At 50.9% G+C, this 45,135-nt stretch carries 35 protein-coding genes and 2 pseudogenes (1 of these 37 cut by a window edge); 13 read left to right on the top strand and 24 right to left on the bottom strand.

The genetic code is table 11. The annotated features are described in order from the left end of the window. Positions 1-290 precede the first annotated feature (290 nt). A complete protein-coding gene (locus tag BQ7483_RS00595; protein WP_072544458.1) occupies positions 291-638 on the bottom strand; it encodes a hypothetical protein in 348 nt (115 codons plus the stop codon). Between the two features lie 3 nt (positions 639-641). Further along, complete coding sequence (locus tag BQ7483_RS00590) at positions 642-950, bottom strand: FtsB family cell division protein (protein ID WP_022021194.1); 309 nt, start codon at positions 948-950, stop codon at positions 642-644. 235 nt (positions 951-1,185) lie between these two features. On the opposite strand from BQ7483_RS00590, the pseudogene BQ7483_RS00585 reads away from it, so the two are divergent. The 3 genes and pseudogenes from BQ7483_RS00585 to BQ7483_RS00575 all read left to right on the top strand — a co-directional run. After that, positions 1,186-2,970: pseudogene (locus tag BQ7483_RS00585) on the top strand (DNA polymerase III subunit gamma/tau); the annotation flags it as partial. Between the two features lie 5 nt (positions 2,971-2,975). Further along, positions 2,976-3,674 (top strand): annotated as a pseudogene (locus BQ7483_RS00580) (DNA polymerase III subunit gamma/tau); the annotation flags it as partial. A gap of 143 nt (positions 3,675-3,817) precedes the next feature. Then, positions 3,818-3,988 carry a DUF362 domain-containing protein gene (locus BQ7483_RS00575; RefSeq protein WP_021846942.1) on the top strand — a complete coding sequence of 57 codons (171 nt, stop codon included), beginning with the start codon at positions 3,818-3,820 and terminating at the stop codon, positions 3,986-3,988. Positions 3,989-4,060: 72 nt separating this feature from the next. Here the strand turns inward: BQ7483_RS00575 and BQ7483_RS00570 are convergent, their stop codons facing one another. The 4 genes from BQ7483_RS00570 to BQ7483_RS00555 form a co-directional block, all read right to left on the bottom strand. Beyond that, entirely contained in the window at positions 4,061-4,897 is an 837-nt protein-coding gene (locus BQ7483_RS00570; protein WP_235847277.1) for an MBL fold metallo-hydrolase, read from the bottom strand. Positions 4,898-5,039: 142 nt separating this feature from the next. Continuing rightward, the gene (locus tag BQ7483_RS00565; protein ID WP_204245994.1) at positions 5,040-6,944 is read right to left on the bottom strand and encodes a fimbrillin family protein; all 1,905 of its coding nucleotides are present in this window, start codon (positions 6,942-6,944) and stop codon (positions 5,040-5,042) included. Positions 6,945-7,001: 57 nt separating this feature from the next. Then, on the bottom strand, positions 7,002-8,165 hold the full coding sequence (locus BQ7483_RS00560; protein WP_072544462.1) for an IS4 family transposase: 1,164 nt from the start codon (positions 8,163-8,165) through the stop codon (positions 7,002-7,004). A gap of 132 nt (positions 8,166-8,297) precedes the next feature. After that, positions 8,298-10,193 carry a fimbrillin family protein gene (locus tag BQ7483_RS00555; RefSeq protein WP_072544456.1) on the bottom strand — a complete coding sequence of 632 codons (1,896 nt, stop codon included), beginning with the start codon at positions 10,191-10,193 and terminating at the stop codon, positions 8,298-8,300. A 284-nt stretch (positions 10,194-10,477) separates the two neighbouring features. Here BQ7483_RS00555 and BQ7483_RS00550 point away from each other — a divergent pair, with 284 nt between their 5' ends. The 4 genes from BQ7483_RS00550 (at position 10,478) to BQ7483_RS00535 (ending at position 15,609) form a co-directional block, all read left to right on the top strand. Further along, entirely contained in the window at positions 10,478-11,695 is a 1,218-nt protein-coding gene (locus tag BQ7483_RS00550) for a transposase (protein WP_072544455.1), read from the top strand. 167 nt (positions 11,696-11,862) lie between these two features. Further along, positions 11,863-12,780 carry a homoserine O-acetyltransferase MetA gene (gene metA / locus BQ7483_RS00545; RefSeq protein WP_072544454.1) on the top strand — a complete coding sequence of 306 codons (918 nt, stop codon included), beginning with the start codon at positions 11,863-11,865 and terminating at the stop codon, positions 12,778-12,780. Beyond that, positions 12,777-14,621 (top strand): peptidase U32 family protein, encoded by a 1,845-nt coding sequence (locus BQ7483_RS00540; RefSeq protein ID WP_072544453.1) that lies wholly within the window; start codon positions 12,777-12,779, stop codon positions 14,619-14,621. The genes metA and BQ7483_RS00540 overlap by 4 nt, the downstream gene beginning before the upstream one ends. After that, the gene (locus tag BQ7483_RS00535; RefSeq protein ID WP_072544452.1) at positions 14,605-15,609 is read left to right on the top strand and encodes a hypothetical protein; all 1,005 of its coding nucleotides are present in this window, start codon (positions 14,605-14,607) and stop codon (positions 15,607-15,609) included. The genes BQ7483_RS00540 and BQ7483_RS00535 overlap by 17 nt, the downstream gene beginning before the upstream one ends. Before the next feature lie 5 nt (positions 15,610-15,614). Here the strand turns inward: BQ7483_RS00535 and BQ7483_RS00530 are convergent, their stop codons facing one another. From BQ7483_RS00530 to radA, 4 genes are all read right to left on the bottom strand, one after another. Next, on the bottom strand, positions 15,615-18,062 hold the full coding sequence (locus BQ7483_RS00530) for a TonB-dependent receptor (RefSeq protein ID WP_072544451.1): 2,448 nt from the start codon (positions 18,060-18,062) through the stop codon (positions 15,615-15,617). 86 nt (positions 18,063-18,148) lie between these two features. Then, entirely contained in the window at positions 18,149-18,757 is a 609-nt protein-coding gene (locus BQ7483_RS00525) for a response regulator transcription factor (protein ID WP_022020294.1), read from the bottom strand. Between the two features lie 26 nt (positions 18,758-18,783). Then, complete coding sequence (locus BQ7483_RS00520; protein WP_072544450.1) at positions 18,784-20,397, bottom strand: NAD(P)/FAD-dependent oxidoreductase; 1,614 nt, start codon at positions 20,395-20,397, stop codon at positions 18,784-18,786. A 6-nt stretch (positions 20,398-20,403) separates the two neighbouring features. Next, positions 20,404-21,771 (bottom strand): DNA repair protein RadA, encoded by a 1,368-nt coding sequence (gene radA / locus BQ7483_RS00515; protein ID WP_072544449.1) that lies wholly within the window; start codon positions 21,769-21,771, stop codon positions 20,404-20,406. 114 nt (positions 21,772-21,885) lie between these two features. Between radA and BQ7483_RS00510 the strand changes: the two genes are divergently transcribed. Further along, positions 21,886-22,428, top strand: coding sequence for a beta-class carbonic anhydrase (locus BQ7483_RS00510; RefSeq protein WP_022020297.1), 543 nt, complete (start codon positions 21,886-21,888; stop codon positions 22,426-22,428). A gap of 3 nt (positions 22,429-22,431) precedes the next feature. Here BQ7483_RS00510 and BQ7483_RS00505 read toward each other — a convergent pair whose 3' ends face one another. Beyond that, positions 22,432-23,469 (bottom strand): asparaginase, encoded by a 1,038-nt coding sequence (locus tag BQ7483_RS00505; protein WP_072544448.1) that lies wholly within the window; start codon positions 23,467-23,469, stop codon positions 22,432-22,434. 470 nt (positions 23,470-23,939) lie between these two features. On the opposite strand from BQ7483_RS00505, the gene thrA reads away from it, so the two are divergent. Genes thrA through thrC form a run of 3 tightly spaced genes read left to right on the top strand, consistent with a single transcriptional unit; the run spans position 23,940 to position 28,958 of the window. After that, positions 23,940-26,372, top strand: a complete 2,433-nt coding sequence (gene thrA / locus BQ7483_RS00500) for a bifunctional aspartate kinase/homoserine dehydrogenase I (protein WP_072544447.1) — start codon at positions 23,940-23,942, stop codon at positions 26,370-26,372. An 18-nt stretch (positions 26,373-26,390) separates the two neighbouring features. Beyond that, a complete protein-coding gene (locus BQ7483_RS00495) occupies positions 26,391-27,638 on the top strand; it encodes a cofactor-independent phosphoglycerate mutase (RefSeq protein ID WP_022020300.1) in 1,248 nt (415 codons plus the stop codon). An 18-nt stretch (positions 27,639-27,656) separates the two neighbouring features. Beyond that, complete coding sequence (thrC, locus tag BQ7483_RS00490) at positions 27,657-28,958, top strand: threonine synthase (protein ID WP_022020301.1); 1,302 nt, start codon at positions 27,657-27,659, stop codon at positions 28,956-28,958. A gap of 97 nt (positions 28,959-29,055) precedes the next feature. On the opposite strand, the gene BQ7483_RS00485 is transcribed toward thrC, so the two are convergent. The 10 genes from BQ7483_RS00485 to BQ7483_RS00440 form a co-directional block, all read right to left on the bottom strand. After that, on the bottom strand, positions 29,056-31,488 hold the full coding sequence (locus BQ7483_RS00485; RefSeq protein WP_139247485.1) for an E3 ubiquitin protein ligase: 2,433 nt from the start codon (positions 31,486-31,488) through the stop codon (positions 29,056-29,058). A gap of 32 nt (positions 31,489-31,520) precedes the next feature. Continuing rightward, a complete protein-coding gene (locus BQ7483_RS00480; protein ID WP_139247484.1) occupies positions 31,521-32,366 on the bottom strand; it encodes a hypothetical protein in 846 nt (281 codons plus the stop codon). Positions 32,367-32,371: 5 nt separating this feature from the next. Continuing rightward, complete coding sequence (locus BQ7483_RS00475; protein WP_139247483.1) at positions 32,372-33,376, bottom strand: hypothetical protein; 1,005 nt, start codon at positions 33,374-33,376, stop codon at positions 32,372-32,374. A 208-nt stretch (positions 33,377-33,584) separates the two neighbouring features. Next, the gene (locus BQ7483_RS00470) at positions 33,585-34,076 is read right to left on the bottom strand and encodes a ubiquitin-conjugating enzyme family protein (RefSeq protein ID WP_139247482.1); all 492 of its coding nucleotides are present in this window, start codon (positions 34,074-34,076) and stop codon (positions 33,585-33,587) included. 145 nt (positions 34,077-34,221) lie between these two features. Further along, on the bottom strand, positions 34,222-34,539 hold the full coding sequence (locus BQ7483_RS00465; protein ID WP_139247481.1) for a hypothetical protein: 318 nt from the start codon (positions 34,537-34,539) through the stop codon (positions 34,222-34,224). Positions 34,540-34,623: 84 nt separating this feature from the next. Beyond that, positions 34,624-36,321 (bottom strand): hypothetical protein, encoded by a 1,698-nt coding sequence (locus BQ7483_RS00460; RefSeq protein ID WP_072544441.1) that lies wholly within the window; start codon positions 36,319-36,321, stop codon positions 34,624-34,626. A gap of 44 nt (positions 36,322-36,365) precedes the next feature. Then, the gene (locus BQ7483_RS00455; protein ID WP_139247480.1) at positions 36,366-36,812 is read right to left on the bottom strand and encodes a GPW/gp25 family protein; all 447 of its coding nucleotides are present in this window, start codon (positions 36,810-36,812) and stop codon (positions 36,366-36,368) included. A 9-nt stretch (positions 36,813-36,821) separates the two neighbouring features. Further along, on the bottom strand, positions 36,822-37,961 hold the full coding sequence (locus BQ7483_RS00450) for a hypothetical protein (protein WP_139247479.1): 1,140 nt from the start codon (positions 37,959-37,961) through the stop codon (positions 36,822-36,824). Continuing rightward, positions 37,958-38,773, bottom strand: a complete 816-nt coding sequence (locus tag BQ7483_RS00445) for a hypothetical protein (protein WP_072544438.1) — start codon at positions 38,771-38,773, stop codon at positions 37,958-37,960. Before BQ7483_RS00445 ends, BQ7483_RS00450 begins: the two co-directional genes overlap by 4 nt. Beyond that, entirely contained in the window at positions 38,770-40,008 is a 1,239-nt protein-coding gene (locus BQ7483_RS00440; RefSeq protein WP_072544437.1) for a HesA/MoeB/ThiF family protein, read from the bottom strand. The genes BQ7483_RS00445 and BQ7483_RS00440 overlap by 4 nt, the downstream gene beginning before the upstream one ends. Before the next feature lie 724 nt (positions 40,009-40,732). Between BQ7483_RS00440 and BQ7483_RS00435 the strand changes: the two genes are divergently transcribed. Then, positions 40,733-42,061, top strand: a complete 1,329-nt coding sequence (locus BQ7483_RS00435) for a peptidase associated/transthyretin-like domain-containing protein (protein WP_072544436.1) — start codon at positions 40,733-40,735, stop codon at positions 42,059-42,061. Between the two features lie 28 nt (positions 42,062-42,089). Further along, the gene (locus BQ7483_RS00430; RefSeq protein ID WP_072544435.1) at positions 42,090-42,815 is read left to right on the top strand and encodes a ribosome recycling factor; all 726 of its coding nucleotides are present in this window, start codon (positions 42,090-42,092) and stop codon (positions 42,813-42,815) included. 32 nt (positions 42,816-42,847) lie between these two features. Here BQ7483_RS00430 and BQ7483_RS00425 read toward each other — a convergent pair whose 3' ends face one another. The 3 genes in view from BQ7483_RS00425 to BQ7483_RS00415 are tightly spaced (at most 18 nt apart) and all read right to left on the bottom strand, a layout consistent with a single transcriptional unit that may run on beyond the window. After that, the gene (locus BQ7483_RS00425) at positions 42,848-43,237 is read right to left on the bottom strand and encodes a DUF4280 domain-containing protein (RefSeq protein WP_072544434.1); all 390 of its coding nucleotides are present in this window, start codon (positions 43,235-43,237) and stop codon (positions 42,848-42,850) included. A gap of 13 nt (positions 43,238-43,250) precedes the next feature. After that, entirely contained in the window at positions 43,251-45,041 is a 1,791-nt protein-coding gene (locus tag BQ7483_RS00420; RefSeq protein WP_072544433.1) for a hypothetical protein, read from the bottom strand. An 18-nt stretch (positions 45,042-45,059) separates the two neighbouring features. Next, positions 45,060-45,135: the 3' end of a phage baseplate assembly protein V gene (locus tag BQ7483_RS00415; protein ID WP_072544432.1), read on the bottom strand. 3,755 nt of this gene lie beyond the right edge of the window; the window shows 76 of its 3,831 coding nt (coding positions 3,756-3,831); its start codon lies off the right edge, out of view; its stop codon occupies positions 45,060-45,062.

The following is a 45,135-nucleotide window of genomic DNA, read 5'->3' as shown; positions in this document are numbered from 1 at the left end:
TAATTTTCCCATGCTTGTGGAGGCAGGAAAAAGAAGGCACACATTATAATATTTCACGCGGGCGCATCGCGCGCGCATGACAATTACAATTACAGTTTCGGATAAGAAAACGGCGACTTCCCGTCCGGAAAGCAATGATTTGAAGAGGGGAAAAAGATGCATTACCGAACACAAACGAAGGGAAAAGAATGTGCGAAAACAAAAGGGAAGATGTGCACAAGACGGAAAGAGGATGTGCACGAGGCGGAAAAAGAATGTGCACACCTCAAAAAGGGAAAATAATGGGCGAATCAATGTTCGTCCAGCTCCTTTGCTTCTTCTTGTGGAATACGGATGGAAGTATAAAGCTCGAGAATCGCCGCAATGGTCAGACTGACAATCCACTCATTGCCATGCGTAAAGAGCATAAAGGCCCCTGTGAGCACCAGAATGATTGCCCCAAAAATCTGCTGGCGTCGCAACCGCCGGATAGCCATGCTCTGCGCCCGCGCAGGCGTATTGATCTGCGCCACGGCAAACAAGGCCGCCCCAATCGTATAGACATAGGGCGCCAGCGTCCAACCTGTTATGTAAACGGCCGCACCCGTAAGCACCATCACAGCGCCCACTACCATAAAGGCTTGCATCAATTGCTTCATCACTCAATCTCCCACTTTATCGTCAAACACATAAATATCTTCGTTCGGTTTCTTCATCAGATACCTTTCGCGCGCCACCTGCTCGATAGCCCCCGAATCGACCGCCAATTCGCCCAGCCGCTCCGTACTGCGTTCATACTCCTGCCGGTATCTTTCTATCTCGCTGCGCAGCACCTGCTCCTCGTGCGCATACTTCATGCGACGAATGATGCTGTTTTCGTCCAGAAAAACGATGATGAAGCCAAACACTCCGACCGTAATCAGATACTTGTGCCGCCGGATGAAAAGCCAAAGTGAAACCAATCTGCCCATCTCTGTGTTTATTCGTTTATGATTGAACCAAAAAAACTTTGTGGCACAAAGATAAGACGAATAACTGAAAAGAAAAACATGAAAACAAAGTTTTCATGTTTATACTTCACTCGGCTTGCACTATCTTTTCATAAAAGCAGGCGGCACCTCGGAAGTTAAAGCCGAAAACAGAGTTTTCGCTTTGAACTTCACTCGGTTTGCACTATCTTTGCACATCATGTAACGCAGACAAGAAATGGAGAACTATATTGTATCGGCCCGAAAATACCGCCCGACGACGTTTGAATCGGTCGTCGGCCAACGCGCCCTGACCACTACTCTGAAAAACGCCATCGCCACCGGCAAACTGGCCCACGCCTATCTGTTTTGCGGCCCGCGAGGAGTCGGGAAAACGACCTGTGCCCGCATCTTTGCCAAGACCATCAACTGCATGCACCCCACTGCCGACGGTGAGGCCTGCAACGAATGTGAGTCGTGCAAGGCCTTCAACGAACAGCGTTCGTACAACATACACGAGCTGGACGCCGCGTCGAACAACTCGGTGGACGACATCCGCCAGCTGGTCGAGCAGGTCCGCATCCCGCCCCAGATAGGAAAATACAAAGTCTACATCATCGACGAGGTACACATGCTCTCCACCTCGGCCTTCAACGCCTTCCTCAAGACGCTTGAAGAGCCGCCACGCCATGCCATCTTCATCCTGGCCACTACGGAGAAGCACAAAATTCTCCCCACCATCCTGTCGCGTTGCCAGATTTACGATTTCAACCGAATCAGTGTAGAAGACACGGTGGCCCATCTGGCCTACGTAGCTTCCAAGGAAGGCGTGACGGCCGAACCTGAAGCCTTGAACATCATCGCCATGAAAGCCGACGGCGGCATGCGCGACGCCCTCTCCATCTTCGACCAGGTGGTCAGCTTCACAGGTGGGAACATCACCTATCAGAACGCCATCGAGAATCTGAACGTACTCGACTATGAATATTATTTCCGCCTGACCGACTACTTTCTGGAAAACAAAGTGCCCGACTCCCTGCTGCTATTCAACGAAGTGCTGAACAAAGGCTTCGACGGCAATCACTTCATCACCGGCCTGTCGTCCCACTTCCGCGACCTGCTCGTCAGCAAGGATGCTTCTACCCTCCCCCTGCTTCAGGTGGGCGCCAGCATCCGCGACCGCTACCAGGCACAGGCACAAAAGTGCCCCCTGCCCTTCCTCTACCGTGCCATGAAGCTATGCAACGATTGCGACCTGAACTACCGCACAAGCAAAAACAAACGCCTCCTGATAGAACTGACGCTGATACAGCTGGCACAAATCACGTCGGGCGAGGAAGAAGCCATCAGTGGAGGGCGTAGCCCTAAACAAGTTATCAAACCCATATTCAACCAGCAGACAGCTCCTACCCAGCAGCCTCAACAGGCTCCGACACCCGCACCGCAGGCACAGCCCACCCCAACTGCCCAGCCGACAACGACCGTCCAGCAGCCTCCCCGCCAGCAGACGCCGCCGTCCGTCGCCGCCAGCCTGTTGGCCAAGGAAAAGGAAGAAAAAAAGATTCCCGTCATGAAAATGGGCAGATTGGGAGTGTCCATCAAACAACATCCGCAAACATCAGCCTCCTCCACCGAAAAGGTAGCTGTTACTGCGACCACGCCAACTCCCGCTCCCCAGCAACCTGAGGAAGACTACATCTTCAACGAGCGTGATGTCAATTACTACTGGCAGGAATATGCCGGACAACTGCCCAACGAACAGGTAGCCATTGCCAAACGCATGCGCCACATGCATCCTACCCTGCTGAACGACACCACTTTTGAAGTGACCGTAGACAACGATCTTATCGCCAAAGACTTCAACGCTCTGGTTCCGTCCATACAGAACTATCTGCGCACGCGTCTAAAAAACAGGAAGGTGACCATGACCGTACGCATCAGCGCTCCCGACGAAAAGCCCCATGCCTACGGACGGGTGGAGAAGTTCCAAATGATGGCACAAAAGAACGAAGCCTTACTGAAGCTNGGCGTAGCCCTAAACAAGTTATCAACCCCATATTCACCCAGCAGACAGCCCCTCCCCAGCAGCCTCAACAGGCTCCGACCCCCGCCCCGCAGGCACAGCCCCCCCCAACTGCCCAGCCGACAACGACCGTCCAGCAGCCTCCCCGCCAGCAGACGCCGCCGTCCGTCGCCGCCAGCCTGTTGGCCAAGGAAAAGGAAGAAAAAAAGATTCCCGTCATGAAAATGGGCAGATTGGGAGTGTCCATCAAACAACATCCGCAAACATCAGCCTCCTCCACCGAAAAGGTAGCTGTTACTGCGACCACGCCAACTCCCGCTCCCCAGCAACCTGAGGAAGACTACATCTTCAACGAGCGTGATGTCAATTACTACTGGCAGGAATATGCCGGACAACTGCCCAACGAACAGGTAGCCATTGCCAAACGCATGCGCCACATGCATCCTACCCTGCTGAACGACACCACTTTTGAAGTGACCGTAGACAACGATCTTATCGCCAAAGACTTCAACGCTCTGGTTCCGTCCATACAGAACTATCTGCGCACGCGTCTAAAAAACAGGAAGGTGACCATGACCGTACGCATCAGCGCTCCCGACGAAAAGCCCCATGCCTACGGACGGGTGGAGAAGTTCCAAATGATGGCACAAAAGAACGAAGCCTTACTGAAGCTGAAAGATGTCTTGGGGCTTGAATTGTATTAATATTCAACCCCTTGAAAGCCTCTCTTATTTAGAAAGCAAACAAATTAGAACAAAAAAACTATTCAAAGGCAACAACCAATGTGGAAAAGCATTATTTTTGCCACCTGTAATTAGTACTAATAATAATTTAAAATCTAACGAAAATGGCTTACGTAATTAGTGACGATTGTATTGCTTGCGGCACTTGCATCGATGAGTGTCCGGTAGGCGCTATCTCTGAAGGTGACAAGTATTCTATCGACCCCGAAGCTTGCACAGAGTGCGGTACTTGCGCAGATGTTTGTCCTTCTGAAGCAATTCACCCGGGAGCATAATACAATCCTATTCAGAAAAAATAAAGGGATGTACTTCGGTACATCCCTTTTTATTTTATCATAAGCCTCCACTTACTTCAATCCTTTGGCAGGCTGGTGCATGCCCGCCAGTAGCAGGTGATGTTCACGCACATACTCCAAATAATATTTGCGGGAACGAACCGCCTTCTGCGGATCCATATCGTAAGAAGCACAGATATCGGGACGCACCAGCTGAAGGGCGGCCCCATGCATCAAGTCGCCTGCAATGAGAAATCCTCCAGCCTGATAGGCCGTATGGCCAGGCGTATGCCCCTCAGCATTCAAAGCTACGACCCGTGCGGGCAACGTATCGCCATATTCAAACAAGTGCAGGCGGTCTTTATAGGCTTCCATTGTACGAACCACCTGCGCCTTCTGTTCATCGGGCATCTGCATCCAACCCTCGTACTCCTGACGCGCAGCATATACCTCGGCTTGGGGAAACACCACACTGTCTCCTTTCATCATCCCCCCGATGTGGTCTCCATGAAAGTGAGTCAGATACAGATAATCAATGTCAGATGGTGAAACACCCACTGATGCCAACCCATCCATCAGACGACTGTCGGAGGCTCCATTGCCGGTATCAAACAAAATATATTTTCCATCGGCCTCCATCAAGAAGCAGCTGATCGACGACGGAATGCCGCCGGCTATACCCAGACTATCAATCAACGCTTTGGGCACATCGCCAAAAAGGCTCAAGGGCATCAGACGTTCCTTGGCATTGTCCTTAATCCACGTCAGTTTGACTCCACCACGTTCCATCGTGGTGCTATCCATGCAGGCAAAAACAACCTGTCCTTCTTCTCCGCCCGATGCCTTCTTCTGCACAGGACCACAAGCTCCCAGCAGAGAAACAGCCAGTACGCCGGCTAACAAATACATACCTTTTTTCATAAGAATCCGCATTTAAGACTTATCGCCGCAAAGCGACAAATCCAGTTATCAAGAGCAAAGATAACGGAATTTTCTCAATGCGCCAGTCATCTACCTCGCAGAATTCCCTACAAACGCGTAATGCATACTTTCATTCCTTAATACAGCGAATGGACAATCCCGCATAACATTCTTCACCCTTAGGATGATTGCCGCCCACATTGACTTCATTACTATTTCCCATCAACATAATAGATTCGTCGGTTAACGTACATGGGGCATTTCCTCCTACCCAATACGCAGCTGTAGTCTGCCAATTATAGTGAGTCGTTTTGCCTTCTCCATTGAAAATATATAATCCGTTGGGCAAAATCGCCAAGCCCGTTTCATCAGTAGCCGGATAGACCGTATCCGAAGTATCAAAGCCTTTCCATGTTCCTCCCTTCAGACGTGACATATCCTGACCCACATAATCCATGAGCTGGTCCCAATCCTGTCGGGTCGGTATCCGCCAGCCGTAAGGTGCAATTTCACCCGCCAATAATGCTTCGCCCGTGTAAAAATAACAACTTCTGGATATCAGATAACCCGGCTCACCCAACCGGGAGACCTGTTCCAATGCCTTGTCTGCCTGCGTATATTGCCTGGCGCGCAAATCTTCTCCCAACCAATATTGTGAACCCACCTTTACTATCGGATATGTTTGTAATTCTCCTCCACGTATATCTCTTAAAGTATAACTACTAATGTTGATGTTTACAGCATTTTTCGGCTTCTCCAAACAGAGATTGCCACTGCTGTCAATATAGAATTCCGTCACTGGTTTCTTCTCCCCAGGAGTGTAAATAAACGTATTTCCGCCTTCGTCCCATCGGATACTTCCTCCATGCAATGTCTGGTCAGTATTCAGCAATTGCAATACAATGCCTTTTGTCAAGTCTGCCTGTTCGTTGTCCACGGGATAAGCAACCAAGGCCTGCGTATCCAGTCCATATTCCTCCGATAGCAAGTATTCCTTACAGACTTCAGCTACAGCCGTACTATTCAAATACACTCTGTAAACTTTGGAAGGCTTGAACGAAAGTGCCGCTGTCTTTACGGACGAAAGCGCTACCTGCGTGTCACTCTCTCCCTTTTCAACAGCGCCCCATTCTTTAATGCTGCTCACCGCCCCGCTCAATGTATGGCTGGTCGACTGAAAGGCATTGATACTAATTTTACAAACCACATCACTCTGCATGTCAACATCAGGCATCGGGCAGACATACACTTTCCCATTCCATTCCATCGTAAATAGCTGACTGCCATCCGGCTGACCTTGGGGCACCACGATAAATTCCTTCCCCGTCAGGTAACCATCTTCTTTCTTCCATTCGCCATAAGGTATTATGTCGGCCGGATCAGACAACTGCTCGAAAGTACCCTTCAAGAAATCGTATGTAGCTGTCGTATAGAATCCGCTGGCGATAATTCTGGGATCTGCCTCCAGCAAGTCGTCTATATCCTCATCTTCCGATGGTACCAGCATCAACTCTATCTTACAGAATTTATGCTGAAATGTCAATTCTACCGGATCCGGACTGCTTTTCACTTGAGGTGCCTCTGCTACCAGAAAATCTGAAAGAGAAAACTTATTTCCACTACTCTGATCAGCCTTTACCGAGACAACCATCTGACTTTTACCTGTTTCCACACCTGAAGATTGATAAGGATAGTAACTGAACATATCCAATGAGCTTTCCCCTTCCGGGTAGAAGATTTCCCGTTCGGGTATCAACGCATCGGTCCCATCGCACACCAATCTCAGATTATCAATATAACGCTGCCCTGTTATATCAACCGAACTAAGCATGGCAAAAAGGCCAGTTTCATCACCACTGTCAAAAGCCGTGCCTGTTACCTTGGTACCAGCTTTCTGCACCTGTACAGAAAAGTTGATAGGAACTGTGCCTACCTCCACTTCCTCGACAATCTGATTGACACAAGAAGTCAATATTGACATAGCCGTCCACCATCCTATCAGTAGACGACTTCCATAATTCAAAAAAAACTTCATAAACTTTTTCTTATAAAAACTCATTAGTGTCCCGTTAAAATGGGACGAGTTAAACAATTAATCAAAAAGCCCCGGAATCAGGGGATCATTTAGATCTTTGACATCATTGAAATTAGTCTTGTCGAACAGGTCACGCAAGTGGGTTTTGTCAGTCAATGATATACTGAGAATTTGCAAAACTTCATAGGTTGAACGTTTCAACTTCATATCATGTTGGACAATAGCCACAAGACAGTACGTGATAATAGCCACACTGATTTGTATGCGAACAGCGTTCTCTGTTGTGCCCCAGAATTTCTTTATCTTGAGATGCTGCTTGAGCCATTTGAAGAACAGCTCGATTAACCATCTTTTCTTATAAAGATTGGCGACATCCAGTGCAGAAAGTTGTTTTGCATTCGTCAAGAAAGTGAACTCACGGTCATCCTCTTCGTCGTAATATCGGACGAGTCTGAATGACTCAGGATATTTTTTCTCGGAGAGATATCCGGTCAGTTTCACTTCCGCATCTGTCATTATGTTCTTTGGCATTCTTCGCTTCCATTTGACTGTCTTATACTTTAAGTTCGTCTTGGCTCTGACAACAAAGAAAGAGTCTGTAAGATGTATCCTATAGAGTTCTTTAAAGGAGTCATAAGCCCTGTCAAATATATAATAAGCATTTGATTCATAATGGATTGAAGACATTGCTGTGGAATCGTGCTTTGATGCAGTGGTTACAGTATAGAAGGCAGGAAATTGTGCTTCAATGTCGTATAAGACATGAGCTTTCACCCCTCCTTTCTTGCTTCGGAACTTTGCCCATGGGAATGTTGCAAGACACAACGGAATCGTTGTTGAATCAAACGCATATTTCTTTCCGGAAATGTCAAGGATGTTGGTCGTCCGCTTCTCGCAGGCTTCCTTCATCATATAGAATGCAAAATCTTCGAAGATTCTGTAATCACGGTTCTGGTTCGCTGTCGCAAGAGTTGTCTTGGCTATCGGTTCACGACCTAAACCAAGATGATATTGCTTGGCCCTATGCGCCTCGAAAGCAACGATTAAGTCTCGCAGGCTCTCACGGTTACTCAGTTGTCCAAACATCATCGCGAGCATCTGATTCCAGCAAGTGAAATGTTTCACATATCTGTTGCCATCATACTTGCGAACATAGTTGTTGAACTGAGTCCTGTTCAGAAAAGCGGTTAATTGAGAGAATACGTATTTGTCTTGGAACATAGCAGCCATTTGTATTAGACTGCAAAGTTGCAAAATCAAGTCCGTTTCATTTCAAAAGACCGTGTAATTGACTATATTTCAATAATTTCAAAGAACTATTTATCCACTTTTACGGGACAGTAGTGATAAAAACTATTTCTTAATACAACGAATGGACAGCGCCTTATAATAGTCCTTCCCCTTCATCTTAGCATCAGACATATAAAAGCCACTGCTCCCACCCGTAAAGAATATGATTTTCTCCGCAATGCCATCTCCGCCGTTCTCCATACTCCAATAGCCGTTCAGGTTTCCATCGTTGTTATGCTTTCCATCCAACCAGGTCCCGTTGGCATACACACTGAAACCTGTCAAATTGTTACCCGACTGCACTTCTCCCATTTCACCTACGGCAAGCCCCCATTCTCCTGCTTTCAATAATGCGGCATCATCACCAACATAACCCTTTAACGTTTCCCAATCCTGTACTGTAGGCAACGTCCAGCCTTCAGGACTCAGTTCTCCAGCCAATACTGCCTCACCATTATAAAAGAAACAATCGTAATCGGCCGGTTTAAAATATCCTGCTCCAACACCCAAATCTTCTAATAAAGCAAGAGGGGTGCCATCGCGGTAAGTGGTAGCCCGAAGATCTTCCTTCATCCAATATTGGGTACCAACTTTAACGACAGGATACGTCTGCATGACTTTCTCCCGCACATCGCGTATTGTCAGAGCGGCAATATTACAAACCACAGCCTCTTCTGCCGAGACCAAATCCAAAGTTCCGTCACCTTTTACATAGAACTGTTCTACCACAGATTTGTCGCCCGGCTCATACGTAAAGCTATTTGCTTCCACATCCCATCGAAGGATACCTCCACAAAGCACATTTTCCGTATCCAACAATTGAAGTACTATTCCACTTGTCAAATCGGGCAATTCGGTTTCATCTACCAATGGATAGGCCACAATTGCCCGAGATGTCAAGGCTTCCGACTTTAAATACTCCCGACAAATATCCACCACAGGACGTCCTTCACAATATACACGATACACGTCTGATATTCCAAAAGACAAGGCTGCCGTATGGATAGCAACATTGTCTGCCATATTATCTGTCGCTCCTCCTTCCGTTTCAGTCCAGTCTGTTATCGTCCCTGCAATTCCTGTCAACGTTTCATTTCCACTTTGTGTTGCCGTCACAACGATTTCGCATTGCATCCCCGCTTCCATACTCACTGTCGGCATACTGTAGGTATGTATCCTGCCATTCCACTCCAACAAGATGCTCTGCCCTTCAGCAGTCAATTCTTGCGGAAGAATTATAGCCTCCTTTCCTACCAGTTTTTCACCTTCGATACTCCATGAACCATAAGGCAAAATGTCAGTTGCCGTCTTCAAGCCGTCCATATTCTCATCAGCCAAATGATAATCGGCCTGCGTATAGATACCAGTCAACACAACCTGTGGAGCATCGGCCAAAATGCCTTCCAAGTCTTCACCCTCACCAGGCACCAAAGCTATTTTCAGTTTAGAGAATTTATGTGCAAAGTTCAGCTCTACCGCTTCCATGCTGCTTTCCACATCAACCTTTTTAGCCAGCAAGAAATCACTCTTTGAAAGATTTTCCTCCGTACGCTGATCTGTCTGCACCTCCACATGCAATATATCGTTCCCTTCATCTACTCCGTGCTCATGATAAGGATGGTAACACACAAAGTCCAATGTTGCCTCTCCTTCAGGATAAAATACAGTTTTGGCAGGAGTAAAGATGCTTCCACTACCAAACGTCAGTTTCAAATTATCGATATATCTTTTTTCTTTGAGTGTTCCCGGCGATAAAGTTGCATACAAGCCAACCACATCTCCTGTTTCGAAAGACGTCGCAGTTACTTTAGTTTGCGAAAGGAGCGTTCCCGAAAAAGTAATAGGAATCAGTTCCGACTTTTCATTGATTACATTGTTTTCTCCAGAACAAGATCCACCCCAAAACAGGCAGAAGCTCATGACGAATACTGTCAGCATTTTCATCAACTGTGCTTTCATAATATTAGAAAATTATTAAAATTTTGTGCGCAAAATTATAAAAGTTTTGTTATTAACAAACAATACTTCGGTAAATTTTTACCGATAAATTTAATTAAATAATAGAATCGGTGTTAGCCAGTTCAATATTATTAAAGAGATCATTGAAATACTGTCAAGAATGAATCGTTAAGGGGTAAGAAAAGTGATGAAAAATATATGATAAATAGCTGAAAATAAAGCATGAAAGTATTGCATAATTTGTTGATTATTAGTAAATTAGAAGTATCTCACCACTTTTAATTATGACCAAAGAATCACTCCTTATGCAATACCAATCCGAGTGCAGGAATGCTCTCGAATCAGTTGTAAATATAAGCAAATCTTTCCAGAAAGTATTCATGGATGCAATAAAATTGTTCATGGCCATACCTGACCGCATCAATTTCCTACAAATGGGACGATATGGATGTTTCTCAGAACAGACATACCGAAACAATTTTGAGAATGATGGCTTTGACTGGTTTTCCTTCAATGAAGCCATCATTAGAGAACACCTTAAAGGTGGTCGTAAGGCGATAGCCGTTGATCCGTCTTTCATTCCAAAATCAGGCAGCAAAACGCCATGGATTGGCTATTTCTGGTCCGGTTGTGCCGGTGAATACAAACGCGGACTGGAAATAACCGGTATTGGAGTTATAGACGTTGACAACCATGAATGTATGACTTTGGGTTCTGTACAGACACCTGACAACGCAACGCTGGAAAGCTGTGAGAAGAATCTTGTTGACTGGTACAGCTCTTACCTTATCAGCATACAGGAACAGCTGAAACGTATTTCTGGCACAGTCGTATGTGATGCGTTCTTTTCAAAGGCAACTTTCATCAAACCATTGTACGATAACGGTTTCCACGTAATAAGCCGTTTCAGGAATGATGCCGTATTGTTTTATCCCACCTTAGAAAATAGGACAGGAAAACGCGGACGTCCAAAATTACATGACGAGAAAATTGACTTTGAAAATCTGGACATCACAAGATGTACCGAGTACAAAGTGAACAAGGGTAAACTTTACGGACTGAAAGCATACTCCAAAGCGCTCAAACGCTTTGTGAGCCTGGCTGTATGGTATCCTATGGATGGAAGAACGGACAAATGGCAGCTGTATTTCTCTACGGACGAAACACAGAACGCACAGGATGTTCTGGACTTTTACAGGACACGTTTCCAACTCGAATTTTGCTTTCGTGATGCCAAGCAATATGCCGGAATAACAAACTGTCAGTCTACAGACTTCAGGAAACTGGCATTTCACTTTAATGCATCACTTGCAGCGATAAACCTTGCCAAGGCTGCCTGTAAGAGGATGGGAATAAAATATTCCATATCATCATGCAAGTCAGTCATACACAATGCTTACATGCTTGAACGATTTATTCACGTGTCTGGGATTGAACCAGACACGCATTTAATTGACAGACTTTTCAAAGAACTCATTTTATTTACTGCCAAAGCCGCTTAGGCTAGGCTAATGGTTAACGAACTATTGTAACAAAATAAAAAAACATTTTTTCTCAAAATAAATTTGTTCCTATGCAATATACTGAAAAATGAAAACTTTGTATTCAACTTTGTATTTCCCTTGATTTACACTATCTTTGACCCAATAAATATAAATACGAATAAACCATGCCACTTAACCTCCCCGACAAACTGCCCGCCATCGAATTGTTGAAGCGGGAAAATATATTCGTCATAGACAACTCACGAGCTACGCGTCAGGATATCCGCCCCCTGAAAATAGTCATTCTCAATCTGATGCCCCTGAAAATAACCACAGAAACAGATTTGATCAGGCTGCTATCCAACACCCCCCTCCAGTTGGAAATATCTTTCATGAAGATAAAAAGCCATACGTCCAAAAATACACCCATTGAACACATGAAGGCATTTTATACGGACTTTGAACGTATGAAAAGCGAGAAGTATGACGGAATGATTATCACAGGAGCGCCCGTGGAACAAATGGAGTTCGAGGAGGTAACCTACTGGAGTGAAATACAAGAAATATTCGACTGGGCACGGACACACGTGACGTCCACTCTATACATCTGCTGGGCAGCGCAAGCGGGACTTTATCACCATTACGGCATACCCAAATATCCGTTGGAGAAAAAAATGTTCGGCATCTTCGAACACCGCCCCCTACAACCGCTGCACCCCATTTTTCGAGGGTTCGATGATGTGTTCTACGTACCACATAGCCGCCATACGGAAGTGAAGCGGGAGGATATTTTAAAGGTGAAGGATCTGACACTGCTGTCCGAGTCGGACGAAGCAGGAGTCTACATGGTCATGGCACGCGGAGGACGAGAATTCTTCGTGACAGGTCACTCAGAATACTCGCCTTTGACACTGGACACGGAGTACCGGCGAGACTTAAGCAAAGGACTGCCGATTGACATGCCAAAGAATTACTATAAGGACAACGATCCCCAAAAGGGAGTAGTCGTACGATGGAGAGGACATGCCAACTTGTTCTTTTCCAACTGGCTGAACTATTTTGTCTATCAGGAAACACCATACAACATCAACGAGATTGAATGATGAAGAAGGAATCCAGAAAAATAGAGTTGCTGGCTCCGGCACGCAACTTGGAGTGTGGCATCGAAGCCATAAACCATGGAGCCGATGCGGTATACATCGGTGCACCCAAATTCGGAGCCAGAGCAGCTGCCACCAACTCGATGGAGGACATCGAACGGCTGACGGACTATGCACACCTCTACGGAGTGCGCATCTACGTGACAGTAAACACCATTCTGAAGGACGAAGAGCTGAAAGAGACAGAGGCTATGATCTGGGAACTGTATCAAAAAGGTATAGATGCGCTTATCGTACAGGACATGGGCCTGACACGACTGAATCTGCCTCCCATTCCGCTACATGCCAGCACCCAGATGGACAACCGCACGGTTGAAAAGGTGCGCTTTCTGACAGAAGCGGGCTTCCGACAAGTAGTTTTGGCCCGAGAACTTTCTCTGAATGAAATAGCTGCCATCCACAAGGCTTGCCCCGACACGCCGCTCGAGGTATTTGTGCACGGAGCCTTGTGTGTGAGCTATAGTGGCCAATGTTACGCCAGCCAAGCCTGCTTCGGACGCAGTGCCAACCGAGGGGAGTGTGCACAATTTTGCCGTCTTCCGTTCTCGTTGGTAGATGCCGACGGACAAGTGGTAGTCAAAGACAAGCACTTGCTCTCGCTAAAGGACATGAACCGCCTGGACATGCTGGAGCAGCTGCTGGACGCAGGAGCCACCTCGCTGAAGATAGAAGGAAGACTGAAGGACGTAGCCTATGTAAAAAATGTAACGGCCGCCTATCGCCAGCGCCTCGACACAATTCTGAAGCGAAGGAGTGAATATATCCGCGCCTCATCAGGAACCTGTCGGTTCGACTTCCAGCCTCAGCCCGAGAAAAGTTTCAGCCGTGGATTCACACATTTTTTTCTGGAAGGAAGAGGAGAGAACATCGCCTCGTTCGACACGCCCAAGTCGCTGGGCGAAGCCATGGGCACCCTGAAGGAGCAGCGTGGAGGATGGCTGAGCGTAGCAGGAGTCAAACCTTTCCACAATGGCGACGGCGTCTGCTACCTTGACGAACAAGGACGTCTGCAAGGATTTCGTATCAATCGCGTAGAGGGCAACAAGCTCTTTCCGGCAGGCAACGTGCCTCGCATTAAACCACGCACACCACTCTTCCGCAATCAGGACCAGGAGTTCGAACGCTCCCTGGCACACAAGTCGGCCGAACGGAAGATAGGTATCCACTTGACACTGGAGGAAAACGCTTTCGGCTTTTCGCTGTCAGCGAACGATGAGGATGGCCACCGCGTTACGCTGGCCCTCGACCACACCAAAGAACAGGCCCGTACACCACAGGCCGAAAATCTCCGTACACAGCTGGGCAAACTGGGAAACACTCCCTACGAACTGGCAGAACCTGCCGAAATCAACTTGACGGGGAACTGGTTCATACCTTCGTCGGTCGTGACGGAATGGCGCAGGCAAGTGGTGGACCGTCTGACTGCCGCACGCCGTATCAATTACCGTCGTGAACTGGCCGTATGGAAACCGACACATCATAACTACCCCGTCCAGACACTGACCTATCTGGGCAATGTGATGAACGATCAGGCACGCCGCTTCTATCTCGATCATGGGGTAAAGAGCATCGCACCCGCCTACGAAAAGGAATCACCCTCCAAAGCGGTGCTGATGTTCTGCCGCCATTGCCTGCGCTATAGCATGGGCTGGTGCCCTGTCCATCAGAAAGGCCGCTCCCCCTATCGGGAGCCCTACTACCTGTTGGGGAATGACGGACGCCGCTTCCGGCTGGAGTTTGATTGCAAAAATTGTCAAATGAAAGTATATGGGAACGAATCATAAGGATATACGGAATACAGGATTAAAAGCAGATTTGTGTGGGGCAATCATCCTCATGCTCATTATCTCCCTCTCCTCTTGCCACTACCCACGCCCCAATCTGGAAGATGAAAACTTGGAGCAGCGGGTACGCGACTCGCTGACTTACCTGTACGAGCGCCACTACACATGGGACGCCAATCTGGAAGTGCGGGCCGATTCCGTACCCCTCGAACTGTTGCCCGTAAAAGATGCCTATTATATGCTGCACAAGGGCGACCGCGTAGTGGTTGCCGAATTTGCTGTCCATCCTACCGATTCTGTCGATTCCATCTGGGTGAAGCTGGCCCACTCACAGGATGTACAGGGCTGGCTGCGCGAAGCCGACCTGAAGCGTGCCTTCGTGCCTACGGACAGTATTTCGCAAGCCATCTACGTGTTCAGCGATACCCATGCTTCGTACTTCATCGTCGTCTTTGCCATCTTCGTAGCCGTCTGGCTGGTACGGGCCTTCCACCGCAAGCAGCTCCAACTGGTGTACTTCAACGACATCGACAGCCTGTATCCGCTGGCCCTATGCCTGCTGATGGCCTTCTGTGCAACGGTTTATGAATCGATGCAGGTCTTCGTGCCCGAGACATGGGAGCATTTCTACTACAACCCCACGCTATCACCTTTCAAGGTGCCCTTCGTACTTTCCCTGTTTTTGACGGGGTTATGGATGTTCGTCATTGTACTGCTGGCCGTGCTCGACGACCTTTTCCGCCAGCTCTCGCCCATGGCTGCCTTATCCTACCTGTTGGGGCTGGCATCAGCATGCATCTTCTGCTACTTCTTTTTCATCCTGACCACCTATCTCTATGTAGGCTATTTCTTTCTGGGCGCATTCATCTGGATATTCATCCGAAAGCTGAAGCATTCGGTCCACACTCCGCGCTACCGTTGCGGGCGTTGCGGCGGCAAGCTGATGCACAAAGGAGTGTGCCCGCATTGCGGAGCCATGAACGAATGACTTCACTAAAACCGGCATCGCAGGTCGATGCCTACCTGTATGGGACGTCCCATCTGGGCAAAGCCGCGGCTCATGGTTTCGAACCAGAAGGCCTGATAGCGCTTGTTCAGTGCATTGTCCACCCACAGGGCAATCTGCCCGTTGCCTTTATTGAGACTCAACCGTCCGTTCAGCGTACCGTAGAGGGCCTGGCTGGCATTGTTTGCCTCCGTCCAGTAGATGCGGCCTGCAGCCTTGTAGTGGGCGTCGAGGGTGATGTTGTCGAGCCACACGCCCGCCTTCATGGCGAAGACGTATTGCCCGCCCACGTTGAACGTGTGCTTGGGCACAAAGGGTACGTACTTGCCATTGTAGTTCACCTCGTCGCTCACCACATAGTCGGTAAACGTGGCGTAGGTGTATCCGTAGCTGCCGCTCAGGCTCAGCGCGTCAGTCAGACGGGCACGCAGGGCGGCTTCGGCACCCAGACTGCGACACTTTCCGGCGTTGACGGTGATGCGTCCCAGTCCGCTGGCGGCGAAGCGCGAAATCTGCTGGTCGCGCGTGTCCATGTAGAAGGCAGCCAGGTCGGCCTGAAGGCGGCCGTCGCATAGGGTCAGGTGCGAGCCCACCTCGTAGTTCCACGAGTATTCGGGGCGGTAGAGCGTGGCCTCCTGCACGTTGGTCTCGGTCTTCTGTGCCATGCCGTTCAGTATGCCGATGATTTGCTGCTTGGTAGCGTCGTCAATCATGCCCACGCCTTCGATGACAGGGATGGTGGCTTGGGCCACATCGCTCATGTTGGCACTGCGCATGTCGGTCTTGAGCAGGTCGCTGAACATCTGTATGTTGTAACCTCCCGAACGATAGCCTTTGGAGACGGTGGCATAGACGTTGTTACGGCGGTCGAAGTCGTATTGCAGGGAGAATTTGGGCAGCAGCTGGATGTAGTCATGTGTCAGGCTGCCACGATAGGACAAGTTCTGCTCGAAGGTTGTTTCCTTGACCATTGGGATGGTCATGCCCATGGGTTTCAGCTCGCCGCTTAGTGAATAGGTGTGGGTGTAGCTGCATCCTGTGTTATAGTCTAGCTTCAGGCGTTCGTAGTCCATGCGCAGGCCGACGGTAAACGACAGGCCTTCGGCGCCGAAGAGGTCGTTGAAGGTGGACTGGTGGAAGAGGGCTGTGTTCAGCACAGGCGTCTTGAACGCCCCGCCGATGGGTAGGGTGCTGCCGCCGATGAGGTCGCTGAAGACAAACTGCATCGTCATGGGACCTTGCGAGATGGTGGGCAGGTATTTGTTGGCGTTGTCGTTGGTCAGGGCGTTGAGCCATGCCAGGCCGTCTTCGTGGAAGGTGACGGGCGCGTCGGTATCGAGCCACTGGTAGAAGGCGCTGGCGCCTGTGGTCCACTGCCAGCGGCGGCCGGGTTTGGACTTCAGCACCAGTTCCTCGCTCACGGTCTTGGAATTCTGCTTCTGCATCATGGTGTAGATGTTTTGTTCCGTGAAGTCTTGGTCCAGGTCCATGTGGTCGTCCAGGAACTGAAAGCCCGTCACGCTGCTCAGGATGAAGTTGTCGGTCTGATGCTCCAGGTTGAGGCCGCCGTTCAGCAGGTTGCGCCTGTAGCCGCTCTTGTGGTTGTAGGCGATGCGGCCGATGTAGTCGGCACGGTCTTCCTCGCCCTCGGTCACTCCGGTATATTCATACGGGTATCCGCCCTGGTTGGTATATTCATAGTTCAGAGTGAAATCCAGCTTCAGGTTCTCCTTGGGCAGGTAGATGGCACGGAAGCGGCCGCCGAATTCGTCGTCCTTGTCCACGCGCTCGTTCAAGTAAGAGTTCTTGAAGAAGCCTCCCTTGTGTTCGTAGAAGAAGTTGGCGGAGAAGGCAAACTTCGGGCTGATGCGGTGGTAGTGGCTGACGCTGGCCTTATAGTTGTTGTAGGTGGCGGCACTCAGTGTGAGGTCCGTTCCCTGGTAAGTGAAAGGCGATTTGGTAAAGACACGTATCAGTCCGCCCATCGTGTTGCGTCCGTATAGTGTACCTTGCGGGCCACGCATCACGTCGATACGCTCGATGTCGGAGTAATTGAAGTCGAAGGCCGACTTGTCGATGAAGGGGATATTGTCCACGTAGAGGCCCACGGCCGGCGTGTTGATGCGCGAGCCGATGCCACGCACATAGACCGAGGTTGTCAGTTTCGAGCCATAGTCGGGTATAAAGAGGTTGGGCACCAGTGACGACAGGCTCTTGACCGAGCGGACGGCATTACCCCGCATGTCGGCCTGCGAGAGCGACGTGGCCGAAAGGGGCTGCTGGCGCAGACGGCTGTTTTCCTTGGGTGTGGCGATTACCACCACTTCTTCGATATCCACCACCTTGACGGTGTCTTTGGGGGCTTCTTCGCCCCGGGCAACCTGCGTTGCTCCAACAGCGAGCAGCGCAAGAAGGGTCAGAACAGGTTTTTTCATTGCAGTTTCAGTTGTTTCGGCTGCAAAGTAAAGGCAAATCTGCGGGACGTACAATCCTCACTTATGAGGAAATCGCGGGAAAAGCATCAGATTTGGTCGGCCTCCACATAGCCGCGCATCACGGCATAGATGGTGAGGCCCGAGACAGACTTGATGCCCAGTTTTTCCGTGATGTTCTTGCGATGGCTGATGACGGTGGTCAGGCTAATGTTCAGACGGTCAGCTATCTCCTTGTTGATAAGTCCCTTGACCACCAGCACCAGTACCTCTATCTCGCGTGCCGTCAGGTCGTGCCCCGCAGGCAGGTTGGCAGGCAGGTCGGCCGGTGCGGGCAGCTTGCCGGGGTGCCCGTGCCGATGACCGTGCCCGTGCAGCTGCACGATGCTCCGCACCAGTTCCTTCTCCGACTGGCAGATGTTCAGCGTCAGCACGCCTGCCAGTTGCGGACCGGCTTCGCCCGCGGCCAGCACGATGGTCTTGGGACGCCGCGGCAGGAAGAACGCCGTATGCTCCAGATACACCTGCGACGAGATGAAGTAGTGGGCATACATGTCGGGTGTGTCGTCCATAAAGGCCGCAAACGAGGGAAACGTGCGGATGACGGCGCCGGGTATCAGCTCTTCGAGCAGGCCGCCCAGCCCCAGGCTACTCAGGGTGTTGGCATCGATGATGGCGATTTCGGGGGTAGATGTCATAAGCTGTCAAAATAAAATTTGGATATTCATCTACCTTCGCAATACTGCGCCGCAGCTTCGGCACACCGTTCGCCATCTACACCAGCCGAGACGATGCCGCCGGCATAGCCAGCCCCCTCGCCGCAGGGGAAGAGGCCGCGCAGGCGGACGTGCTGCAGGGTGTCGCGGTCGCGCACGATGCGGACGGGTGCCGACGTGCGGGTCTCCACGGCTATCATCACGGCGTCATTGGTCAGGAAGCCGCGCGCATTGCGGCCGAACTGCTGGAAGCCTTTGGCCAGACGCCCGGCGATGAACGGGGGCAGCCAGAAGTGCAGGGGCGAAGCAATCAGGCCGGGGGCGTACGACGTCTCGGGCAGATCGGCACTGAGACGGCGGTTCACGAAGTCGGCCATGCGCTGGGCGGGAGCTGTCTGCCGGCGGTTGCCCTGCTGCCAGCAGAGGCGTTCGAGATGTTCCTGGAAGGAAAGCATACTTAATGGAGAATTGAGAATGGAAAATTGAAAATGTTCATCGTTCATTTTCCATTCTCCATTCTCCATTTTCAATTGTGGGAGGTCTTCCGGCCGTATCTCCACCACCATGCCGCTGTTGCTCCAGCGCGAGCCGCGGTTGCTGGGACTCATGCCGTTCACCACAATCTGTTCGGGACCGCTGGCGGCGGGCACGATGAAGCCGCCGGGACACATGCAGAAGCTGTAGACACCACGGCCTTCGACCTGCGTGACGAAGCTGTATTCGGCAGCGGGCAGATACTTGCCGCGCCCGTTCCTGTTGTGATACTGTATCTGGTCGATGAGGTGTGCAGGATGCTCCAGACGCACACCCACAGCAATCCCCTTGGCCTCAATCTCCACACCGTTGGCAGCCAGCCAGCGGTAGACGTCGCGGGCGGAGTGGCCTGTGGCCAGGATGACGGGGCCGAGGAAGGTCTGTCCCGTATGGGTTTCGATGCCCTTCACCTCGCCGCCCTCGATGAGCAGGGCGTCCATGCGTGTCTGGAAATGCACTTCGCCGCCACACTGGAGGATGGTATTGCGCATGCTCTCGATGACGCGGGGCAGCTTGTCGGTACCGATGTGCGGATGGGCGTCCACCAGAATGGAGGGTGAGGCGCCGTGCTGGCAGAAGACGTTGAGTATCTTGTCCACATTGCCGCGCTTCTTGCTGCGGGTGTAGAGCTTGCCGTCGGAGTAGGCTCCCGCGCCGCCTTCGCCGAAGCTGTAGTTCGACTCGGGATCCACGGCCTGCGTGCGGCTGATCTGGGCCAGGTCTTTCTTGCGCTCGTGCACGTCCTTGCCGCGCTCCACCACCACGGGGCGCAGGCCCAGCTCGATGAGGCGCAGGGCGGCGAAGAGGCCTCCGGGGCCGGCCCCCACGACGATGACCTGCGGGCGGCCTTCCACGTTGGGATAGTCCGTGTGCTGATATTCGTCGTCGCGGGGCACTTCGTTGACGTAGGCCCGCACGGTGAGGTTCACGAAGACTGTCCGCTGGCGGGCGTCGATGCTCCGCTTCAGGATGCGGGTGGCGTTGAGGGTTCTCTCGTCAAGGCCTTTCTCGCGTACAAGATAGGCTTTCAATTGTTGTTCGTTGGCGGCTACCTCGGGTAGCACTCTGATTGTGTATTCGTATGTCATAAGTCCTTATCCAAATAAAGTTCTGAAAGCTTCCTCCACCTTCCTCACCGGCACCAGTTCGATGCGCAGCTTCCGCGTGTCCAGTCCCTGCAGGTTGTGCTTGGGCAGAATGAAGCGCTTGAAGCCCAGCTTCTCGGCCTCGCCGATGCGTTGTTCGATACGGTTCACGGGGCGTATCTCGCCCGAGAGCCCCACTTCGCCCGCCATACACACTTCGGCTTCGATTTCCGTATCCACGTTGCTCGACAGGATGGCGCTGATGACGGCCAGGTCGATGGCGGGGTCGTTCACCTTCAGGCCACCGGCGATGTTCAGGAAGACGTCCTTCTGCGCCAGCTTGAAGCCCACGCGCTTCTCGAGCACGGCCAGGAGCATGTTCATGCGGCGCAGGTCGAAGCCCGTGGCCGAGCGTTGCGGATTGCCGTAGACGGCGGAGCTGACCAGCGCCTGCGTCTCGATGAGGAACGGCCGCACCCCCTCGATGGCCGAAGCGATGGCCACCCCGCTCATACCTTCGTGGTCCTGGCTCAGGAGCAGTTCCGAAGGATTGCTCACCTGCCGCAGGCCGTCCTGACGCATCTCATAGATGCCCAGCTCGGCGGTGCTGCCGAAGCGGTTCTTGATGCTGCGCAGGATGCGGTACAGGTAGTGCTGGTCGCCCTCGAACTGGAGAACAGTGTCCACAATGTGCTCCAGCACCTTGGGGCCCGCGATGCTGCCTTCCTTGTTGATGTGGCCGATGAGGATGACCGCCGTATGCGTCTCCTTGGCGAAGCGCAGGATGCTGGCGGCACACTCGCGCACTTGGGCGATGCTGCCGGGCGAGGATTCGAGCGCTTCGGTCGAGATGGTCTGTATGGAGTCGATAACAACCAGGTCGGGGCGGGTGTTCTTGATGTGGACGTAGATTTGTTCGAGCGATGTCTCGCAGACAATGAGGCAATCCGACGACCGCTTCGTCAGCCGCTCGGCACGCAGCTTCAGCTGACGGGCGCTCTCCTCGCCCGAGACGTAGAGCACACGCTTCTCCGCCAGGCGCAGGACGGTCTGCAACACCAGGGTCGACTTGCCGATACCCGGCTCGCCACCGATCAGCACCAGCGAGCCCTGTACCAGCCCACCGCCCAGCACGCGGTTCAGCTCGGCGTCGTGCAGGTCGATGCGGGGTTCGTCGGCCGCCTCTATCTGGTCCAGCGTCACGGGCTTGGCCTTGGTCGGCGCGATGCCTGCCTCAGGGCGACGGGCCGCGGGCTCCTTGCGCACGATTTCCTCGACGAAGGTGTTCCACTGCCCGCACGCCGGGCATTTTCCCTGCCACTTGGGCGACTCCTGCCCGCAGTTGCTGCACACGTACACGGTCTTTTCTTTGGCCATAATCTGAAATTCTTTTTAAGATTGTGGCTTCAAAGATACTTTATTCGGCACAGAGTACACAGGGTTTCACGGAGTTTTTTTACTTTTTCAGTACACCTGTAATACGGATTTATTATGATAGACGAAATTCTGAAATTCAACAAGCGGTTCGTGGCCGAAAAAGGCTACGAGAAATACATCACCACGAAGTATCCCGACAAGAAGATAGCCATCCTGTCGTGCATGGACACTCGGCTGACCGAACTGCTGCCCGCCGCACTGGGCATCAAGAACGGTGACGTGAAGATAATAAAGAACGCGGGAGGTATCATCTCGCATCCCTTCGGGAGCGTGATCCGCAGCCTGCTGGTGGCCATCTACGAACTGGGCGTGACGGAGGTGATGGTCATCGCGCACTCCGACTGCGGAGCATGCCACATGAGCAGCGAGCAGATGATAGCCCACATGAAGGCACGGGGCATCCACCAGGAAACGATCGACATGATGCGCTTCTGCGGCGTAGACTTCGAATCGTGGCTCTACGGCTTCGGCGACACGGAAAAATCGGTACGGCAGACGGTGGACACCATCGTGAACCATCCGCTCATCCCGCACGACATACGCGTGTCGGGCTACATCATCGACTCCGTGACGGGCGAGCTGACGCCGGTGGAATAGGGATCAGACGGTGATTTCTCCGGCCAGGGGGACCGTCATCAGGCGACGCACTTCGTCGGGGCCGTAGTTGTGGCCCAGGAGGAACATCAGCTTGGTGACGGCCGACTCGGTAGTGCTGTCGTAGCCGCTCACCACGCCGGCCTGCATCAGCCAGTAGCCCGTCTCGTAGCGTTCCATCTCCACCATGCCGGCGTGGCACTGGGTGACATTGACAATGACCAGCCCCCGTCCGCAGGCATCGCGCAGCCGGCGAAGGAACCACTCCTTGCGGGGAGCGTTGCCCGAACCGTAGGTCTCGAGCACCACCGCCTTCAGTCCCTCAGTGGCCAGCAGGGAAGCCACAACGTTCTCCTGTATGCCCGGGAAGAGTTTCAGGATGGCGATGTTGGTGTCCAGCAGGTAATGGGGCTTCAGCACAGCCGCCCCCGAATGGGCATGAATCTGCACATTATTATATTTAATATGGATGCCCGCCGAAGCCAGGTTGGGATAGTTGAACGAGCGGAAGGCGTTGAAGTTCTCGGCATTCATCTTGGTGGTGCGGTTGCCGCGCATCAGGTGGTTTTCGAAGAAGATGCAGACTTCGGGCACCACGGGGCGTCCGTTGGGATGGCAGGCGGTGGCTATCTCGATGCTGGTCAGCAGGTTTTCCTTGCCGTCGGTACGGAGCACGCCGATGGGCAGCTGCGAGCCGGTCAGGATGACGGGCTTGTTGAGGTTCTCGAGCATAAAGCTCAGGGCCGAAGCGGTATAGGCCATCGTGTCGGTGCCGTGCAGGATGACGAAGCCCGTATAGCGGTCGTAGTGGTCGCTGATGATGCGCACCAGCCGTTGCCAGGCCTCCGGATCCATGTCCGACGAGTCCATCGGCGGGTCGAACTGATAGGTATCGATGCAGAAGCCGAAGTTGTGCAGCTCGGGAATGTGCTTCTGGAGCTGCTCCATGTTGAAGTTCTCCAGCGCACCCGTTTCGGGGTTTTCTATCATTCCGATAGTACCGCCGGTATATATTAGCAAAACGGAAGTATTATTGGCGGTCATTCAATGATTTATTTCGCAATTCTTATGCAAATATAGTTATATTACTTTAATATCCTGACAAAATGAAAGAAAAGTGACGCAAAATCTCCGGCTTTCCGCGTGGGGAAAACAGAAACGGGCAAAAGAGTTGACGGACATTTGTCTTGCCTTTTGAAGCTCTTTCTGCACTTTTATCGCAAAAAAGTAGGCAAAAGTGTTAGATTGAATGTTTTTATTACTATATTTGCGGCAACCTATCAAAAAGAAAACGAAGAAACTATGATTATGAACGGATACTATTTTCATACAGGGACATCCATGTGTACCATGACCCTTAGGGGTTAGGGGATAGTATTTGTGTTTCTACGTGTTACACCAATTTTTCAATCGTTTTTTCAAGTTTACCCGTTTTTCCAAACGTCTGCGCAGGCTTTCCAAAGCTTGCTCCCGACATATTGTATCACCCTTTCCATCCAAATATATACAGAGAAATGAAAGTCATGAAATTCGGCGGAACATCCGTAGGGTCCGCAAAAAGCATTTTGAACGTCAAGAAGATAGTAGAGGCCGCAGACGAGCCGGTGATTGTAGTCGTTTCGGCCTTGGGCGGCATCACAGACAAACTGATAGACACCTCGCGCAAGGCTGCGGCAGGCGACGCTTCTTACGAGGACGGTTTCCGCGAAATCGTGTCGCGCCACGTGGAAATGATCAAGGAAGTCTTTCCGGCCGGCCCCGAGCAGACGGAACTGCAGCAACAGGTGGGCGAACTGCTGAACGAGCTGAAGGACATCTTCCAGGGCATCTACCTCATCAAGGACCTGTCGCAGAAGACATCGGACACCATCGTGAGCTACGGCGAACGCATCTCGTCGATCATCGCCGCCCGGCTGACGGGAGCCGAATGGTTTGACTCACGCCAGTTCATCAAGACAGAAAAGAAGTTTTCCAAGCACGTGCTGGTCAAGGAACTGACCAACCGGCTGGTGCGCAGCACTTTCGCCAATCTGCCCCGACGCTCGCTGGTACCCGGCTTCATCGCCACCGACGTGACGACAGGCGACGTGACCAACCTGGGACGAGGCGGATCCGACTATACGGCAGCCATCATCGCCGCCGCCCTCGATGCCGACTCGCTGGAGATATGGACCGATGTGGACGGCTTCATGACCGCCGATCCGCGCGTCATCTCCACCGCCTACACCATCAACGAGCTGAGCTACGTGGAGGCTACGGAGCTGTGTAACTTCGGTGCCAAGGTGGTCTATCCGCCCACCATCTACCCCGTGTGCCACAAGAACATCCCCATCCTCATCAAGAACACCTTCAACCCCGAAGGTGCCGGCACCATCATCAAGCAAGAGGTGTCCGACCCTCAGAGCAAGGCCATCAAGGGTATCTCGTCCATCAACGACACCACGCTGATCACGGTACAGGGATTGGGTATGGTCGGTGTCATCGGTGTGAACTACCGCATTTTCAAGGCCCTGGCCAAGAACGGCATCAGCGTGTTCCTCGTGTCGCAGGCATCGTCGGAGAACTCCACGTCCATCGGTGTGCGCAATGCCGATGCCGACCTGGCCTGCGCCGTGTTGTCCGAAGAGTTTGCCAAGGAAATCGAAATGGGTGAAATTTCGCCCATCCAGGCGGAAAAGAACCTGGCCACGGTCGCTATCGTAGGAGAGAACATGAAACATACACCCGGCATCGCAGGCAAGCTGTTCGGCACGCTGGGACGCAACGGCATCAACGTGATAGCCTGTGCACAGGGTGCCTCGGAGACGAACATCTCGTTCGTGGTCGAAAGCAAGTCGCTCCGCAAATCGCTCAACGTCATCCACGACTCGTTCTTCCTTTCCGAATACCAGGTGCTCAACCTCTTCATCTGCGGCATCGGCACGGTAGGCGGAAGCCTCATCGAGCAAATCCACAGCCAGCGCCAGAAACTGATGCAGGAGAACGGCCTCCAGCTGAACGTGGTGGGCATCGCCGATGCCTCGAAAGCCCTGTTCTGCCGCGAAGGCATCGATCTGGAGCACTACCGCGAAGAGCTCAAGCAAAAGGGCATGGACAGCTCGCTGGGCGTGCTGCGCAACGAGATAATCGGTATGAACATCTTCAACTCGGTGTTTGTCGACTGTACGGCCAGCTCAGGCGTCGCCTCTCTCTACAAGGACCTGCTGCAGCACAACGTATCGGTAGTGGCGGCCAACAAGATAGCCGCCTCGTCGGAATACGAGAACTACCGCGAGCTGAAGCAGATAGCCCGTCAGCGCGGAGTGAAATACCTCTTCGAAACCAATGTGGGTGCAGGTCTGCCCATCATCAATACCATCAACGACCTTATCCATAGCGGCGACAAGATCCTGAAGATTGAGGCCGTGCTGAGCGGAACACTGAACTACATCTTCAACAAAATCAGTGCCGACGTGCCTTTCAGCCAGACCATCCGCATGGCGCAGGCCGAACGCTATTCCGAGCCCGACCCGCGCATCGACCTCAGTGGCAAGGACGTCATCCGCAAACTGGTCATCCTGGCACGCGAGGCCGGTTACCGTCTGGAGCAGGAGGATGTGGAGAAGCATCTCTTTGTGCCCGACGACTTCTTCGAAGGTTCGCTGGACGACTTCTGGAAGAAAGTTCCGACCCTCGATGCAGACTTCGAAGCCCGCCGCAAGGTGCTCGAAGCCGAGCACAAGCACTGGCGTTTCGTAGCCCGGCTGGAAAACGGCAAGGCATCGGTAGGCTTGCAGGAAGTGGGCATCGGCCATCCATTCTATGGTCTGGAGGGCAGCAACAACATCATTCTGCTTACCACCGAGCGCTACAAGGAATACCCGATGATGATCCAAGGCTATGGCGCAGGAGCCAGTGTGACGGCCGCAGGCGTCTTTGCAGACATCATGAGTATTGCAAACGTTTAATTAATGGAGAATTGAGAAATGAAACACATCATCATATTGGGCGACGGCATGGCCGACTGGCCTGTGAAGTCGCTGGGCGGCAAGACGCTGCTACAGACCGCCCGTACGCCCTACATGGACAAGCTGGCCCGCATGGGCCGTACGGGACGGCTTGTCACCGTGGCCGAAGGCTTCCACCCCGGAAGCGAAGTGGCCAATATGTCTGTCATGGGCTACAACCTGCCCAAGGTGTACGAAGGACGCGGCCCGCTGGAGGCCGCCAGCATCGGTGTCGACCTGAAGCCGGGCGAGATGGCCATGCGCTGCAACATCATCTGCATCGAAGGTGATTTGCTGAAGAACCATTCGGCAGGCCACATCACGACGCCCGAAGCCGACGTGCTGGTAAAATACCTTCAGGAGAAATTGGGGAACGAGCGGGTACACTTCTACACGGGCGTGCAGTATCGCCACCTGCTGGTCATCAAGGGCGGTGACAAGCGCATTGCCTGCACCCCGCCCCACGACGTTCCGCTAAAGCCCTACCGTCCCCTGATGGTGAAGCCCCTGCCGGGCACGGAACACATCACCCAGCCCGAAGGCGGCGCCGAGCTGACACCCGCACAGACGGCCGACTTAATCAATGATCTGATAGTACGCTCGCAGGATTTGCTCGAGAACCATCCGATCAACCTGAAGCGTAAGGCCGAAGGCAAGGACCCTGCCAACAGCATCTGGCCATGGAGCCCCGGTTATCGTCCACAGATGGAGTCGCTGGCCGAGAAATATCCTCAAATACGCAAGGGAGCTGTCATCTCGGCCGTCGACCTGATCAACGGCATCGGCTACTATGCAGGCCTGCGGAGACTGAAGGTAGAGGGTGCCACCGGCCTGTACGACACCAACTATGAGAACAAGGCCGCTGCCGCACTCGAAGCGTTGAAAACCGATGACTTCGTCTACCTGCACGTAGAAGCCAGCGACGAGGCAGGCCACGAGGGTGACGTGGACTTGAAAATACGCACCATCGAGAATCTGGACAGCCGCGCCATAGGCCCTATCTACGAGGAGGTAAAGGATTGGGAAGAGCCGGTTGCCATTGCCGTCCTGCCCGACCACCCCACTCCCTGCGAACTGCGTACGCACACGGCCGAGCCCGTACCTTTCCTCATCTGGTATCCGGGCATCGAGCCCGACGAGGTACAGACCTTCGACGAAGTAGCCGCCTGCAACGGCGTTTATGGTCTGATGAAGGAAGATGAATTTATGAATGAATTTATGAAATAACCCCAAACATCGAAACACATGAAATACTATAGTACCAACCAACAGGAACGTAACGTCAGCCTGGAAGAGGCCGTTGTCAAAGGACTGGCAGCCGATAAGGGGCTCTACATGCCCGAAGTCATCAAGGCGCTCCCGCAGAGCTTTTACGACCACATCGAGAACCTCAGCTTTCAGGAGATAGCCTGTCGTGTGGCCGACGCCTTCTTTGGTGAGGACGTACCAGCCGATACGCTGAAGCAGATTGTATGCGATACGCTGAGTTTCGACACGCCGCTGGTGCCCGTGTCAGACCACATTTATTCACTGGAGCTTTTCCACGGCCCCACACTGGCCTTCAAGGATGTGGGAGGCCGCTTCATGGCACGTCTGTTGGGCTACTTTATCCGCAAGGAGGGCAAACAGCAGGTCAACGTACTGGTAGCCACTTCGGGCGACACAGGCAGTGCGGTGGCCAACGGTTTCTTGGGTGTGGAGGGTATCCACGTCTATGTGCTCTACCCCAAAGGCAAGGTGAGTGAAATACAGGAGAAGCAGTTCACCACCCTGGGACAGAACATCACTGCCCTCGAAGTAGACGGCACTTTTGATGATTGCCAGGCGCTGGTAAAGGCCGCCTTCATGGACAAGGAACTGAATGCCCACATGCAGCTGACGAGCGCCAACTCCATCAACGTGGCACGCTTCCTGCCGCAGGCCTTCTATTACTTCTACGCCTATGCCCAGCTGAAGAAGGCCGGTAAAGCCGACAATGTCGTGGTTTGTGTACCCAGCGGAAACTTCGGCAACATCACGGCGGGGCTCTTCGGCAAGCGTATGGGGTTGCCCGTAAAACGATTCATTGCCGCCAACAACCGCAACGACATCTTCTACCAATACTTGCAGACAGGAGTCTATGCACCCCGTCCGTCGGTAGCCACCATTGCCAATGCCATGGACGTAGGTGCTCCCAGCAACTTTGCTCGTGTGCTCGACCTCTATGGCAACAACCATGCCGCCATCTGTGCCGAAATCAGCGGAGCCACCTATACCGACGAGCAGATTGCCGAAACGATGAAGCAGGTATGGCAGGCACACCATTACCTGCTCGACCCGCACGGTGCTTGTGGCTACCGAGCCCTGGCCGAAGGATTGAAGCCGGGCGAAACAGGCATCTTCCTGGAGACGGCCCATCCGGCCAAATTCAAGGATACAGTGGAAAAGATTATCGGCGAGCCTGTAGAAATCCCCGCCAAGCTACAAGCCTTCATGAAGGGTGAAAAGCAGAGCGTACCGATGTCGAAAGAATTTGCCGCATTCAAAAGCTATCTGATGAGCAAGTAAAACCAGGCTTTTGTTACAGGAAAAAGGCTGTGTCAAGAAATGCCATTAACAGGGTTCTTGATACAGCCTTTTCCTTTACCCGACAAATGAAAACCGATTACAGGTCCTTTTCGAGGTAGGTAAACGTAGTTTTTCCTATGACAAACTTTGTTCCATGATAAAGCTTCTTCCGGACGTTTGTCTTCAGCGGTTTCTTGTCGAACAGAACGCCTTCCTCCAACGCTATCAGATAGAGATTGCCATTTATCATCTTCACTTCAGCCTGTTCTGGCGTAATGGGGCTGGTGATGTCCCACGTCATTTGCAGGTCACAGTTGACCGACTTGCCAATCAATATTCTTTTCGATTGTTCAGGTGCTTTCATCCATTTATAGATTGCGATATCCATATCCTTGATAGGCCCTTCTACCCGGAGGAAGTATCGTTCGGACTTCGGACAAGTGGCCGCTACACTGATGGCAAATCCGATGCAGTAGATCATGTAGCTCAAGAGCAGGAACTCACGTGTATCGACCTGGGCGTTGAAGGAGAATGACCACAAGTACATAGACCCCAGTCCGAATATGATAGAGATGACCGCACCGATCAATGCCTTCTTTAATTTGATGTCGGTTCCATAAACCACTGCTGATGCGATGACGAGCCCGCTCAACATCCAAGGAATCCAATCGACGAGGAAGGAATTATCCTTGAAGTTCAGTGCTATGGAGATGACACATCCGATGAAGAATGACAGGTAGCTGAAAAGACCTCCAATGAGCGATCGGGCGATGATTTGTAATGTCCTTTTCCATAGCCAACGCCCGTGGCTGGTCAGAAGGCTTAATGAGAAAGTCAGGAAAAAGCCAATGTTCAAACCGTAGAATGGCAGGAACAGAAGGTGGCTGCCGTATTCTTCTACAAGCGTGGTAATTTGTGGGGAACCGGAATCTACACCAAAAATGAGGTATATGAGTTTAACCAGTAACAAATTCTCGTTGTTATGGACGTTGGCGGTAAAATTTATCCAGGCGATAAGGCCTGCAAAGGCTCCGGCTATGATCCACGCGAGGTAAAACGAAGCATTGTGTGGGTCAAACAAGTCTCTTGAGTTATAATAGTGCCGTCCTTGTTTGCAATGTCTTCCGTATTCCGGACACTGGTATTCGTTTTCGTCCCAACAGGATTTGTGAAGTATATGCCGGCATTTCGCAACGATTTCGTCACCTTCCACAAAGGGAGCTTTACAGAAATAACAGGATTGCTCAATCAGCATTCCGTTGTAACTCATGTTCTTGCCAGTGTATCGGGTTACGTATTTTCTTTTGAATAACCAATAGCTGATGCCTGGTAGAATGAATTGGAAGATCAAATAGAGCAAGAGGATGGTTATTATGCCAATTAAACAGCCTTGAAGAATGATTTGAAGCGTTGTTGCACCATTGATAATGACAGGATTGTAGATACTTCCTACATTGTAGGAAATGTAGTCGGAAGCAACCAGACTGTCGCCCGAGTAGCAGGTAATCTGGAGCTTGCGTTCCATTCCTCTGTAAATCTTATAGTCGGGATTTACATAGTTGAAGGTGTAGTCAATATAATTATTATTGAATAAATGCAGTATGTCGTTCAATTTTAGTTGTTGATTGGAGGCATTGATGTATTTACCTCCACTTTTATTACAAAGTGCTGTCAGGAAGTTTTGGGACTCTTCGTCTGCCTGGCCGGCAAGCATGTCTTGTTTTTCTCCTATGTCGTTACCCTCGTTTTCTTTTTCCAAATTGAAATAGAAGATGGGGAACGTTTGAGTCGTATCTATTTGTTGAATGATTTGGTGTTGCAGTTCAAAGTGTTTGGGGTCAATCGGTTTGTTATGGTTGTAGACCTTTCCGTCAGAGAAGACGAACATGATTTTTCGTGCGGAGGCAAGAAAGCCTGTCGATGGAGTGTTTTTGACTCTCTCGACATATTCGGAAGAATCCTTTTTGAACTCGTCTATTTTGGAGGAAAGGGCGCGATAGAGGTATTTTTCTCCTGACTCACATTTGAAATAGTTGTTCATGACATAATCTGTCGCAATCATGGTTGGAGTCACTTCGCCATTTTTCATAAAGGCTACATGAAGGTGATCCAGCGCAAAGAGTTTTGCCAGATTTCTGATAATCTGATTTTGTTGATTGATTGCAGTGGAATCCAATGTCAGGTCAATCAGGAAAAGTGCATCTAATTTTAGCTCGTTAATTTCTTTCAGCTTGAGGTTTTCATAACTTTCCAGTTGGGGCTGGGTTTTCGGATCGTAGGCGTTGTTTTTTAAAAATTCTTTTGTCTCGAAATGAATGCTGTCGGCGCTGGTGCTCAGCAACATTGCCGTGAGGGTGTCGTTTATCTCTACGTTCAGATGAAAGCGTTTGTAGTCTGGCTCAAATTCTATTTTAGTGATGTTGATGTTCAAATCTTGCTTGGACGCATTGTTGATGATGTTAAATTGATTGCAGCCCGACAAGGCGAGGAGTAACATTAACAGAAGCGATATGATGTGGCGGCTTTTCATTGTTGTGGATTATTTTCGGATTATAAATTTCATTAGATAGTCGGATAGTCATTATTGTCTTTGTCCATCATTTCTCGGAGTTTCTTTGCGTTCTCTCGTGCCTGCTTGAGCACTTTCAGTTTGGCTTGCAACATGTTGAGGAACAATAAAATCATAGCTACTGCGGCCAGGCTATATAAATAGTCTTTTATTCGCTGTAGCCAAGGCTTGTATTCCAAGGCTTGTATTTTATCGGATATATTTTTCAGTTCGATGTACTTTTCTTCTATCGATTGGAAACGGGGAAGGAGGTCCTTGAACTCCTCCGACAGGTTCTTGGCAATGTCATAGTGACTTTGAATTTCTGAGAACAACAATTGTTCTTTCCCTTTCACCTTTTCAAGTTCAGCAGCCAATGTTTTGAGCAGTGAATATTCGACTGCCGTTTTATAGAGTTTGGCATAAGTACTGTCTTGTGTCTGAAAAAAGACTTCTGCATCTGCGAAATTTTTTTGTGCATCGAAGAAGTGTTTTTGAATGGCAATCGAGTCCAGCAAGTTCTGTTTGGTCAGTTGATAGTCGGCAACAATCTGCAGTAGGGAGTCGTCTTCGGCTATTTCAATCTGCCTCGATTGGTAATAGGTATTCCATTTGGCGTCGATTGTTGTCACTTTCTGGCTGGCTTCCGTAAGCTGTTCATTCGATGTATATTGTCCAACCCTGGCGGAAATATCTTTGAGTTCCTGATAAAAGCTGAGCATGCGGCTTTCTATTTCCAGCAGATGCATCTCGTCAACAAAACTGTTTGATTCATCCTGCCCCCAGATTTGGGCGCAGGAGAAAATCATTCCGATGCATAGGCAGAACAGTAACCGTATGTGATGTCTCAATTCTTTCATACGCGTTATTTCTTTTGGCAGGTTTGGCGGAAATAAGCTTTGGCTTTATTGAAAATGTTAAGAGCTGCCTGCTGGTCGTGGTTGATTTCTGTCGCTCGTTGTACATGCGCTTCAATCAGGGTTATAGCTTGTTTGCATGCAGTTTCCAGGTCTTTTTTCTCAATCTCGTCTGAACTCAATAACCATTTGTTGGTGTTGTTGTCAATTTGTCTGGCTGTTGCCAGAATGAAGTCGGCACTGAGGTCAAACATCGTGCTCTGTTTTTCTTTTATGACTTGGAATTTACATTGCATCTTTTGGATAGCATCCACATAGCCGTTGTAGGCTTCTATGCTCGATTGGATATCTGGGCAGGCATTTGTTTCTTCCTTTTTGGGGTATTGTTTCAGTAAGAGCGCTTTCATTTCATTGAATATCTCTTCACTTTCAGGTCCCTTCAGGTTGGAGTGCAGGCCGAATTTTTGGTCAAGTGTGGCATATCCCTCTTTGATGCTTTTGACCAGGTTTGCAGCAGCCTCTATCTCCTCTTCTTTTCCGAAACAAGGATCTCTTTTGATAGAAATGTTGTATTTGCGGTTCAAGTCCGTTTGGGAAAAAAGGTCGTATTTAATCTTCTTTCGACTTGTTCGTTCGCTCATGACGAGTATATCTCTTAGCGTGATAGATACATCGGCCATTTCATGAAGAATGTCGAATGTTTGTTCAATGTAGTCGTTCACCATCTTGTATTCGGTCGGCTGTGGCTGAAGCCCCTCATACTCAATCCACTGCCTGAAGATGTGCTTTCTTTTGGGTTTGATGGATTTTCTCAAGGGTTTCATCATCTTATATCTCGCTTTTTCATCCGATTCCACCACATAAGGTAGCCTGTTGGGCCTAAGCTTATGAAAGCGTACTACATGCGAATAGCGTACATCGCTTTGGAAAACAAACAGTTTCCGATAGGATATCAGGTGAACAGTAAGGCTGTTTTTCGGCTCGTTGAAACTAATCTTTACCAGAAGATCCATGTCGGTTGTTCCCGGTAGAAGTGAGATGTGATCTACGTATGGGGCATTTCCAGCCACTTCTATTTGCTTGACTGTTTGTGCTTTCAGGTTACAGCTGAAGCACAATAGGATGAGAACATATATGACATTATTCAGGGATTTCATGTTTCAGCATTTAAATGTATGGACAAAAATACGAATTTAAATTGAAAATACTTATTCTATTGCCTTATTTTAAAGCGGGTTGCTGATCGAAATAAACCCATCCTTGAGGCTCTCCTTGTTTGATTACCCATTCTGCCACTTTCAAGTCTTCCGGATAGGGAGGTTCTTGAATGGCATGATAACGGTCATAAGTCAGATAGTGTCCAATTCGCTCTACACACCAAGCCAGGCTGGAGTAAGTGTCAGGACTATTCAGGCATACCCTTCCCGCAAAATCTCCGAAATATCGTATGTTGGGATGCCATGGATGAGGGATTGTTTGGCCTTCTTTATCGTAAGCCAAGAAATAAAATTCGGCAGGTGCGTCCACGCAAGGATAATTCTCGGGCAGGTAGATACGCATGAGAAAGGTTGAAGCGAAAATGGGTTTGTTGACTATACCTGGCTCGTTCAACCGTTCAAGTTGTTCTACACTGCAAATGGAGCGGATATGGTAGGTTATCAGATACATTGTGGGCAGGCCTTGCTCATTACGTCTGATAACTTGATACTCCATTTCATTTCGTCGTTCAAGGGCACGATCCAGTTGGCTCCATTCATGGAGCAGTCTCCGATTTCTTCCATTCAATTGTTGAGAAGAGTACCCTTGCCAATTCATGGGATATGTTCGCATACTGAATTTTGTTAGGGTGTATGATTCTTTATCCGGGGAAGGGATCAGGAATTAGAAAAACAGTATCCCCATTGTTGACGTTGTAATCCGCCAATGTCTGGTCTGTTTTTCCTATCCTAGGCCTGAGTACGCGTGTTTCGTGAGTCGCTGTGTCCTCTTTCCCGAAGAAATAGTCTAAAGGGGCCCCTGTCGGGTCTATCGATGGAAAATCGAAGATAAGCCGTCCGTCTTTCCCGATGGCATGACGCAAATTATTCATCAGGGTACTCAAGGGAGCCTGTGGGTTCATGATACGGAACCTTACTTTTTTGTCTTTATATACGATGTCTAAAAAAAAATCTTCCATTGTTACGTCTTTGTTTGATTGCAAAAATAATAAATTAAGAGTTCTCAATAGTTCTACTTATCAGGATTTTTCCCAATCGCCTTCCTAACTGATCTCGATGCTTACTTGAACCGGCAGGATGTTGGTGCTTCGTACTTCAATCATTTTTTGCAACAACATTTCGGTCATCGGTATTTTCTCCAGAAAATTTCGTTTGATGTAGGGATCGTTTTTCAAGGATATGTAAACCTGAGTCTCCAGTCCGCAATGGTAGCGTTCTGTGTGGCGGTTGTTTCTGACCCTTATGCCTGTTATCATGTCGTTTGTGATGCCAAAGCGCGTACCCAGCTCGTTATAGCATAAGATCTTGATATCGGCTGGTGTCACAATTCGGTCGTTGGTGGTCAGGTAGTAGCGCGCGAGCAGGTTTTCAGCATCCATATTCTGCACCTCGTCAAAGCCAGGCATAGGTTCGGCAACCAGTTTGACATCTGCGAAGAAACCATTTGCCAGGATATTGAAACGGCTTTTGTTGTTCAATAAGCCATTGACGGCACTACCGTTAGTGACCAGATAGTCTATATGGAGACTTTTGTCTTTGGGACGGGAACCGTTGTCGTTCTTGAACATCAGATAGAGAGACGGTGTATAAATGTTCGGGGTCTTGGCCAGTCCTTCCGACATCTTTTTCAACAAAGAGTAGAAGCTGTCCATGAAGTTCCCTTCCCGGAGGGTGTCGATGCCCTGGAAAGCATAGTAATCGGAGGAGAAGCGGTTGATGAGCGTGCTAGCCAATTTGACCAGATGTTCGGGATTGAACCGACTGGCTGTCATCTTACGGATTTCAATGGGTTCCTCTTTGAACATCTGTGTATCTGCAGGTCGGATCAGGTGCAGGAATTGCCAGTATGTTGAAAAATCGTTCGCCCCGTTTAGGCGCGTGATGGGAGAACTGGACGAAAGATTGGCAGATGCTATGGAGGCATTGGCCAGGATGGTACAGTTCAAAGACAACAGTTCCTTGTCAAACAAGAACTGGTCGTCAATGCCAAAGAATTCGAAAACCAGTTCCAATCTTTCGTTTGATAGGGATGTGGCCGACGGAGTCTTGTAAGTATCTATTGCAAATAGCCGTACGTTCTGTCTCGCAAAAAGGTCAAACCAGATGTGGCGTGGTTGGAAAATGGGTGATTCATTGTAGAGCAGGTTTTCCAGCGAGAAGCAACTGTCCAAGGGCAAATCGGCGTAATCACACGGCTTGATAAGCGGAAGCGGGTGCCCGTTGGCAAAAACCTTCAAATCTTGGAAATGAGGATTGCCGATTAGGAAGGTCATGCCAGACAGGTTGTTGACCGGTTCCTTGAATTGCAGACCCACTTTCCAGCGGCGGTTGTCCATACGGACTATCGAGGATATTTTGCAGTTGAACACCCGTGTACTGAGAAGTGGAATAAATGTGAACGATGTGCCCTGAAGGGAAAAGACCGTTCGGTGGTCCAGTGTCTGGATTGAGATGCTTTCACTGGGTGTCACTTCTACGGCAGCCGTTGCTGGGAGTGCGTGAGTCCGTTCGTAGGGAACGAGCATTTGTTCCAGCTCATAAAGAATTTCGGCCTTGAGCTGTTCGATTTCGTTGTCGATTTCGTTAGCCTGATAGGCCAGTGCTGTCAGAAACAGGGAGAATACCGGATCTTGCTCAATGCCTTCCAGGTGTTCGCTGTTGGTGCTTTGTTCCCAAACAGCAATGGCTTCTTTGATGATTTCTTTTGCCCTTTGGCGTGTATTGAATATCGTCTGTTTCATTTCTGTCTCATTTAAGTTATGGTCAGGACGTTTCTTGAAGAAAGTTAGTTCCAGAGGTTGATGCTGGTTGTGTACTTGTAGGATTCATTGGTCTCCACAAGCATGCCTTCAACGACAATTTGAATCATTTTCTGGTTTTTAAGGTATGTCATGGAAACGGAAACTTCAGTCAGCCTTTTCTCGTATTGTTCGATGGTTTTTTTCAGGTCTACCGCAAATGTATTGAGGTTTTTGGAGTTTCCCGAAACCTTCTTGTCGTAAAGTTTCGAGTTTGAGTTGTCCTGTGGCGATGAATCATAAATGACCCCCTCCTTCTCGTTGAAGATCTCGAATTTCAGGTTGTTGAATATAAATCCGAATTCTGGATCTGCCCCACAGCCTCCACACGGTGTGCTCAGCAGCAGTTCGATGAACGCGTCGATGGCCATTTGCGACGTGGAAGCGTAGGCCAGACGTCCGTTTGTTACTTGCAAAGGTAGTAAAACGTTCATGACATACTTTTAAATTAATGGTGTGAATTCATCCTCTTCTTTTTCTACTGGGACATATAGAGCATTGTACAGGCTTTCATACAGATTCTTGTACAGGCTTTCGTACAGTTCTTCCGACAATTCTCCCGACAACAGGTCATGCAGTTCAGTCTTGAGTTGTTGGGTGATGTAGTCGGTCAGGCGGACAGTCAGGTCTTCGGAAATTTCGGCATAGAGTTTGGCCTTAAGTTCAGTGTAAAGTTGTTCGTACAGTTCAGGGCGCAATTGTTCGTACAATTCCGCCTTGATTTGTGCTTTCAGCTCGTCAAAGTCAATGGAGTGGTCTTCCAGGACTACTTTGTCGAGGGTGCCTGCCGCGTTATGCAGATAGCCGTCCAACCAGTCCAGCCAGTTTGCGATGTCATATCCCGAATAAGCCGGTATGGTTACAGGTATCTCGGCGTTTGGCGTAACGATATAGTAGTCTATAGCTTGGGCTATTTCGTAGGTCAGTTGGATGAAAGGGCGCGTCCTGCCTTGAGTATCATAACTCTTTAACAGATAGGCATAGCGTTGGAAAGCACGTTTCCCTTCTCCTGATTCCAGGTTCGGATGTTCGGCCAGTAAGCTGACTTGCTTTGTGAGTTGCTCCAGATACGGTTGGAAGCGATTGTCAGACGATAGATATAGACAAGGAGGAATGTAAGATTCGTCGATGGAAAAGATACCGTCGCTGACTTTGAATTTCATGACTGGGAAAAGGTCTGTCCCCTCCAGTTCGCTCAGGGAATAGATGCCGTATGTATATTCCGGCCGTACAAAGGGGACCTCCTTTACGTCGAATTCCACTTCCTTTTCGCCGAAACCGCAGGCCAGGTAGTATTCGTTGCCATACACCAGCGGGACGGTCACTACAACCTTTTCATCGATGTGCAGGATTTTTCCGGAGGGAAGTAGAGCCATGCAAGCCAGGTGGTCTATTTCCAGTTTGTTGCGGACGAAACCACCTTGCCTGTCGAATTCGGTGAAAGGTATGAGGCCGAATTCATTTCCATTGACGGCTCGGGTTGCCGCTTGTTGTCTGTGGCGCAGGTTCTCGTCCAGTTCCAAAAAAGTTTGGGCGGAGATTGCCATGCCGGCTTTCCAATCTATTCTTGAGTTGATATTCATAATGGGTTCCTGTTAGTGTCAATATGATGAGTTGATATCTCGGTATTGTAGTCCAGTGTCAGGGCGTTACCCAGGGCAAAACGCTCATGGTGTTTGATGGCAATGGAACAATGCGTGTCGAAAGGTATGAACCATTCGCGAATAAAGTCGGCAAACGGATCTACGGCCGCTTTTAACTCGTTGTATGCCTCAGTTGTCAGGTCTGGGACAATCAGATCATAGGTGATGGCGGGTTGTGAATAGCCGATGCTTTCATCCCACGTATATCGGCCGGTCGTCATCTCTACAGGGCAGTCGAACAAGCTTTTCAGCAGGGTTCGCAAAAAATCGAAATCAGCGCGCAGGTGGCTGATGAGGAGAAGCAGCGGAGCTGTTTTTCGGATGTATGGATTTTCTTCCTTCTCCAGGTCGTAGCCGAAATAGTGTTTGAGCAGCAGGGCCAGTTTCCCGTCCGACAGTTGTGAAGCTTCTTTCTCAATGTGGAGTCGAAATCTGAAGTTCTGGGTGTCTACAGGCTTGAAGAGATCTTTCAGAAGTTCCTCTTTCTTTTTGAGTTGTTCGTATTTCTGTTCGAAGTCCTTTCCTTTCAGGGCATTGTCGGGAGCGATAACTCCTTGGGGGAGCAACCGCAGGAAACCGTCGCGAGCCAGGCGTACCGTCCGTTTGTCCTCTTCAAGCGACAGGATGTCCGGGCTGTAGTTCCGATAGAATGCGCCGGCGCATTCCGCTTGCCACTGGTCTGTGTGGTCAGGGAAGAGGTAATTCAAGAGAAATTCCGCACTGATATCAAATGGTTTTGTCTCGTTCATCATGCCTGTCTGTTTTGATATAAGAAGGTTGAGTAATTTCGTTCGTCGACCAGCTCTACGTAGCGGCTGCCGTTTTCTGTCCGCACATGCAGGACGCTCCACGGCGGAATGCCAATCTGTGACAGTGTCAGGTCCCGATAGGGAAAATCCCTGTCGACAGTTTTTATCTCATGTTGGTAAAGGGCGTGGAAAGGAAGCTGGCGTAAGGTGGGCTCTTCTTCCAGAAAGCGGGCAATGGCATAGTCGGGAAGCAGGACGGTCACTTTTTGCTCGTCTTTCCGTACGGTCAGGTAATCCACGAAGCAGTGGTCCCTGAGTACGATTTCCACGTCCCGGCATCCCAATTGTCCGGCCAGGCTGTCCAGTACCTCGCCAATCGGCCTGTCGGTCGTGAGTTTTACTTTTTCTATTGGTCCCCATCGCTCGTGCACGGGGCATTCCTCGTCGTAACCCGTAAAGTCTGCAATACGCGCGGCCAGGTGTTGACCTTCGTAGTAGAACATCTTTCCGCATAGCGAGGCCAGTTCTCCGCTGGCCAGTTCATCAGGGTGTAGCAGTTTGATGGCTTCCTGTGCTTCTACGGCACCGATGACGGAAGCGATGACCGGCGTGGTCGGCACACGGTTCGCCTGTTCATTTCGTCGAATGGCCGTACTGCATGACAAACGGTACGACATGTCCCTCAGCGCTTCAGGCCCCAAATTGCAAGCATAGCAATTCTTGCCGGGCATAAACACCCTTGCCGTTCCTTCCAGCCCGTCTATGCCGCCGTCCACCCAAGGTACCCCGGCACGCATACACAAGCGGTTCAGGCAATAGCGAGCCCAACGGTTATCCACGCAGCCCACAACGACATCCATCTGACGTAGCAGGCCCAGCCCGACATCGTGGCAGATGTCGCTCTCGAGTGGCAGCACTTGAATGGAAGGATTGATCTCACGAATGCGCTTTGCCGCTACGGCCGCTTTGGGACGACGGGCTTCGGCATCTGCCCGACTGAAGAGGATGGAGCGGGTCAGGTTCGATGGTTCGATGGTGTCGAAGTCTACAACGACCACGTGACCAACGCCGAATAGAGCCAAGTTCTTCAGCACCTCGTTGCCAAGAGCACCGCAACCCACTACCATCACATTGGCTCGGTCTACCCGCTCCTGCTTGAACCAGGAGAGCAGCGGAAATACATCCGCGCCCCATGTGGGAGCTAAGGTCGGTATCGGGTCGTTTTCTTTCATTTTCATTGCAAGATGCTTTCAGTTGTTTGGCTGCTCAAATATAGCAAATATTCGGGAAAGCCCCCAAACGAATGGAATAATTTTTGGATGAAAGCCTGTAAAAGCTTCCTTTCACGCTCCTATTTCCGTTTCCCTTTGTGAAATTCACCGTAATGCGGTGTATATTAGTGGTTTCTTGTGAAACATGCGGTGGACGGTGTTCGCCTCCGCATGAGGGTCGTTGCCTTCACTTGATAAAGTATCGTTTGCTTTCACGTGAAACCGGGATGTTTCACTACAATTCTCTCTTCTACAGACGATTACCATCGTTGTGAAACGTTGAAGGAATAAACGGAGAAAATATTTGCCTATGGCTAAAAGGGAAGTCAAGTGTCTACTGCTTCAGTTTATAAAACAAAAAACTGTCTAGCTAAATCAGGAAAAGTCAATCATCTTCAAAGCGAAGTTTTAAGCTGGGCAAAGCAGTGCTTTAAGCTGGGCAAAGCGGTGCTTTAAGCTGGACAAAGCGATGCTTTTAGCGGGGCAAACGACTGCTTTCCCCAGCCTGGAAATTGCCCTCTTCAGCTTGCAGACTATCTACTTGAGAAATCTAAAGTCCATAGTTATACGCATAAAGTGGCATTTGGCGCAGGTATAATACCGATACTTTGTAAAGAAAATCGGAGAACAGCGTCGGTTATTCCGTTATTTTTCCGTATGTTTGCAAGGCATGATTTCAGAAACAGTACGCATGAGATACGGGTGGATCATAATTCTATGGTGCGTGACGGCCTTTCCCGTGATGGCACAGCGGATGCGCGTCGAGGATTTCGGACGCTACAAGAGGCCGTTCCTGCAAAAGGCACCTTTCACAACAGACAAACGGCAAGCCCTGCTGGACTTTTTCACTAACGAAAAAGGCTTCCAGTTCTTCGTGGGCGACACGCCCGTGCCTGCTGCCGAAGGAGAAGGAATGGTCACCCTAACCCTGCCTCATCGCACCGCTTTCCTCATCATCAAGCATCCCGTCTACAGGCAGTTGGCCTGGAAGGTGCCTGAAGGCGTACTGAAAAAAAAGAAGCACTATCATGCCTATCTCCATACTGAAAGTCTGGAGAAAGAGTTCCGTCAGCAGAAGCAGTGGGCGCTGATTTCGACGGTGCCCGAACATGCCATCGTCTATGTAGATACCGTTATCCATCCTCTTTTGGACGGCACCCTTTCCCTTTACTTGCCACTGGGCCGGCATGCTTGCCGTATTGAGTCGCCTTTCTACCAGACCTTGAATGATACCATCGAACTGACAGACTCTGTTCGCTTTGAGAAACGTTACGTGTTGCAGCCTTTTTACGCCTATCTGACCGTGGAGACCGACTGGCCCGATGCCCGCATCTGCTTGGACGGGCAGCCCTTGGGGATGCAGCGCATCGAGACATCCCGTCTGATGCCCGGTCGATATCGTCTGACCGTCGACCAAGGCGATTCGCTCTACTACGAACAGTGGCTGAAGTTGGCCAACGCAGAGCGTAAGGTGATCGACCTGCATGGCATCAAGTTACGTCCGTTCCCGCAGCCAGGACAGACTATAGAGACGCTTGGGTTCCCAAATGAGGATTTGGCAGATTCCTTGGCTTCGGACAGCCTTCAGATACAGCCGGAACAATGGGCCGACGTGCATATTACCGCCTTCGATGCCGACACTGAAATCTGGCTCAACCGAGAGCGGGTGGCACATGGCGAATGGCGGGGAAAGCTGGCTCCGGGCTTTTATGCCGTCAGTTCAAAAAAGGAGGGACTGGACTCACGCACCGACTTCTTCTGGGTCGATGCGGGGAAAAACGTGGAGCTGAACCTCATTTCGCCTTTGGCCGATTACGGACTGCTGAACGTGTCGTGCGACGAAGTGGATGCAGCTGTCTTCCTGAACGGCCTCGCGGCAGGCTTTGCTCCCTGCGTACTGCGCAACCTGCCCGTCGATCGCACCTATCGCCTCCGACTGGTCAAGGGGCGTAAGGCGGCCGAGACGCTCGTCCGTCTGAAGGGAAATGACATTGTGAACGTGAAACTGAAACTGAAATAAAAAATAACCAAAAGGAAAACAGATGAGAATGACTGTGTATAAGCTGTTGCAGGAAGCCCAGCAGAAAATGAACGGATATGCGGTGTATATGAACTACCAGTTCATGCACTTCGGTGTGAAGGCCGAGCCGGCCGCCCTCCTGACGGTCGAAGTCGAAGTGGGCGGTGAACGGATGAATCTGGAAGAAGTGGCCGATGTGGCGTTACCCCAGGACAATCAGTTCGCCTTGATTCCCAAGGAGCAGGATTACCTGTTTGCCATCTGCAAGGCTGTGGCCCAGGCACATCCCGACTATAAGATCAAACAGAAACCGATGGACGAGGACGGCGAGGAGAGCGGAGAGGAGGAATCCTCGGACGGAGAAGAGGATCGGTATGTCCTGTGCACGATGCCCGAAGTGAACGACGACCGGCACGATGCGGGCATGGATTACGTGAAGACCATTTACGGGGAAATGACGGGCAAGGTGGATGCGGTAAATGCCGCGTATGGCGTGAAGATCGCCAAGCAACTGGCCGGTGCCAAGCCCGAGGAGATGGACGAGGCAAAGGAAGAACTCCAGAAGGTGTATGACCAAATGAAGGATATATGCAAGTCCTATCGCGAGGAGAAGGAAAAGCAGATAGAGGAGGCTTATCAGGACTACCTGAAGAAGAAGGCCGAGGCCGAGCAGGCCGAGAGTGAGCGTCAGGCCGCGCGCGGCGAAGACAAAGGCTCGAAGTTAGACCTGAGCCAGTTCACCGGCGAAGAGTAAAGAGTGTCCGGCTTGTAGCGGCGGGCAGGGGATTATTTCCCCTGCGAGTCGCACGTATGGCCGGGCATGTTGATGGAGATGCTGCCGCCGTAGGCGCACATCAGCTTGCAGTTGTCCAGCAGGGCCGGCATGTTGGTGATCAGTTGCTTGCCGCCCGGCGCCCAGGGGGCCACGATTACCGGTATGCAGGGCATGGGCGTCAGGACTCCCATCGCGGCCGAGGTGGCGGAGGCCACCGTGGGGTTGCTCAGTGACTGGCACATGCCGAAGGGCAGGATGTTGACCATCGGGGCGAAGTCCATGATGGTGGCTTTCGGCTTGTTCTGGATCATCGGTCGCAGGGGGACCGTTACCATCAGCGAGGAGGGAGCCATGCCGAACGTGCACTTCAGCGTGGCGCCCATGCAAACATATTTTGCCATAATCTTTCTGTTTTTATCCGTTGTTCGATTTCAGTTCTTCTTCACTCAGTTTCGCGCCCAGCTTGGCGGTGGACGGCGCGCCGGGCACGGAGACGCCTTCGGTGGTGTAGGGGGTCTTGAACGACGAATCCACCTTCAGGTTCTTCATCTCGACTGTTCCGGCGGTGACGTCGGACTTGAACGTCGTCTTGCCTTGCGAGGTCATCTCGCCGTAGAGGGTCGTTTTGCTGCCGTAGAGCGCGGCGTCGCCGCCGCTCAGTTGCAGGATGGCCTTGCCGTCCTGTTGTAGCTCGACGGTAGTGTCGCCGAAGAGGCCCACCTTATCCGAGGCTACCTGCACACTCTTGCTCCGCGCCTTCTTGTCCCTTGCTCCCGCATAGACTTTTTCTGCCAGCAGGAGCAGGCTGCTGCCTGCGGCCAGTTCCTTGTCGGTGCGCTTCTCCTTATCCACGTCCATTGCCTTCACTTCCACCGTCTTGGCGTTGGCGGCAATCGTTCCGGTAGCCTTGCCTTCGGTGTCGGTGGCGTTGAGGTTGATTTTCTCGGCGCGCAGGGTGAACGAGCCTTCTTGGGTCAGGCTCTTTTCTTCGGTCTTGTCGTCCTTCGTCTCGTAGTCCACGGCTTCTACTTGGATTGCCTTCGAGACGACGCGTACGCTGCCTTCAGCCGGCAGGTCGGTGCTCGAGTCGGACACCTTGGGGTTGGCGGTATTGATTTCCACGTCCTGCGAGCCCATATAGATGCCGCTGTCCTTGATCAGGGCACCGTCGTTGCCGTAGGAGGTAAGGCTGATTTCCTTGCCTGCCAGTCCGATGCCCGCGCCGTCGTTGGTGCGCAGGTTGCCGTCGCCGTCGGTCGAGGTGAGGCTGATGCTTTCGGAGCGGAGCGAGATGAAGGTATCGGTACTTTTCTCTTTGAACGAAGAATGCAACTGGCCTGCCGCCTCTTTCTGCTCCTTGATGCTGTTCAATTGGCGGTTCGCCTCGGCAAGGCGGGAGAGGACGTTGAAGTAACGGGTCATCGAGGTGTAGATGGTGCCGGATATGTTCCGGATTTCCTCGTGCAGTTCCTCGATGTCCATGTAGTTCGTTCGGGTCATTGTTTCGTCCAGGTTCATAAGGTCCTGGTCGAACAGCTTGTCTATTTGCGAGATGAGCGACGACACTTCCGACTTGGCCTGGCTCGCTTCCTTCTTGAGGTCATTGGTTTGCGTGGTCAGCGCTGTCTCTTCTTGTTCCAGTCTTTCTTTGAGCGTTTCGCAGGGGAGTGTCGCGTTCAGGCTGATTTGTCCGTCGGTAGAGAGGGTGATGCCGCCGTCGGTGCCGCTAAGACCATACGTCGGAAAGACATCATTAGCCTGCTTTTCGCTTCGGATGATGACATTCCGGGCTTGCGAGACAATCTCCGAAATTCCTTTTGCCACATTCTCTTGTCCGTCCATTCCCGGATCTACCGCGATTTGGCGGATGCTTGCGGCACGGCTCACAATGCTTCCCACACCGGAAGCGCCTGCACCTACGCCGTCCAGAGAGATGTCTGTTCCCCGGAGAATAATCCTGGAATTGCTGCCGCACAGCGTTCCGCTCTTATCGACATTACCGATGATGATTTCCGGAGCGGAAATGATGACGCGCTGGTCGTCGCGGACATACCGTCCTTTCTCCAGATGGTCTATCAGGTCGATTTTCATCTGCTGGACTTCGCTTTTATAGCGTCGGATTTCATCCAGGTCTTTTTCCACGTTCTTCTGGAAATCGTCCAGAGCCTCCTGCCAGTATTTGAATTGTTCTGCGATTGTTCTCATACTTGATACTGCTTGTTGTTACTGTATTCCTTTGAGTATATCTATTAATGGAATGAGAGGGTCAGTTTCTGATTTTTTGTAATAGTGGATTTCT

The sequence above is a fragment of the Mediterranea massiliensis genome (genome assembly GCF_900128475.1).
GTDB classification, from domain to species: domain Bacteria; phylum Bacteroidota; class Bacteroidia; order Bacteroidales; family Bacteroidaceae; genus Bacteroides; species Bacteroides massiliensis_E.
The sequence above is the reverse complement of the archived record's forward strand: the minus strand, read 5'-3'. Positions and strand labels throughout refer to the sequence as shown.

Coding starts and splice junctions, on each gene's coding strand:
- BQ7483_RS00460 (WP_072544441.1), bottom strand. CDS start 36,321: ATGAAACAGACGATATTCAATACACGCCAAAGGGCAAAAGAAATCATC.
- BQ7483_RS00510 (WP_022020297.1), top strand. CDS start 21,886: ATGATAGACGAAATTCTGAAATTCAACAAGCGGTTCGTGGCCGAAAAA.
- metA (WP_072544454.1), top strand. CDS start 11,863: ATGCCACTTAACCTCCCCGACAAACTGCCCGCCATCGAATTGTTGAAG.
- BQ7483_RS00485 (WP_139247485.1), bottom strand. CDS start 31,488: ATGAAAAGCCGCCACATCATATCGCTTCTGTTAATGTTACTCCTCGCC.
- BQ7483_RS00505 (WP_072544448.1), bottom strand. CDS start 23,469: ATGACCGCCAATAATACTTCCGTTTTGCTAATATATACCGGCGGTACT.
- BQ7483_RS00440 (WP_072544437.1), bottom strand. CDS start 40,008: ATGAAAATGAAAGAAAACGACCCGATACCGACCTTAGCTCCCACATGG.
- BQ7483_RS00450 (WP_139247479.1), bottom strand. CDS start 37,961: ATGAATATCAACTCAAGAATAGATTGGAAAGCCGGCATGGCAATCTCC.
- BQ7483_RS00445 (WP_072544438.1), bottom strand. CDS start 38,773: ATGATGAACGAGACAAAACCATTTGATATCAGTGCGGAATTTCTCTTG.
- BQ7483_RS00535 (WP_072544452.1), top strand. CDS start 14,605: ATGGGAACGAATCATAAGGATATACGGAATACAGGATTAAAAGCAGAT.
- BQ7483_RS00475 (WP_139247483.1), bottom strand. CDS start 33,376: ATGGATCTTCTGGTAAAGATTAGTTTCAACGAGCCGAAAAACAGCCTT.
- BQ7483_RS00540 (WP_072544453.1), top strand. CDS start 12,777: ATGATGAAGAAGGAATCCAGAAAAATAGAGTTGCTGGCTCCGGCACGC.
- BQ7483_RS00530 (WP_072544451.1), bottom strand. CDS start 18,062: ATGAAAAAACCTGTTCTGACCCTTCTTGCGCTGCTCGCTGTTGGAGCA.
- BQ7483_RS00595 (WP_072544458.1), bottom strand. CDS start 638: ATGAAGCAATTGATGCAAGCCTTTATGGTAGTGGGCGCTGTGATGGTG.
- BQ7483_RS00495 (WP_022020300.1), top strand. CDS start 26,391: ATGAAACACATCATCATATTGGGCGACGGCATGGCCGACTGGCCTGTG.
- BQ7483_RS00435 (WP_072544436.1), top strand. CDS start 40,733: ATGAGATACGGGTGGATCATAATTCTATGGTGCGTGACGGCCTTTCCC.
- radA (WP_072544449.1), bottom strand. CDS start 21,771: ATGGCCAAAGAAAAGACCGTGTACGTGTGCAGCAACTGCGGGCAGGAG.
- BQ7483_RS00550 (WP_072544455.1), top strand. CDS start 10,478: ATGACCAAAGAATCACTCCTTATGCAATACCAATCCGAGTGCAGGAAT.
- BQ7483_RS00520 (WP_072544450.1), bottom strand. CDS start 20,397: ATGACATACGAATACACAATCAGAGTGCTACCCGAGGTAGCCGCCAAC.
- BQ7483_RS00480 (WP_139247484.1), bottom strand. CDS start 32,366: ATGAAAGAATTGAGACATCACATACGGTTACTGTTCTGCCTATGCATC.
- BQ7483_RS00525 (WP_022020294.1), bottom strand. CDS start 18,757: ATGACATCTACCCCCGAAATCGCCATCATCGATGCCAACACCCTGAGT.
- BQ7483_RS00565 (WP_204245994.1), bottom strand. CDS start 6,944: ATGAAGTTTTTTTTGAATTATGGAAGTCGTCTACTGATAGGATGGTGG.
- thrC (WP_022020301.1), top strand. CDS start 27,657: ATGAAATACTATAGTACCAACCAACAGGAACGTAACGTCAGCCTGGAA.
- BQ7483_RS00560 (WP_072544462.1), bottom strand. CDS start 8,165: ATGTTCCAAGACAAATACGTATTCTCTCAATTAACCGCTTTTCTGAAC.
- BQ7483_RS00420 (WP_072544433.1), bottom strand. CDS start 45,041: ATGAGAACAATCGCAGAACAATTCAAATACTGGCAGGAGGCTCTGGAC.
- BQ7483_RS00465 (WP_139247481.1), bottom strand. CDS start 34,539: ATGGAAGATTTTTTTTTAGACATCGTATATAAAGACAAAAAAGTAAGG.
- thrA (WP_072544447.1), top strand. CDS start 23,940: ATGAAAGTCATGAAATTCGGCGGAACATCCGTAGGGTCCGCAAAAAGC.
- BQ7483_RS00470 (WP_139247482.1), bottom strand. CDS start 34,076: ATGGAGTATCAAGTTATCAGACGTAATGAGCAAGGCCTGCCCACAATG.
- BQ7483_RS00430 (WP_072544435.1), top strand. CDS start 42,090: ATGACTGTGTATAAGCTGTTGCAGGAAGCCCAGCAGAAAATGAACGGA.
- BQ7483_RS00575 (WP_021846942.1), top strand. CDS start 3,818: ATGGCTTACGTAATTAGTGACGATTGTATTGCTTGCGGCACTTGCATC.
- BQ7483_RS00455 (WP_139247480.1), bottom strand. CDS start 36,812: ATGAACGTTTTACTACCTTTGCAAGTAACAAACGGACGTCTGGCCTAC.
- BQ7483_RS00425 (WP_072544434.1), bottom strand. CDS start 43,237: ATGGCAAAATATGTTTGCATGGGCGCCACGCTGAAGTGCACGTTCGGC.
- BQ7483_RS00555 (WP_072544456.1), bottom strand. CDS start 10,193: ATGAAAGCACAGTTGATGAAAATGCTGACAGTATTCGTCATGAGCTTC.
- BQ7483_RS00590 (WP_022021194.1), bottom strand. CDS start 950: ATGGGCAGATTGGTTTCACTTTGGCTTTTCATCCGGCGGCACAAGTAT.
- BQ7483_RS00570 (WP_235847277.1), bottom strand. CDS start 4,897: ATGTATTTGTTAGCCGGCGTACTGGCTGTTTCTCTGCTGGGAGCTTGT.